The sequence below is a fragment of the Sinorhizobium sp. NFACC03 genome, from assembly GCF_900103435.1.
GTDB lineage: Bacteria > Pseudomonadota > Alphaproteobacteria > Rhizobiales > Rhizobiaceae > Ensifer.
Window position 1 is genome coordinate 1 of record NZ_FMXF01000043.1, and the last position, 47304, is coordinate 47304.

The 47304-nt window shown below is 61.2% G+C and carries 46 protein-coding genes; 24 read left to right on the forward strand and 22 right to left on the reverse strand.

Going from position 1 to position 47304, the window contains the following annotated elements:
- The 4 genes from BLU35_RS31355 to BLU35_RS31365 form a co-directional block, all read left to right on the forward strand.
- Positions 1–537 (forward strand): aldehyde dehydrogenase family protein (locus tag BLU35_RS31355; protein WP_143033029.1); only part of this gene is annotated, 537 nt, incomplete at its 5' end.
- Between the two features lie 454 nt (positions 538–991).
- On the forward strand, positions 992–1150 hold the full coding sequence (locus tag BLU35_RS35805) for a hypothetical protein (protein WP_176907517.1): 159 nt from the start codon (positions 992–994) through the stop codon (positions 1148–1150).
- Entirely contained in the window at positions 1147–1806 is a 660-nt protein-coding gene (locus BLU35_RS31360) for a hypothetical protein (RefSeq protein WP_093236036.1), read from the forward strand. The genes BLU35_RS35805 and BLU35_RS31360 overlap by 4 nt, the downstream gene beginning before the upstream one ends.
- Positions 1807–1861: 55 nt before the next feature.
- Positions 1862–2293 (forward strand): DUF2721 domain-containing protein, encoded by a 432-nt coding sequence (locus BLU35_RS31365; protein WP_093236037.1) that lies wholly within the window; start codon positions 1862–1864, stop codon positions 2291–2293.
- A 330-nt stretch (positions 2294–2623) separates the two neighbouring features.
- On the opposite strand, the gene BLU35_RS31370 is transcribed toward BLU35_RS31365, so the two are convergent.
- The 7 genes from BLU35_RS31370 to BLU35_RS31400 all read right to left on the reverse strand — a co-directional run bounded on the left by BLU35_RS31370 (position 2624) and on the right by BLU35_RS31400 (position 9061).
- A complete protein-coding gene (locus BLU35_RS31370; RefSeq protein WP_093236038.1) occupies positions 2624–3115 on the reverse strand; it encodes a hypothetical protein in 492 nt (163 codons plus the stop codon).
- A gap of 154 nt (positions 3116–3269) precedes the next feature.
- Positions 3270–4061: a hypothetical protein gene (locus BLU35_RS31375; RefSeq protein ID WP_093236039.1), complete on the reverse strand. Its 792-nt coding sequence runs from the start codon at positions 4059–4061 to the stop codon at positions 3270–3272.
- Between the two features lie 11 nt (positions 4062–4072).
- Positions 4073–5344 (reverse strand): alpha/beta hydrolase, encoded by a 1272-nt coding sequence (locus tag BLU35_RS31380; RefSeq protein ID WP_502688197.1) that lies wholly within the window; start codon positions 5342–5344, stop codon positions 4073–4075.
- 77 nt (positions 5345–5421) lie between these two features.
- Positions 5422–5634 carry a hypothetical protein gene (locus BLU35_RS31385; RefSeq protein ID WP_093236041.1) on the reverse strand — a complete coding sequence of 71 codons (213 nt, stop codon included), beginning with the start codon at positions 5632–5634 and terminating at the stop codon, positions 5422–5424.
- Positions 5631–6416, reverse strand: coding sequence for a DUF2092 domain-containing protein (locus BLU35_RS31390; protein WP_093236042.1), 786 nt, complete (start codon positions 6414–6416; stop codon positions 5631–5633). Before BLU35_RS31390 ends, BLU35_RS31385 begins: the two co-directional genes overlap by 4 nt.
- A gap of 131 nt (positions 6417–6547) precedes the next feature.
- Positions 6548–8368, reverse strand: a complete 1821-nt coding sequence (locus BLU35_RS31395) for an adenylate cyclase (protein ID WP_093236043.1) — start codon at positions 8366–8368, stop codon at positions 6548–6550.
- Between the two features lie 354 nt (positions 8369–8722).
- Entirely contained in the window at positions 8723–9061 is a 339-nt protein-coding gene (locus tag BLU35_RS31400; RefSeq protein WP_093236044.1) for a DUF2147 domain-containing protein, read from the reverse strand.
- Positions 9062–9314: 253 nt separating this feature from the next.
- Here BLU35_RS31400 and BLU35_RS31405 point away from each other — a divergent pair, with 253 nt between their 5' ends.
- The 8 genes from BLU35_RS31405 (at position 9315) to BLU35_RS31445 (ending at position 15866) form a co-directional block, all read left to right on the forward strand.
- Entirely contained in the window at positions 9315–9611 is a 297-nt protein-coding gene (locus BLU35_RS31405; protein WP_093236045.1) for a hypothetical protein, read from the forward strand.
- A 113-nt stretch (positions 9612–9724) separates the two neighbouring features.
- Positions 9725–10150: a cysteine rich repeat-containing protein gene (locus BLU35_RS31410; protein WP_093236073.1), complete on the forward strand. Its 426-nt coding sequence runs from the start codon at positions 9725–9727 to the stop codon at positions 10148–10150.
- A 28-nt stretch (positions 10151–10178) separates the two neighbouring features.
- Positions 10179–10745: an OmpA family protein gene (locus BLU35_RS31415; RefSeq protein WP_093236046.1), complete on the forward strand. Its 567-nt coding sequence runs from the start codon at positions 10179–10181 to the stop codon at positions 10743–10745.
- 123 nt (positions 10746–10868) lie between these two features.
- Positions 10869–12311, forward strand: coding sequence for a DUF1254 domain-containing protein (locus BLU35_RS31420; RefSeq protein ID WP_093236047.1), 1443 nt, complete (start codon positions 10869–10871; stop codon positions 12309–12311).
- Positions 12312–12700: 389 nt separating this feature from the next.
- A complete protein-coding gene (locus tag BLU35_RS31430) occupies positions 12701–13351 on the forward strand; it encodes a hypothetical protein (protein ID WP_176907519.1) in 651 nt (216 codons plus the stop codon).
- Between the two features lie 77 nt (positions 13352–13428).
- Positions 13429–13983 (forward strand): class I SAM-dependent methyltransferase, encoded by a 555-nt coding sequence (locus BLU35_RS31435; RefSeq protein WP_093236048.1) that lies wholly within the window; start codon positions 13429–13431, stop codon positions 13981–13983.
- A 447-nt stretch (positions 13984–14430) separates the two neighbouring features.
- Positions 14431–14904 carry a hypothetical protein gene (locus BLU35_RS31440; protein WP_093236049.1) on the forward strand — a complete coding sequence of 158 codons (474 nt, stop codon included), beginning with the start codon at positions 14431–14433 and terminating at the stop codon, positions 14902–14904.
- A 119-nt stretch (positions 14905–15023) separates the two neighbouring features.
- The gene (locus BLU35_RS31445) at positions 15024–15866 is read left to right on the forward strand and encodes a polysaccharide lyase family 20 protein (protein ID WP_093236075.1); all 843 of its coding nucleotides are present in this window, start codon (positions 15024–15026) and stop codon (positions 15864–15866) included.
- A gap of 619 nt (positions 15867–16485) precedes the next feature.
- On the opposite strand, the gene BLU35_RS31455 is transcribed toward BLU35_RS31445, so the two are convergent.
- Entirely contained in the window at positions 16486–17811 is a 1326-nt protein-coding gene (locus BLU35_RS31455; protein ID WP_093236051.1) for an NAD(P)/FAD-dependent oxidoreductase, read from the reverse strand.
- Between the two features lie 233 nt (positions 17812–18044).
- Between BLU35_RS31455 and BLU35_RS31460 the strand changes: the two genes are divergently transcribed.
- Positions 18045–18521, forward strand: a complete 477-nt coding sequence (locus BLU35_RS31460; RefSeq protein ID WP_057249969.1) for an Lrp/AsnC family transcriptional regulator — start codon at positions 18045–18047, stop codon at positions 18519–18521.
- A 156-nt stretch (positions 18522–18677) separates the two neighbouring features.
- Here the strand turns inward: BLU35_RS31460 and BLU35_RS31465 are convergent, their stop codons facing one another.
- The 7 genes from BLU35_RS31465 to BLU35_RS31495 all read right to left on the reverse strand — a co-directional run bounded on the left by BLU35_RS31465 (position 18678) and on the right by BLU35_RS31495 (position 27091).
- Positions 18678–20333, reverse strand: coding sequence for an ABC transporter ATP-binding protein (locus BLU35_RS31465; protein ID WP_093236052.1), 1656 nt, complete (start codon positions 20331–20333; stop codon positions 18678–18680).
- Positions 20333–21196 (reverse strand): ABC transporter permease, encoded by an 864-nt coding sequence (locus tag BLU35_RS31470; RefSeq protein WP_093236053.1) that lies wholly within the window; start codon positions 21194–21196, stop codon positions 20333–20335. The genes BLU35_RS31465 and BLU35_RS31470 overlap by 1 nt, the downstream gene beginning before the upstream one ends.
- On the reverse strand, positions 21193–22143 hold the full coding sequence (locus BLU35_RS31475; protein WP_057249974.1) for an ABC transporter permease: 951 nt from the start codon (positions 22141–22143) through the stop codon (positions 21193–21195). Before BLU35_RS31475 ends, BLU35_RS31470 begins: the two co-directional genes overlap by 4 nt.
- Before the next feature lie 85 nt (positions 22144–22228).
- Complete coding sequence (locus BLU35_RS31480; protein ID WP_093236054.1) at positions 22229–23839, reverse strand: ABC transporter substrate-binding protein; 1611 nt, start codon at positions 23837–23839, stop codon at positions 22229–22231.
- A gap of 70 nt (positions 23840–23909) precedes the next feature.
- Positions 23910–24623 carry an HAD-IA family hydrolase gene (locus tag BLU35_RS31485; protein ID WP_093236076.1) on the reverse strand — a complete coding sequence of 238 codons (714 nt, stop codon included), beginning with the start codon at positions 24621–24623 and terminating at the stop codon, positions 23910–23912.
- Between the two features lie 241 nt (positions 24624–24864).
- Complete coding sequence (locus tag BLU35_RS31490; RefSeq protein ID WP_093236055.1) at positions 24865–26241, reverse strand: aspartate aminotransferase family protein; 1377 nt, start codon at positions 26239–26241, stop codon at positions 24865–24867.
- 13 nt (positions 26242–26254) lie between these two features.
- Positions 26255–27091 carry a GNAT family N-acetyltransferase gene (locus tag BLU35_RS31495; protein ID WP_093236056.1) on the reverse strand — a complete coding sequence of 279 codons (837 nt, stop codon included), beginning with the start codon at positions 27089–27091 and terminating at the stop codon, positions 26255–26257.
- A 317-nt stretch (positions 27092–27408) separates the two neighbouring features.
- Here BLU35_RS31495 and BLU35_RS31500 point away from each other — a divergent pair, with 317 nt between their 5' ends.
- Together BLU35_RS31500 and BLU35_RS31505 are read left to right on the forward strand one after the other, a co-directional pair.
- Positions 27409–28077, forward strand: coding sequence for a haloacid dehalogenase type II (locus BLU35_RS31500; RefSeq protein ID WP_093236057.1), 669 nt, complete (start codon positions 27409–27411; stop codon positions 28075–28077).
- A gap of 15 nt (positions 28078–28092) precedes the next feature.
- On the forward strand, positions 28093–29367 hold the full coding sequence (locus tag BLU35_RS31505; protein WP_093236058.1) for an NAD(P)/FAD-dependent oxidoreductase: 1275 nt from the start codon (positions 28093–28095) through the stop codon (positions 29365–29367).
- Positions 29368–29716: 349 nt separating this feature from the next.
- Here BLU35_RS31505 and BLU35_RS31510 read toward each other — a convergent pair whose 3' ends face one another.
- The 6 genes from BLU35_RS31510 to argE form a co-directional block, all read right to left on the reverse strand.
- Positions 29717–31171, reverse strand: coding sequence for an NAD-dependent succinate-semialdehyde dehydrogenase (locus BLU35_RS31510; protein ID WP_093236059.1), 1455 nt, complete (start codon positions 31169–31171; stop codon positions 29717–29719).
- A gap of 19 nt (positions 31172–31190) precedes the next feature.
- Entirely contained in the window at positions 31191–32234 is a 1044-nt protein-coding gene (locus BLU35_RS31515) for a tartrate dehydrogenase (protein ID WP_093236060.1), read from the reverse strand.
- A 9-nt stretch (positions 32235–32243) separates the two neighbouring features.
- Positions 32244–33707 (reverse strand): aldehyde dehydrogenase family protein, encoded by a 1464-nt coding sequence (locus BLU35_RS31520; RefSeq protein ID WP_093236061.1) that lies wholly within the window; start codon positions 33705–33707, stop codon positions 32244–32246.
- Between the two features lie 349 nt (positions 33708–34056).
- Positions 34057–34410, reverse strand: coding sequence for a cupin domain-containing protein (locus BLU35_RS31530; RefSeq protein ID WP_093236062.1), 354 nt, complete (start codon positions 34408–34410; stop codon positions 34057–34059).
- Between the two features lie 26 nt (positions 34411–34436).
- A complete protein-coding gene (locus BLU35_RS31535) occupies positions 34437–35360 on the reverse strand; it encodes a 2-hydroxyacid dehydrogenase (protein ID WP_093236063.1) in 924 nt (307 codons plus the stop codon).
- A 22-nt stretch (positions 35361–35382) separates the two neighbouring features.
- Positions 35383–36507 (reverse strand): acetylornithine deacetylase, encoded by a 1125-nt coding sequence (gene argE / locus BLU35_RS31540; protein ID WP_093236064.1) that lies wholly within the window; start codon positions 36505–36507, stop codon positions 35383–35385.
- Positions 36508–36751: 244 nt separating this feature from the next.
- Between argE and BLU35_RS31545 the strand changes: the two genes are divergently transcribed.
- The 7 genes from BLU35_RS31545 (at position 36752) to BLU35_RS31575 (ending at position 43302) form a co-directional block, all read left to right on the forward strand.
- Positions 36752–37645: a GNAT family N-acetyltransferase gene (locus tag BLU35_RS31545; protein ID WP_093236065.1), complete on the forward strand. Its 894-nt coding sequence runs from the start codon at positions 36752–36754 to the stop codon at positions 37643–37645.
- Between the two features lie 601 nt (positions 37646–38246).
- On the forward strand, positions 38247–39011 hold the full coding sequence (locus BLU35_RS31550; protein WP_093236077.1) for an amino acid ABC transporter ATP-binding protein: 765 nt from the start codon (positions 38247–38249) through the stop codon (positions 39009–39011).
- Complete coding sequence (locus BLU35_RS31555) at positions 39008–39652, forward strand: amino acid ABC transporter permease (RefSeq protein WP_093236066.1); 645 nt, start codon at positions 39008–39010, stop codon at positions 39650–39652. Before BLU35_RS31550 ends, BLU35_RS31555 begins: the two co-directional genes overlap by 4 nt.
- Positions 39652–40314 (forward strand): amino acid ABC transporter permease, encoded by a 663-nt coding sequence (locus BLU35_RS31560; protein WP_093236067.1) that lies wholly within the window; start codon positions 39652–39654, stop codon positions 40312–40314. The genes BLU35_RS31555 and BLU35_RS31560 overlap by 1 nt, the downstream gene beginning before the upstream one ends.
- Before the next feature lie 23 nt (positions 40315–40337).
- Positions 40338–41177, forward strand: coding sequence for a substrate-binding periplasmic protein (locus BLU35_RS31565; protein WP_093236068.1), 840 nt, complete (start codon positions 40338–40340; stop codon positions 41175–41177).
- 65 nt (positions 41178–41242) lie between these two features.
- Entirely contained in the window at positions 41243–41926 is a 684-nt protein-coding gene (locus BLU35_RS31570; RefSeq protein ID WP_286161685.1) for an aspartate/glutamate racemase family protein, read from the forward strand.
- Between the two features lie 92 nt (positions 41927–42018).
- Positions 42019–43302, forward strand: coding sequence for an NAD(P)/FAD-dependent oxidoreductase (locus tag BLU35_RS31575; RefSeq protein ID WP_093236069.1), 1284 nt, complete (start codon positions 42019–42021; stop codon positions 43300–43302).
- A 6-nt stretch (positions 43303–43308) separates the two neighbouring features.
- Here the strand turns inward: BLU35_RS31575 and BLU35_RS31580 are convergent, their stop codons facing one another.
- Positions 43309–44232, reverse strand: a complete 924-nt coding sequence (locus tag BLU35_RS31580; protein WP_093236070.1) for a LysR substrate-binding domain-containing protein — start codon at positions 44230–44232, stop codon at positions 43309–43311.
- 93 nt (positions 44233–44325) lie between these two features.
- On the opposite strand from BLU35_RS31580, the gene BLU35_RS31585 reads away from it, so the two are divergent.
- Positions 44326–46767, forward strand: a complete 2442-nt coding sequence (locus tag BLU35_RS31585; protein WP_093236071.1) for a GcvT family protein — start codon at positions 44326–44328, stop codon at positions 46765–46767.
- A 22-nt stretch (positions 46768–46789) separates the two neighbouring features.
- Positions 46790–47304: electron transfer flavoprotein subunit beta/FixA family protein (locus BLU35_RS31590; RefSeq protein ID WP_093236072.1), on the forward strand; the 515-nt coding region annotated here is incomplete at its 3' end.

The following is a 47304-nucleotide window of genomic DNA, read 5'->3' on the forward strand; positions in this document are numbered from 1 at the left end:
ATGGGCGAACGGATCAAGGGGCTGACGATCGACGACGCGCTGAAGGCCGGCACCCATATCGGCCCGGTGGTCGATGAGGGCCAGCTCAACCAGGACACCGACTATATCGCCATCGGCAAACAGGAGGGCGCGAAGCTCGCCTTTGGCGGCGAGCTGATGAAGCGCGACACGCCCGGCTTCTACCTGCAGCCAGCGCTGTTCACCGAGGCGACCAATCAGATGCGCATTTCGCGGGAAGAGATCTTCGGGCCGGTGGCGTCCGTCATCCGCGTCCGGGACTACGACGAGGCGCTCGCGGTGGCCAACGACACCCCCTTCGGCCTGTCCTCCGGGATCGCCACCACCAGCCTGAAACATGCGACCCATTTCAAGCGCAATGCCGAGGCCGGCATGGTCATGGTCAACCTGCCGACCGCCGGCGTCGATTTCCACGTGCCCTTTGGCGGCCGCAAGGGCTCGTCCCATGGCTCGCGCGAGCAGGGCCGCTACGCCGCCGAGTTCCACACAACAGTCAAGACGGCCTACACCTTGGCTTAAGCGGGAATGTTTAGGTTGAGGCGCGCCACCTTGAGTTCATTCGAGGCAAGGGGGGAGGGGCCGACGGTTCGGTTCCCTTCAAGGCGATAGATTCGTGGTTGGCTTCGGTCATTTTGTTCGCATCGAAATCTGGGCAGCATCCTGAAGTGCACACTCCAATCTCAGTACCGCAGTTAATGCGTCGTGAGGGTCCGCGCTAGGACAATTGCTTCCATGCTGATTCCCTAAAGGGCAATATCTGCGCCCGCTAGTACAGTGTAGAATACATATGGAAGAGTGGAGATGCCCTCTTTCGGCAAGTCGAGAGGCAAATATGCGCGCCACGAAGCGCCATGTCCTGTCCATTTTGCTGCGTCACAACTTGGAGATCTCCGAATTGTCTCTCGTTTTGCTTTGACACGTCTTTCAACCAACGTAGCCCTCCACGCGGAGGCCCTTGAGGGAGGCATCAGAAATGAGACGAACTGCAAAGATCTTCACAGAGGCGGCTGCCGTCGCCGGCAGCCTGCTGGCGAGTACCGCTATGCACGCGCAGGAGACCCGGAAACCCAACATCCTCTTCATCATGGGTGACGACAGCATGTCCCCAGGGCCGCAGACGGCGCAGCGATGAGCGATGTCATCCAAGCAGGCCGTGACGAACCACGCTGGCCTCCGGTGGTGGCGATCCTTGCGGTATTCGCCTTCTTGGAGGTGCTGCCGCACCACGTTTATGCCATGCCGCGATGGATATCGTACGTGGTTCTGGTAGCAGCTATCGTTCCAATGGTCCTAGTAACGCTATCGACCGACAACGCTGTGTGGCTACGGATCGAGCACGTCGCCGTCATGCTGCTTGCCAGCGTCTACGCGGGGAATACGGCGGCGGAACTCGGAGATATGGTCGGGATCATCACCCTGCACCCTCCCGAGACGCGCTCAGTGTCGCTCTTGACGTCGTCATTTACCATTTGGGTCACCAACGTTCTCACCTTCTCGCTACTCTACTGGCAGATCGACGCGGGTGGCCCGTCGCGCATCGCGCGTGGGATGGCGGGAAGACCCGACTGGCTGTTTCCCCAGGCGTCGGCTCCCGAACTAGCGCCGCCAGACTGGCGGCCGCACTACGTCGATTACCTGTCGCTGGCGTTCAATACGGCGACCGCTTTCAGTCCCACCGACGTGCTGCCACTCACCCGGCGTGCGAAGGGGCTGATGATGCTCGAAAGTGCCATTTCACTGCTGACACTCGTGCTCGTGGCTGCGCGTGCAGTCAACGTCATTCCGTAGCGCCTCCACGGCGCCGCGGTTGTCCATTCGTGCCGTACCGATCGAAGGTGCCCGTATGTCAGTCGAAGCCGATCAGCTTTCAACAATGATCAATCACGCGGTCGCGCCGGCGTTCATGCTCAATGGCGTCGCGGCGATGGTGGCGGTCCTGGTCAATCGGATTTCCGGCGTAACCGAGCGGATCAGAAACCTCCGCGAGATCGACGACGGTGACGTCGCCCGAGCCCCGCTGAAGAAGGGAATCGGGGAACTGAGGCGGCGTGAACGCCTCTTAAACAGCGCATTGTACCTGGCGTTGCTAGCCGGAATCGGCGTGACGCTTCTGCTCCTCTTCGGCTTCGTCGTAGCCTTTTTGGGATATCGTCACGAACCGGGCGCCGCCGTACTATTCGTTGCGGCACTCTGCTTCTTGGCGGGGTCGCTCTTCCGATTCCTGCAGGACATCCGGCTGTCGCAAGGTGAACACGACGACCGACAGTTGCGATGATCGCCGAAAAGCTCAAGACACTCGCGCCCCTTAGAAGTGGAGGAAGGACCCCCTATGATCGGGCCCTGCTGGACGAGGTCGAAGCGACGTCATCGCGTGCTCCCACGAGCCCGCTACGGCTTGTTGCTGTGATGCTTACGTTTTGGGCTTCCAAAATCGCATAATGTATCAAGTGGAATAGGCAGCCTGTTGGCGCCATGAATTCATACCGATTTGGCGCCTTCACGTGTCCATTAATCGAAGTCCGCGAGGGTGAGGCCGGGATGTTGTTAATGGAAGAGGCTTACGGAACGCATGGAAGTGCCGGCGGATCGGGCCCAGAGGGGCGATCTACTGGCCAATCGAGTTAGCGGGAGATTGATGTTCGATGGCCTGCTGTTGCGATGGCCAAACCGCCTGGAACATCGCGAACATGAAGGCGGTGGTGAGACCGAACAGCAGTAGGCCGGCCAACGACTGCAGCACGCCCATCATCTGCCAGTGCGGCGGCAACGAAACGTTCCCGGTTCCAAAACCTGTCATGGCGCCCAGAGAGTAGAGCATCGCAGATTTTGGATCTGGGATTGCGCCGAGCACGAGATAGGCGAGAGCCCAGCTGGTTGCTTCAATCCCGTGCAACATCACGATCAAGAGTACGGCGGCGTTCATGCCTACCGTGAAGCGGAACATAAATTTGCGCTGGCGATCCATCTCCCGAAGGAGAACCGTGAAGCCATCGTAGATGAACGCCAAGCCGAAGACGTGGATAATGACATTCAACAGAATAAGCGGCAGGCTCCAAGCCCAATCGGTGCCCCACGGTGTCTCGTTGAGAACATTCATGTAATGTTGCCCCTTCCAATCGGATCCATTGAGCCACGACGGTCAACGGCACGCGCAAACAGCGGCAGGCCCTCGGCCCGAAAGCAAGGGCGCTAGCAAACGGGCAGAACCGAACTGCTTATGCTCGTATGCAACCCCAAGGAGGGGCCTAGACCTAGAACCTTAAGGCAAGCCCGAGAATTGGACCCTGCTGGACTGCATCAAACACGAATCCATCGTCTCTATAGTTGACGCCGAGTGCCCTGTAGCCGGCAATCGCCGAAATCCGATCGTTGAATTCGTAGCCGACGCCCAGGGCAATGTCCCAGTCGATGTCAGCCCCACCACCGCCGACCAGCCCCCATCCCGTCAGGTAGACTTCCGGGGTCAGGGAATACTTGCCGCGCAAGCCGACTACGCCGTCAACCCAGGTCGCGCCATCGCTCCTTTCAATGCCGCCAAGGAGGCCGCCATTGAAGCGGATCGTCGTGTCCACCGACCAGACCCTTATGCCGCCAACGACGTCCAGATGTCCCTGCGGCGTATCGATGACGGCGTATCCGGCGCCCAACAGTCCCGAGAAGGTCTCAGAGGTCACATCGACGCTGGTCGCCAGGATGCCGCCGGGCGTATCGCCATCGGCTCCAAGCTTCGTGTAGATGATGTCGCCGATGACGCTGAAGCGACCGTTCCGTGCCTCTCCCGCCGCCATGAAGGCGAAGTCGAGATTTCCGAGAATGTCATCGAAGTTGGCGTCCATGTTCACGGTCGGGAGGCCGAATTGCGAGGTTTCACCCGACAGCCCTGCCATCCAAAAATAGGGTGCGACCGAGAACGACCATCCGCCCTGGCTTTCGACGGTCTGCTGATCCTGGGTGAGCAGAGGAGAAGCGTCGGCGGCAACGGCACTGCCGCCAATCAGCGCCGCGATTGCTGCCGACAGGCCGAGTTTGATGTAGCTGTTCATTGGCTGAACCTTCAGTTTCGGTGCGCGCGACACGCCGGATCACGGTCCACGCTCGGTTTAAACCCGCAGTCGATCGCGATCTTCTGCTTGCTGCCCGACTGGCCCGCTAACCCGCTGACGTGGTGAGCGTAGTTGTCGCGCGTCGCTTGATCGACAACCGCGACTGGCGCGGCGAGAATCAGGCCCGCAGCGTTGCCGGCTGCCACCGCAGCTCCTGTCGTCCCGGCTATGAGGTGATCCCCAAGACCCATCTTGCTGTCCGTCAGCGTCTGGCCTTCGGAAATCCGGGCACCGATCAGTTGAACCACTTGAGGCGATTCTGCGAACTTGCCGTGATGCATGCTGTCCCCGGCCTTCACTTTGGTCAGATCGATGACAGTAATGTCGTTGTCCGCCAGCTCCTGCTTGTAAGGGGCCTGCTCCGGATCAATCGAACCCAGACGAGGAATGTCGCCCCAGACCCGACGCGAAAAGGCCAGCGCCCGGTCGTCCTGCGACACGAAGAGGGTGAATTGCGGGTGCTTGTCGCCCATGTCCTCGATCTGCGAACGGAACACGTCGACGTCGACGTCGGGAGCTGCGAGCATCACGTTCTTGAACTTTGCCGGCAGGCGATCGTTGCGGATGGCCATCTGGCGAAGCGCTTCCAGCGTCAGCCAGTTACCCATCGAATGAGCAAGGATCGACACTTCTTTCACCTCCTTGTCCGCAGCCAGATACTGGAACAGCGATTCCAGCGCATTGCGGGTGTAGTTGGTGCTTTCGCGATCGTAGCCATAGGCCAGCAGGCTACCTCGCGACGGCCATGTCACCAGGACGGGCGCGCTTTTGACCCCGGAATCATGGACGATCTGCGCAAAACGGTAGACGGAGTCCTCGAAGCGATTGTTGAACCCGTGGATGAACACGAGCACGCTGCGGTCTGGGCTCTTCCTGACCGAGGCATTCAGCCACGTCTTGGCTTCGTCCTTCGTCAACTCGTCTGCTTTCAGGGTTGCAAAGTCGGTGACCGGATTGGGGGGAAGCTTCTTCGGCCACGCCACGTCGCCTACCTTGCGAACAGGAGGGATGGATACGGTGATGTCCGCAAACGTTGGAGCTCGCGCCCGTTCACCCGTGAACATTTCGCCCGGCGTTTCCGAGCGGCCACGTGTGGTCGTAATCAGCATATCCACCCGGCTTGCATCGGCTGACGTCTCGGCGATGGGCGTCAGCACGCCTTTGGGATGGCCGCCGCATCCGGAAATTATGACCAGTGGCAGGCAAAGGATTAGCCGCTGCAGGCGGCCTGTTGAAGCGGCGCGTGCATCGCCGATGTCTGAATTGGTCAAAACGCCCCCAAATTTCCGCTGATATCGCTCTAGCAATAATAGACGCCGACGGCGCAGCGCCGCACGGTTCTGCGCGCAACGCCCGCGACGCTCACAGGTGTCAACGGGCGACCGACGCGAGCCTCAGCGGGCTTCACAACGCTGTAGATCCCCAGGATCGATATCTGCTCCGCGGCATCAATCGCCGGAAGCAGCAGCGCCGCAAGAAACAGAACTGCTTTCAGTTTCCCTAGCATGGTCATTTTCCGTCTCCCATGGTCAAGTGATCGGGCAGTTCGTCGATGTTGGCAAGATCCTTTATCTCGACTCTTTTGGCGCCCGTCGCGTTCGCGAAGCTGTAGTCTTGTGCCGCGACGTCGACACTGGTCTTCCAATCAGAAATCTGAATGCTGTATTGCGGAGCCTCGTCGATCTGGCTGGCTGTGATCACGTAGCGGCAGGGACGGGGGGTGTCCCCCTGCGCAATCCAGATCTGCCAATCGACGTTTTTCGCTCGGAAGGCGAGGTGGTCGCATTCGACACCGCCGATCACGCCGCTGCCGAGGTCCTTCACGTCAGTCACACCCTCTAGCAGCCTGTCATAGGCGTCGGGCAGCAGCAGGTCCGCTCCCGGCACTGGCTTTCGAAGTTTTTCGCGCATCTCGTCGACAAGATTTTCGACTGTGCCGAGAACTTCGACTTGGGTGTAGAGGTTGGTGTCCTTGCCGAGGAGCGTCACGGTCTTGCCGTCGAAGACCATTTCGACATTGGCAAAGCCGCCAAACCGCGTGGCGCGCAGTTTGTCCGGCCGCCCCAATTCGATCTTGCCGGAACTCGCCAGCAGCAGTTTCTGATGTTCTCCTGTGACGACTTCCAGGTTTGAGTCGTAGGTGAACGAGATCGCCTTTTGCGAAGCGAGATAGTCTGACATCGCTTTGAGGAGGTTCTTGGCCTCGGCTTCCCCCGCCATGGCTCCTGGTGGCGCCATTAGCCCCAAAGCGAGAGCGAGCTTAGCTGCTAAGAGAGTCGTGTCTTTGCTGTTCATTGGCCCAGTCTCTGGCTTGCATGGTCGGACTCGGTCGCCGTGGCGGCCTGCACCGCAAACTGTAAGTGCCACGGACACCGGACGCCCGTAACCTCTTGTAGGTTCTATGCGGCCCGAGCCGTAGAATCTGCTTATTGCGAAGGCGCTTGGGGCGATGATGCGGGTGCCAATAGCTTCGCTTCTACTTCTTCTTCGCTCGGCACAGGGAGTCCCGCTTTGCGAAGCGACGCGATCATGCGGACGTTGTCTTCCGGCTTGATGTTACGCTTTCTGTGTTCTTCGATGACATTCGAAATATAATCTGGACGCATCTTCACGAAGATCTCTCCTTCGCGCCTCGCATCATCCAACAACCCAGCCTCGGCGTATATGGCGGCTGCTACGAGGTGAAACATCGGAAACTTTTGTAGATCCGTCTTGCGGATGAGGCTCACAGCTTTATCGTGATCGTTCAGCATGTAGGCCGCGAGCGCCCTGGCCCCGTGGTAATAGCTCGCGCCACCCGGATTGAGCGAAAGCGCCTGGTCAAGAAGGTCTGCGCCCCGCTGCCACTGGCCACAGATTGCAAGGCGCGTTCCAAACTCTCCCAGAAGTTCGGTGTCGTTTGGGTTCATTGCCAGCGCCTGCTCGCCAACTTGGAGCGCCTCGGTAAGTTGTTGGTTGAAGTACAGTGCGATCATCAAAGATTGAAGAGCACGGGTGTTTCCCGGTTCCAATTTGATCGCCCGCCGAGCAGAGCGCAATGCCCGCTCAAGCGGCGTCGATTGGCCGGGCCTGAGGTTGAAACGAAAGCGGTCCTCATCGAGGTACACGATGGATGACATTGCCCATCCGGTCGCATAGGTCGGATAACGGGCCACCGAGCTTTCAAGACAGTCTCGGGCGGCCAGGTGGGTCTCTGGGCTCAGTTCCGCACGATAGGCGTAGAAGCGAAGCGTGCAGTCGTAGACGCCGAGATCGTCCGGAGGAGCGCTGGCGGTCTGGGCTTGCGCGATGATGCCGTAAGGTTGAGCAATAGTGGTCGCAACTTTGCTCGCGACGTCGGATTGGATGGCAAAAAGTTCGCGGCTGGTCAGGTCGTCGTCGTAGTTCTGCGACCAGAGGATTGCTCCGTCAGATGTGTCTAACAGGCGAGCCGTCACCCGCACCTTGGAGCCGGATACCCGGACGCCGCCCGCCAGCAAATAACGAGCGCCTAACTCGCCACGGATTTCTGAAGCCCCAACCTCTGGGGAAAGCGACTTCGAGGTCTCGCGACCGAAGACCTTGATTTCCTTGAACCGTGGGAGAGCGGTGAGCAGCTCCTCAGTGAGTCCGGCCGTATAGAGCTGCGTCTGGGGATCGCCCCCGAGATTTGCGAAGGGTGCGATCACCAGCGTCGGCTCGTCGGGGGCTTTGGCGCCGCCGGCCCGCTTTGCCGCCTCGATCACATGGTCGCCAGCCCAGAACGTGAGCGTGGCCAAGCCTGCAACGCCGAAAAGGAAGGCAACAAGCGCGGTCCGCCGGATCCGTGACGGAGATCGGTCTGCCTGTTCGTCATGCTCGCGAACGGTCTCTATCTCGGGGCGCGTTGATGCCGTGCCATTCCAGGCGAACGAAGGCGCATAACGCCCTTTCGGAATATCTATTCTGATGGGGTCTTGCAGGCCGGCGACGAGATAATAGCGCTCGAGCGTGCGCCTCAATCGCCCGGCCTCGATGCGAACGACAGGGTCATCTTGAGTGAAGTCTTCGTTGCGTTTGAATACCTCGATCGCGATCGTGTATCCCTTCAGGCGGTGCGCGCGCCCCGCTAGGGCTTCCTCGACGACATAAGTGAGAAAAGCCGCACCGCGGCCTGTGCGTGGAAACTCCGGACTGGAAACGATGCGCGTGAGCTGGACCCGAATCTCCGCCGGGCTTGGCAGTGACCCTGTCGGGTCCGCTAACCGGTGTGCCCCAGAGATGTCCATCAAGCGCTCCCCACCACGAACGCTAGCCCGCGACAATCACAGATTTAGTTAGCGTCAGTTAGTAAACCTACGCTGCCAACATCGGCTCGTCTAGAAACCAAACCGGATTATGACAGCGATACTTGATATTTTTACCGGGGGGCGCGCGCATCACAGAAGCGGCAAATCCCGGTGTCGAGGAATGACCGATAGTCCGTGTGGAAGCGCGCCGGTATCCCAATTGCGGGCGCTACCCTCCGGGTACAGATTGCTGTCGGGTGGTGAGTTTGTTTCGGTGGCGTAGGTCCAGGCAAGGTCAGAGGCGGCCACCGGGCGACAACTGTGGCTGCCACGCCAGGGAGGCGAATCTGTCTCTCACATCCGCGGCCAGGTCTGAGATTCGCAGACGACCTTCAGAACACACCCCTTCATCTTCAGGGCGTTGCCCGAGACGGTAAGGGAGCCGTCATAGGTCTTGTTTGCATCGGGATCGGTTATTTTCCCTGTATATTCCCCGTCCCTGCCGTGGAAGGTGCCGATCTGCTTGCCTGCGTGCTTGCCAGATCTCAAAGTGATGCAATAGCCTCCACCGCAAGAGGCGATGGCGGCGGTGTCGCCCAACTCTGTCTTCCAATTGCCAACGATCGGGTCTTCTGCCCTCGCGTTATTTGCAACCAGGGTGAGTACCGCGGCTATGGTGAAGATACGCATCATGTTTTCCTATGAAGGGGAAGTTCTGCTGCTCTGAACCTACACCGTGCTTGCCGCTGCCTGCCCGTAACATCTGGTAGGCGCTGTATGTGAAACTGTGTTCATCGTTTGCACGGTGTAGGGCAACCGGCTTTCCACTACACGGAAACTGTAACATACGGTGTCCGAGGGCGGCCCTTGGTTCATCATGTGAGCCCAACGAAAGTTGGTCTGTCAGGCCGCTCCGATGCGGCACTGGCGTTTTGGAGGGGCACTCATGGGATGCGACGTCTCTCTCGCGAAACGATGTTTCGCTGATCGAACCAGCCTGATCGATGAACTTGCCGCCCGCGACGAAAGTTTCCGCGACTTGTGCGATGACTTCGCCACCGCGGATCGTCTCCGGCTGTCGTTTAACAAGACTGCCGTCCCCAATGGGGACGGGCGTCTTGCCGAGTATGTGGAACTCGTGAACAGCCTCCGGGACGAGATAGCGACGGTCCTCGACAACGCTGTCATTGTGCCGTTTCCGTGCCAGGAGAAAGGACGGCGCGGCGGCGGCAGGGGCGTTTGATACTGTAAGATACTTTCCTTTCGGCAAATCCCATAGAGCATCTCGACTTGGCCAACGCCTTGGCCATCGGCCAGGGACGGCCGATCTCAACGCTGTTTTTGATCGGACTTGCAATGACGAACAGGCATGTAGTTATTGGGGCAGCAATACTCCTTACTGCGTTTGGGTTCACCACCGTCGGCCGGGCGGACACCATCAGCTATGCCGATGCCGTGACCATGCTCGCCAACGACTGCGGCTCGGATATCAAGAAATACTGCAAGGGCCTCAACCTCGGCGGCGGCCGCATTCAGACCTGCCTCGAGCAGCACACAGGCAAAGTCTCGCCGACCTGTACTGTGACACTGGCGAACGTGATTAGGTCGATAGGGCAACGCCAGGCGGCGCAGTCATCCTTTGCGACAATCTGCAAACACGACATTGCTCAGTACTGCAAAAGCGTCAAAGGCGAGGGCAATGTCCTTTCCTGCCTGAACAAAGCGACCCGCGTAAACGAGGGGCAATGCGGCCAGGCCATCATCGACGCTGGATGGCGTTGAACCCTTTGGGAACGGGAGTGACAACACGATGAAAAGCATCCGACTTAGCGCCTTGCTGACGATCGGCCTCATACTGTCCGGTGAAGCGTTGGCGCAGGACCTCAATGACACGCAGCTCGTGCGCGCGCTCGGACGGGTGGAAAGCGCGGCGCCCGCAATCGACATCGCGCTTCTGGTGGAGGAGGCATCGGCAAGTGTAGGCAAAGGTGTCGCCAGCCTTCCGAACTGGCAGAGACTCTCCAAGCTGTCGCAATTGATCGTGGATATCGAATTCGAGAACGACTCCGTCGCCATCGAACCAAAGTCCTACCGCACGGTCGGCCTGATCGCCGACGCGTTGCATCATCCCAACCTGCGACGGTACAAATTTCTCGTCGTCGGCCACACGAGCTCGACGGGCGACGCCCGACACAATCTCGAACTCAGCGCGCAGCGCGCCAACGCCATCACAGAGGCGCTTTCGACCACTTTTGCGATCGCACCAGATCGTTTGTATTCGATTGGCGTCGGCGAGGAGTGGCCGCTCGACCCGGCCAAGCCGCAAGGGGCGGAAAACCGACGGGTCCAGTTGATCAATCTCGGTCTCGTCAAATAGCGCCAATGGATATTGCGCGCTTTTAGCTCCGCGAACGTTTGTAGCTTCGATCTACGTTGCAACTCTTCGTCGCCACATCGAACCTGCAGCCGCATTCCAAATACATCTTTCCGGAGGATCGTTATGAACATATCGCGCCGTGAATTAACTGTGGCCGGTCTCGGCCTGATGGCCGCTGGATCTATGGGGTCGTCGGCAACTGCCAACGATGGACTGGTGGCAAATTTGCCGGAAGGTCTCGACGAATTTGCATTGGCCGTCGAGGCCTACATTTACGCCTATCCGCTGGTGACAATGGAGATCACCAGGCGTGTGATCACCAATGTCGCCGCGCCGGAAGGAAGCCGGGCCCCAATGGGACATATCATCAAGCTGCGCCAATATCCGGACGCCAAGTTTCGCGACGTGACGGCGCCGAACGCCGACACGCTCTACACCACCGCATTCTTCGATGTCGGGGATGAGCCTTGGGTGGTTAGCCTCCCCGACCTGAAGGATCGCTATGCCCTGTTTCCGATGTTGGATGGCTGGACGACAGTGTTCGACGTTCCCGGAAAGCGGACCACAGGCACCGGGGCGCAGACTTTCGCGGTCACCGGTCCCGGGTGGGAAGGCACGCTCCCGGAGGGAGTCAAGCAATACAAGTCGCCGACAGGCACCGTCTGGTTGCTAGGGCGCATCTACTGCACGGGCACCCCGGAGGACTACGCCGAAGTCCATAAGCTGCAGGATGAGGTGAAGCTCTACCCCTTGAGCGCATGGGGGAAGGACTGGACGGCGCCCGAGGGCAAGGTTGACCCGGCGATCGACATGAAGACTGCCGTCCGCGAACAAGTCAACAATATGGACGCGATCGAATACTTCACTCTGTTCGCCGAGCTCCTGAAGGGAAACCCGCCGACCGATGCCGACGCACCGATGGTCGCCAAGCTCGCCGAGTTGGGCATCGTTCCCGGCCAGGACTTCGACAAGACCAGGTTCGATCCCGCATTTGTAAAGCGCGTCCCGCAGGTCGGCTTTGCCCGCATCATGTTGCATTTCAAATTCAGCGATGGTGATGTTCAGGACATCGATGGCTGGGGCTTCACGACAAAGACCGGGATTTATGGCACAAATTACATCCAGCGTGCCTTGGTCACTGCGATCGGTCTCGGGGCAAACCGGCCACAGGATGCAATCTACCCAACATCGCTGAAGTCCGACAGCGGCGTGATCAAGCGGGCATACAATGGGTCCGAAAAATATGTTCTGACCTTCAAGAAAGGACTCACGCCGCCCGTTGGCGGGTTCTGGTCGCTGACCATGTACGATGCGGGGTACTTCTTCGTCGACAATCCGCTCAATCGCTACTCGATCAGCGCGCGGCAGCCACTCAAGGCCAACTCGGATGGCTCGATTGACTTGCTGATCCAGCACGAGTCCCCCGGAGCGGACTTGGAATCCAACTGGCTGCCGGCGCCCAAGGGAAAGTTCATCCTGATGATGCGTCTCTATTGGCCCAACGAGGCCAATCCCTCCATCATCGATGGCACGTGGACGATACCGCCAGTGAGAAAGGTCAGCTGATTACGCTAAGGTTTTCGTCCAGCCGGATGAAAGATCGCAAATCCGTGAACGAGGCGCACTAGCGCTGCCTCGTTCATAGATTCCACTACTGAGCCGATGAACGCGGCGATACGACAGCTCAGCTTAGAGCACAGGACTCGCTCGACTTCGCGTCCGGCATGAACATCCTTCAGACGGGAACATCCGGGCTCACCGTCGTTTCGCCAGAGGAGGCCACGCCCGATTCGATCTTTGTTGCGATGCTACGCAAGGACGGAAAGGCATGAGTGGCATGCGTATCCAGGCACACATGTTTGGCGGATGGGATTACGACAAGGGGCTTCTGGCGGATGCCGATTGGGAAAAAACCGCCATTTAGCCGAAATACCACGATCGAGGTGGATCAAACGATGCAAATCAAACTGCAATCTTTGGGTTTGGCGATCACACTTGCGCTAGTGGTGATCGGAGCCTCATCGGCACAGGAACAGCAAAATGCCATCAAGGCTCCAGCGACCAAAACGATTGGATCGGCAAAGCCCCAAGTTGAGCCGTCATTGATCGTACTCAATTCGAAGGGAGCGAGCATGAAGGACGGTAAACTCGTCCTGACCGGGGTATCGCCCAATTCAATCGTTTTTGCCGACCGGCCGGTGCGGGCGGCAGGCCACGTGCTCACGACGCACCTGATTGAAGAATGGGGTTCCGGCAAGGACAGTTTTGCGGCCGATCCTCCCAATGCGACCGTGTCCGTACTTAGCAAGGACGGTAGTGGCGTTGTTGACGCGGTCGTCACATTGGATGCGCCCAACATGGAAGGGGCTGACCTGACTTTCGATGTCAATGTTCTGGAAGGCAGCCTCGAGGGCGGCGACGGGCCGGCGTCGACCTTCATCGACATCATCGGGATGCCACTCACGCCGCGTTCCTTTGCGGGAGTTGCCCGCCGCACTGCATTCCGGGGAGCCTGGTATGGCGGCGCTGTCGCCGGGGCGGCCATGGCAGCACCGTATTATGCGCGGCCAGTCTGCGGTTATTACCCCTATCCGCCTTGCTACTGATCGGGGTCATTGAGGCTCCTGTCGACTGCGTCCCACGGCCAACCAGGGCGAACTCGATTGCTCCGCGGAGAATAATTATGGCGCCACCTGCCACATTGGACGAACAGCCCGCTGAAGCGAGACCTAGAGACTCCCGGCTCGAAAAATTGCTCTTCCGTCTGGAGGCTCAGCGCATCAGTCTGGAATGGGCCTTCCGAGAGATAGGCGGCCGACCGGGCATTGTGTTCGAGATGGGACTGGGACACGGTCGTACCTACGACCACTTGCGCATCCATCTGCCAGAGCGCGAGATCTACGTGCTGGATCGCGAGGTCGACTGTTTCGCCGACTGTACGCCGCCCGAGAATTATTTGCTGCTCGGCGACATCGAGGAGACGCTTGCTGCTGCTGCCACCCGCTTTGGCGGACAGGTCATCCTTGCGCATGCGGATATGGGGTCATATACCCAAGCGCATAATGTCGCGATAAGCGCCAAAGTCAGTCGATGCCTGCCGGCAGTGCTTTCGCCAAACGCCATTGTCCTGTCCGACTTGCCGCTCGACCTTGCGGGGGCCCGGTCGCTACCGCACCCGCCCGGCGCACCCAGAGACACGTATTATCTTTACGTCAACGGGCCTCACACGTCGATCTGATGCTCGATCCGGAGGTCCTTCGTTGTGTCCGCAACGCGAACCAGACCTGGTCCTCGGTTGCGAGCTTCCGCTCTCCAATTGCAACGCGCCGGGAAACCGCTTCAATGTTCAATGACCTAAAACTCTAAACTTCCTCCGAATTTTGGTGGAGTCCGTCCCTCATCGCTCAGCGCCTGCGAAAATGACGACGCGACCGTAGCGGGGGCGTTGGATACTGTAAGCTACTTCACTTTTTGCGATCGCATTGATCATGTCAACGCTGACTAACGACTCGGTTAACGGCTGGGGCAGCCGAGTTCAACGCTGCTTTTCGATCGGACTTGGCATGACGAACAGACTTGCAGTTTTCGGAGGAACAATAGTTCTCACTGTTCTTGCCCTCGAAGGCTTAACGGCGCTGGCAGTCACGTTCTTCCCAGCCCGGATTCATGCGAAAGGAGTCTCTGCATGACACATGCGGAGTTCGTCTTGCACATTCGTCAAACCCATGCTCGCCTTTTTGATCCGAACACGAGCGAGGAAACGTGGTCCCTGTTCCTGACTACCAACACGGGCTGGAACGGATTGATTGAGGAGTATTTACGCCGCGTCGAAGTGTTCCTCAGCAAACACGGGCTGCTTTCCAAGGTCTACATTCGGCAAATAGAGGAAAAATGGGGTGGCCTTCGCTGCTACCTCAGTCCGACGAATGACTTTCGACTGTCGGCAGAAGCGGCCGCTGCGCTTGGTGGGATCTATTACGATATCGCAGACCGTTCCTACCACACTTGTGACGTCTGCGGTGAGACCGGTCGATTGATGTCAAACAACGGCCGCTACCTCACCCGATGCAACGACCACATCGCTGACCGCGGTTCGCAATGGACTGTCGCAAGCCAGGACGGGGGCTTTGAGCACATACGTTGCGAGCGTGGAGGATAATCGAGGAGAAGGAATTGGATACCGCTGGCGACGCATCTAATGGGAACGCCGCCGCCGCGGCTCCGCTGTCCTGGGAGGCCAACCTTGTTGACGGCTTCGACGGCGACAGCTTCTCGCCTATGGGGGGACTCTATTATCGTGACAATGTCGAGCAACGTGCAGGCTCAGTCGAATTTCAGCGCGACGTCACCTTTGGCAGTGCCGGCGCGTTGAAACTAAGCGTCCGGCCGCTCTTTGAGGGCGAAGACGATCGAAGCGAGCGAGCGGAGGTGTGGGAACGCACGGCTCTACGCGTACCCTATGACAAGGCAGTCTGGTACGGCTTTTCGGTCAAGTTTGCCGACCCCATCCCGCAGGGGGACCACCGCCATCTGATCGCCCAATGGAAGCGCGAGATCGGTCCGGAGGCGAGGGGTGACTTCAGTCCTTTCCTGGCACTTCGTCTGGTTCGCGGCCGACTCTTTGCGACCGTCGAGACCACTTTTCCGGTCATACCTCGGCGCTTTTCCTTGTCAAACGGCGCACCGATCCTCACGCCGGTTTTTCTGCGTCCGGGAAAGCGGCAGATGCGTGCGCTGGTCGCCACCGACCCTGGCTGGAGACCACCAGACGGGCGCCTGTTCACGGCCTACACGGATCGCATCACCGTCATACACAGGGGTAATGAGTTGCCGGCGCCGCACAGTGGATGGATTGACTTTGCAGTGATGACCCGGCCCGGACCGGACGGTACCGGGCGCATAGAACTCTTTGCCAACGACCGCTGGGTCGTGACGGTCCGGGGCCATATCGGCCATGACGAACAGGGGCTAGGCTCCCGGCAGTATTTCAAGTTCGGCCCCTACCGCTCGGCATCTCAGGGCGAATGGACGCTCTACTTCGACAACTTTCGCCGCTCCACACGCAGTGAAGATGTTCTCGGACCGGCTGGACTTGCGGCGCTACGCTCAGCAGGCTCGTAGATCCCGGGAGGCGCAACACAAGGATGTCATGGCGCTGGAAATTTTCTCAAAAGTGCCGAAGTAAAATTCCCCAGTCATGCCGAAGTGGGTGGCAGCAATGCGTGAGCATTTTTCGGTGGCCGTCCCCGTGATCTTGGTGGTGGCAAGAAAGCGGGCGGAGTGATGAGGGCAAACCGACGTGCTTTGGCATCAGTTCCGCATGTTGTCGTTGCGGTTATGCCTCATGCACTAACCGCATAGTAGCCATTCGTTTCACTAGCCGTGCCGAATCCCGCTCTGGGAGGTCGGAAGTTGCTCCCGGAGTCAATAATCAACAACCAAGATGGTAGACGTCCAACCGGCTGACTGGTCGCGCGCGACCAATTCCCACTAGCAAAGAACCCAGATGCGATGACGCTGCGCGAACGCTGGATTTGATAACGTCAGTTGCAAGTGGGCTTGTGGCGACCGCCGAGAAGCCGCAGGAAATCCGAAACGACAGATTTGCGGCGACCTCGATCGGTCTGGCTAGGATCATAAGCGGCTGCGCTGGCGACGGTGTTGCCTGCCGCCAGGACTGGATCGTCGCAGTCGGAACCGACTTCAGCGAATTCGCCACAGCACCTCGGGCCCCGCCTCCCTAGAAATCGGCGACCTTACCCCAGGCAGATTTTCGGAAGCGGTCCGGATGGTACGCGCGGGGGTCGACGATTGGCTCATCACCAGTGACGATGTCGGCGATCAGGTGACCGGCGCCGGGACCAATGCCGAAGCCGTGCCCGCTGAAGCCGGCGGCGAGGATGAACCCCGGTATGGCGGCGATTTCGCCGATGCCAGGCACACCGTCCGGCGTGCTGTCGATATAACCCGCCCATGCGGCGGTGATGCTGGTGTTCTTAAGGTCGGGCAGGAGGTCGAGCGCGCGCGAATGGGTGAGGCGAATGGTGTCTTTATCGACTGCAGGATCAAGGATGCGCATGCGCTCCATTGGCGTCGGCGCATCGAGGCGCCAGCGAGTCAGGCTCTCGTGACCGGAACGGAAGCCTTCGATGCCGCCGGGTGCAAGGCTGCGCCAGCGCCGGGCGAACATCGGCAGAAACTGCGGCGCGAAACGCAATTGCTGCGGCGTCGGATCGACACGGCCGCGGCCACTGATGGCGAGCGTGTAGCCGCCGTCCCCGCGGCGCGTCACCGAAACGGCGGCCGTGTGCAGCGCATCCGGAAGGCGGATGGCGCCTGGCGAGACGGCCAGGATTGATGATCGGATTGCGGCTTGGGGAAAGCGGATGCCGAGCTGACGGCAGAAGGAGGAGGCCCAAGCGCCGCCGGCAAGGATCGCCGTCTTCGTGCGGATGATGCCATGCTCGGTAACGACACCAGAAAGGCGACCGCCTTCTGTCTCTATGCCGCGGGCGGCGCAGGACTGATGCACGGTGCCGCCGAGCTTGAGGATCGCACGTGCGACCGCGGGTGCTGCACTTGCCGGATCGGCGGTGCCGTCGGTCGGCGAAAAGACGCCCCCCTTCCACGGCTTTCCGGTGGCGCGGCCGCGTTCTGTCGCCTCGGCTCTGTCGAGCATATACGTTGTGACGCCGAGCGCACGGGCAAAGTCGCGCCAGCGGGCCCAGCCGGCCAGTTCCTCTTCGCTGTTGCTGAGGTAGAACAACCCGCAGCGTCGGAAGCCGGTATCCTCGCCGCTCTCGGCGGCGAAACGCTCCCAAAGATCGAGGCTCTTCGTCGCCATCGGCAATTCGCGGGCGTCCCGGTTCTGCTGGCGGCACCAGCCCCAGTTGCGGCTCGACTGCTCCGCGCCGATCCGGCCCTTCTCGACGACGGCTACCTTTAATCCGCGGCGGGCAAGATAGTAGGCCGCAAACACACCGACAATGCCGCCGCCGATCACCACGGCATCGGCGTCTTCGGGCAACTGCGGCGTTGTGTCGATGAGTTTCAGCGGTGCGGGCATGGCGTGACCTCCGTTACCAGCACAGTCTAACGGCTATTGCGCAATGGCGTTGCCGGACTGCGGCTGGCGCGCAGCAGAAGATTCCGTATTGTGGGAGCAATGCCGCCCTTTCTGCTTTGGCCTGCTGTGCCAAACGAAATCGACACGTCTCATCAGTGTGTTAAGGTCCTAGCTGGGAAAGTCGCAGCACAATCTGCTGCCCCGTTGGCCACGTAGCAAGGGAAAGGCGCGCCATGAAACTCGACCGGATCGACATCAAGATTCTGTACGAACTACAGAAGAATGGCCGCATCACCAATGTGGAACTCGCCGAATTGGTCAACCTGTCGCCGAGCCCCTGTCTGATGCGGGTCAAGAAGCTGCAGTCGGAGGGTTACATTGAGGGCTATTCGGCGCAGATCAACGTCAGCAAGCTCGGGCAGACCCTAACGGTATTTACCGAAATCACGCTGAAGAACCATCGGCAGATCGACTTTGCCCGGTTCCTGGCGGCGATAGACAAGGTCGACAACGTTATGGAATGCCATCTAGTGTCAGGAGGCTACGACTACCTTCTAAAATTCGTCACGGCCGGGATCGGTGAATACCAGACGATCATGGAGCGCCTCACCGACATGGACGTCGGCATCGACAAGTATTTCAGTTTCGTCGTCTTGAAGTCGCCGATAGTCAAGGTGCACATGCCACTGACCAGCCTGTTTCGGATGTAGGATCTTCGGATCGGTTTGCGCCGGCTTGCGCGGCCGACGCTTGCGCTTTGGCCCGCTCCTCCGGAGCCTCACCCGGCAAAGCATGATGTCGTCCGCGTCTCCTTCCGTCCGCCTTCGGGCTGAGGCGATGACAGCAGGTTGGGATGAGCCGGCGCCTCAGCGCCGGCAATAGGCTCGCACGAGCTCCGGATCCTGTTCGAGCCCATCGAGCCACGTGGGATCGAGCCTCGGCACCGACGAGAAGAGCAGTTGCGAATAGGGGTGTTGCGGTGTCTTGACTTTCGCCGGCGTGATTTCCTCTACCTTTCTGCCGCCATACATCACGACGATCTCGTCGCAGATCGCCTCCACCACGGAGAGGTCATGGCTGATGAAGATGTAGGAAAGACCGAGCTCGCGCTGCAATTCCTTGAGGAGATCGATGACGGCGGCCGCGACCACGGTGTCCAGTGCAGAGGTGATCTCGTCGCACAGGATCAGCTTCGGCTCGGCGGCGAGTGCGCGGGCGAAGTTGACGCGCTGCTTCTGGCCGCCCGAGAGCTCCCCCGGGCGGCGATCACGCAGGTTGCGCGGCAGGCGCACCATGTCGAGCAGCTCGTCGATGCGTGCGCTGCGCGCCTTGGCATTCATGCCGTGATAGAAGGCAAGCGGCCGGGCTAAGATTTCCTCGACGGATTTCGCCGGATTAAGCGCCGTATCGGCATATTGGAAGACGATCTGCATTTCGCGCAGTTCATCGCGCGAGCGCCCGCGGGCGCTGCGGCCGAGTTCCTTGCCGTCGAAGACGATCTTGCCGACAGCGGCCGGCAATATGCCGGCGATGGTGCGCGCGAGCGTCGACTTGCCGCAACCGGACTCGCCGATGATACCGAGGTTGCGCCCCTTCTCCACCTTGAGACTGACATGCTCGACGGCGCGCACGAGGGGCAGGCCGTCGGCCTGGGCCTGGCCGTAGCCTGCGACGAGATTTTCGATTTCGAGCAACGGGGCCGGACCACTCTCTGCCGCGCCCGCAGCGCCACGGGGTTTCGGCTCGAAGGCGGCGAGCAGCTCCCGCGTGTAGGGGTGCTTCGCGCCGTCGAGGATCTCTTTGGTGGTGCCGATCTCCTTGGTCTCTCCGCCCTTCAAGACGACGATGCGGTCGGCGATCTGGGCGACCACGGCGAGGTCGTGCGAGACGTAAACGCCGGCGATGCCGCCTTTCTTCATGACCGACTTGAAGGCGCGCAGCACCTCGATCTGCGTCGTCACGTCGAGCGCCGTCGTCGGCTCGTCGAAGATGACGAGCTTCGGGTCGCCGATCAGCGCCATCGCCGCAGAAAGCCGCTGCAACTGGCCGCCGGAGACCTGGTGCGGATAGCGGCTGCCAATCGTTTCGGGCTCAGGCAACGACAACGCCCTGAAAAGCTCGACGGCGCGGAGGCGCGCCTCGTCGGCGGACATAAGCCCATGAATTCGGGTGACCTCGATTACCTGGTCCATGATCGTGGCGGCCGGGTTGAATGCAGCGGCGGCTGATTGCGGTACATAGGTGACCTCGGTGCCGCGCACCCTGGCGCGCTGCTTTTCGCTCAGCGTCACCATGTCCTTTCCGGCGACGGAGACGCTGCCGCCGGAGATGCGACAGCCGGGGCGGGCATGGCCCATCAGCGTGAGCGCGATCGTCGTCTTGCCGGAGCCGCTTTCGCCGATCAGCGCCACGATCTCGCCCTCGGCAATGTCGAAGCTGACGCCGTTGATGATCTCGACGCGTCGGCCGGAATCGGTGGTGGCTTCGACCTTCAGGTCACGGATTTCTACGAGATTGACCATCATTCGCTCCGATCGCGGATCTTCTTTGGCAGGTTGTCGATCAGCAGGTTGACGCTGATGGTGAGGCTGGCGATCGCAAAGGAGGGAGCCATCACCGCCGGTGCGCCAAAGGGCAGGCCGCCGATGTTCTCGCGCACGAGAGCCCCCCAGTCGGCATAGGGCGGCTGGACGCCAAGGCCGAGGAAGGAGAGGCCGGAGAGCAGGAGAACGATGAAGACGAAGCGGATGCCGAGGTCGGCAAGTACCGGTCCGACGATGTTCGGCAGGATTTCCGAGCGGATCAGATAAAGGGTACTTTCGCCTCGGATGCGAGCGACGGTGATGAAATCCATCGCGTTGATGTTGACGGCAAGCGCGCGGGCGAAACGGTACGCGCCGGGGATATAGATCACCGACAGCGTCAGGATCAGCACGGGAATGGAGGAGCCGACGGCAGCGACGATCACAAGGCCGAACAGCTTGCTCGGGATCGAGCTGAGGGCGTCGAGGAAGCGGCTCAGGACCGTGTCGAGCCAGCCGCCGGCGACCGCTGCGATCATGCCGAGCGTCACGCCGCTGAAGCAGGCGATCGTAACTGCCGCAAGCGAGATGCCGACCGTGTAGCGGGCGCCCATCAGGATTCGCGAGAGCATGTCGCGGCCGAGATAATCGGAGCCGAGCCAGAAGTCGCGGCTCATCGGGCCGAAGTAATCGAGGTCGACAATCTCGCCGACAGGGTAGGGGATGATCAGCGGCGCGAAGATCGCGATCAACACCCATAAAAGGATGACCGAGAGACCGACCATGCCGATGATGTTGAAGCGATAGCCGAGCCGGGTTCCGGAAATCCGGTCAGACTTGGTCTCAGAACTGGTCATTGTCATCGGAGCCTCGGATTGGAAAGGATGGCTATGATATCGGCGGCCGTGATCAGGAGCAGGTAGCCGAGGCAGAAGATCATCGCGCAACTCTGGATCAGCGGTAGGTCGCGAGTGGCGACGGCGTCGACCATCAGCTTGGCAATACCTGGATAGTTGAAGATCGTCTCGACAATGATGACACCGCCGAGCAGGTATGAGAGCGAAAGCGCGACCGCGTTGACAATCGGGCCCAGAGCGTTCGGCAGCGCATGCCGAAACACGATGCGCGGCCGCGAGGCGCCCTTGAGCAACGCCATCTCCACATAGGGCGTGTTGAGCGTCTCGATCACCGCTGCCCGGGTCATGCGGATCATTTGCGCCGAGATGACGAAGGTAAGGGTGATCACCGGCATGGCATAGATGCGCAGGAGGTCTGTCAGCGAGGTGACTTCGTTCGCGAAGGAGAGCGCAGGCAGCCATTTCAGGTAGACGGCGAAGATCAACACCGCGGAGGTCGCGATCATGAATTCCGGCACTGAGATGACGCCGATCGTCAACACGGTGACGGCGCGGTCGTACAGCGAGCCACGTAGCATCGCCGCGGTGATGCCGAGCGTCAGCGCGATCGGCACGGAAAAGAGCGCGGTGACGCCCGCGAGCTGCAGCGTGTTGATGAAACGCCCCCCGATCAGATCCGCGACCGGCATCTCATTGGCATAGGAGGTGCCGAGGTCGCCCTGCAGCAAACCAACGATCCAGCGCAGGAAACGGAAGATCGCCGGGTCGTCGAGATGCATGGCCTTGCGCAGACCTTCGACTGCCTCCGGCGTGGCGGCCTGGCCAAGCAGGATCGTCGCTGTGTCTCCCGGCAGGAGCGTCGTCGCGAAGAACACGGCGAAGGAGACGATCACCAGCGTGATCAAGGCGATGAGCAATCTGCTCAGCACGAGTGATAGGACACGGTTGTTCACGCGCGTTCCCTTTCGGCATTCGAGATTTCAAACCAAAAGGATCGGAGCTGCAACCGCGCGGCTGCAGCCCCGACCGTTCGCGTCATCAGGCTTCGAGCCAGACATATTCCGCGAAAGCATAACCCATCTGGCCGCCAAGCGGGTTGGCTTCCAACCCCTTGAGCTTGGCGGTGATCGCGTCGACGTTGGAGATATAGGCCGGAATGATGGTGCCGGCTTCGCTGGCGACCATCACCTGCATCTCGTTGTAGATCGCCTTGCGCTTCTCCTGGTCGAGCGAGCCGCGCGCCTCGATCAGCATCTTATCGAATTTCTCCGACTTGTACTGGCTTTCGTTCCACGGTGCTTCCGTAGTGTAGAGCAGGGAGAACAGGATGTCCGGTGTCGGGCGCGGGTTGATGTTGCCGAAATGGACCGGCGCCTTGAGCCAATAATTGTCCCAATAGCCGTCGGCCGGTACGCGCTGAACGTCGAGCTTCAGTCCGATCTCGGCAGCGGAAGCCTGGATGATCATTGCCATATCGATCGACGAGTTCGCCGCCTCGGATGCGATCACCGGGATCGACTGACCGAGAACGCCGGCCTTCTCGAAATGGAATTTCGCCTTTTCCGGATCGAACGCCCGCGGCTTCAGGTCGGCATTGTGGTAGAAGTTTGCCGGCGAAACCGGCTGGTCGTTGCCGACTTCTCCCAGGCCGCGGAGCGCCGACTTGACGATCTGCTCGCGGTTGACGAGGTACTTCATTCCCTCGACGAAGTCCCGTTTGCTGCCGGGCTCCAAGTCCATGCGTATGTTGAGATTGGTGTAGTTGCCGGAGGTGGTTTTCGAGAGCACGAAGCCGTCGCCTTGGGCTTCGACCAGGCGCATCGAGCGCGGATTGATCGTAGCGGCGAGATGGATGTCGCCCGAGAGCAGTGCGTTGACGCGGGAGCTATCGTCGCTGATCGCGAAGTACTCGAAGGAATCGACGTTCGGGCCGGACTTCCAATAGTTCTTGTTCTTGATGCCGACCGAGCGCACGCCGGGCTCGAAGACTTCTCGCACGAATGCGCCGGTGCCGTTGCCCTTGGAAAAATCCGTCGTACCATCGGCGACGATCATGAAGTGGTGCATCGACAGGATGGTCGGCAGGTCGGCGTTCGGATTTGCGAGTGTGATCTCGACCGTCTGCTTGTCTACGGCCTTGAAGCCTGTCATCTGCGCGGCGATCTTCGCGACCTTCGAACCGATGGATGGATCGAGATGGCGTTTCAACGAGAAGACCACGTCGTCGGCGGTCAACGGCTTGCCGTCGTGGAAAGTGACGCCGCTCCTCAGTTTGACCGTCCAGGTCTTCGCATCCTTGGAATCGATCGCCTCGGCGAGCTCCATCTGCGGGGTGCCGCTCTTATCGAGGAAGGTGAGACGGTTGTAGAAGGAGCAGCAGCGGACATAGTCGGTGGAGAGCGATGCCTTGGCCGGGTCGAGCGTGTCGGCGGTCGAGGACGACCAGCCGGCGGCTTTGAGCGCGCCGCCGGAGACCGGCGTTGCGGCAACCGCGTTGGAGGCGCGGCCGAGCACTAGACTGCTGGCGGAGAGGGCAACGCCACCGGCGAGCATCATCTGCAGCAGTTCACGGCGCGTTGCTCCGCGGCGGATGGCGTTTTCGACCATGGTGTCGTCGGATCTGGTCCAATTGGTGATCTTGTCGTTCATGTCATTCCCCTTTTCGTCTGTTGGCGGGCTGCCCGTCTTCCGTGGGCTTAGACCCAATCCGGTGAACTGGTCAGCTACGTGCGACGGCCACGGCATCGGCAAGGTCGGCCATGGAGGTGAAGTGGTAGTCGGGCTCGGTGAACTCGGCCGGCTCTATGGTGCCGCCGTAACCTTTCTGCGCGTGGCGCCGCTCGATCCAGCAGTTGGTCAGCCCAAGCTTCCGCGAAATGCCGATGTCGTGGTACTGGCTCTGGGCGACATGCAGGACGTCGTCCTTCGAATTGCCTTCCGAGCCGATGAAGTCGAAAACCCTCTGAAAGAAGGCGGGGTCAGGTTTTTCGGTACCTGTATCGTCAGCGGTGAAGGCGGCGTAGAAGGGATCACCCAGTTCCTTGGCGAAGAAATCGAAGGCCCAGCGGCGCGCATTGGTCATAGCGACAAGCCGGTAATTCTTCGCAAGGCGCGCCAGCGCTTCGGTGCTGTCTCCGAAGGCCCTCCAGTTCCCGGCGGAGTCCCTGAGACGCTCGCCATATTTTCGCTCAGTCGGAAGGCCGAGCTTCGGCGCGATTTCAAGATAGACACGCACCAGATCGTCCGGGAAGAGGTCGGCGTCCTTGGAGTAGCGCGCTGCGCGGTAGAGGCTGAGCGCCTCCTCGCCATCGATGGCGACACTGGCCTCGGCGGCGATGCCGGCGAGGCAATCCTTGAGGCCGCCCTCGAAGTCGATCAGCGTGCCGACGATGTCGAAGGTCATGTATTTGAATTCGGGCAGGCTCTTGTGCACATCGATTCCCCAGTTTTTTCGCGTCCCAGGTCGGAACGCCGACTTCATGAAGAAGAATATTCTGTTCCCGTCGGCGGGATGTTTTCCCCGCTCTTGCTGGAAAGGCCGCATATGCTGGGATCCGGCCGCTCCTTGATTTGAGTTTGGCAGTTGCGCCGCGCCGGAGTCTCCGAAAGGGCGCCGTGGCGCGGCACAAAATTTCGAATATGGCGGTTTCGCGATATATCGCGTCAGTCGTCCATCAGGCCCTCAAAGCCTGGCGAACATCCGGGTCTTCCAAGGTCTCGTCCAATGTTTGGCGGGTGCGCTCGACAATCGCGTCGATCTCCGCCGCGGTGCAGCACAGCGGCGGCGCATAGCCGAGCACGCCATTGGCGAAGGCGCGGATGACGAGGCCGTTTTCCCAGGCCCGGTCGAAGATGCGGCGCGCCGGCTCCGCGGCCGCCGGCAAAGGGGTCTTCCTCGACTTGTCGACGACGAGCTCGACGGCGGCCAGCATGCCGCGGCCGCGCACATCGCCGACAAGGGGATGGTCCCTCAGACTTTCGAGACCTTCCATCAGCCGTGCACCGGCCGTGACGCCGTTTTCCAAGAGGCCGTTCTCGTAGAGCTTCAGCACCTCGAGGCCGACAGCCGCGCTGACCGGATGCGCCGAATAGGTGTAACCGTGGCCGACGGCGGAAGCGCCGGCGCCGTCGGCAATCGTCTGATAGACGTGGTCGGCCATGAACACGGCCCCCATCGGCACATAGCCGGACGTGAGACCTTTGGCCGTGGTGATGAAGTCCGGCACGATCTCGTCCTCGGTAGAGGCAAAGAGCGGTCCGGTGCGACCGAAGCCGGTGATCACCTCGTCTGCAACGAAGAGGATGCCGAGTTCGCGGCAGAGTTCGCGCATCGCCTTCATCCAGCCCTTGGGTGGCACCAGCACGCCGCCCGAGCCCTGGATCGGCTCTGCATAGAAGGCAGCGACACGCTCGGGGCCGATTTCCCCGACCTTGCGCCGGAGAGCGGCCAGCGACGCCTCGATGATCGCCTGCGGGTTCTCTCCCACCGGATTGCGGTAGGCATAGTGAGACGGAATTTTGTGTTGCCAGTCGAAGGGAATACCGAAGCCGGCGTGGAAGGCCGGCAGCGCGGTCAGGCCGGCGCCGACCGTCGATGACCCGTGATAGCCTTGCTCCACCGAAATGAACTGATCGCGTTGCGGCTGGCCGCGGGCAATCCAATAATAGCGGATGAAGCGGATCGTGCTGTCGACGGCGTCGGAGCCACCGAGCGTGAAATAGACGTGGTTGAGATCGCCCGGCGCGCGCTCGGCGAGTTCCGAGGCGAGGCGGATCGCGGGCTCGGAGCCGAGCCCGAAATAAGCCGTCGCATAGGGAAGGTCGCGCATCTGGCGGGCGGCCGCTTCGACGATCGCTTCGTGGCCATAGCCGGCATTGACGCACCAAAGGCCGGCAAAGCCGTCGATCAGTTGCTTGCCCGAAGCGTCGGTGACCGTCGCGCCTTTTGCCGAGGCGAGTACGCGCACGCCGAGTTTTTCATGGCCGCGATAGGAGGCGACCGGATGGATGAGGTGGGCGCGATCGAGTTCGATGAGGGAATTGCTGTACATGATGATCTCCGGATCAGCCGAGCGCCTGATTGGTGAGGGCGAAGGTGGTAGCGGCCGGGTCGGCGGCGCGGTGGATCGGGGGCTTCATCATGGCGATACCCCCGCCGACATGGGCGAGTCCTTGCTCGGCAAGCCAGAGAGAAAGGCCGGTCTCGGCAGTGGTATCGAGCCTGATGAACCGGCCGGTTCGCGTGGACATGAAGTGGGCCACGAGCGCCTTGGCGTCTTCGAGACCTTCGGCGACGACGGGCCCGATGGCCTTGCCGCGGCCAAAGGGGCGGATGGCACCGAACCCGCAGACGCGCCCGTCCCGGCGGATCACCGCAAAGTTGCCGACCTTCCCGAGATAGGCAATCATCCCTTCACGGTCGGCGCCAAAGGCGAGGCGGTCGAGCGCGACGATCGCTTCGATGTCGGCCTCGGTCGCCTGTTCCGTTTGCCCAGGCTCGGCGATTGCTCCGACGATGCCCTGATGCTGCAACACGCGACCCGTCTCGCGGAAGCCGAGCCTTTCGTATAGCGGCAGGCCCTCAGTCGTTGCCACGAGTCTGAGCGGACGATCGGCCGCTAGTCGCAACGCGGTGTCCATTAGCTTGCGACCGAGGCCGCGGCCGCGCATCGCCTCGTCGACGATGACCATGTTGATCGTCGCACAGCCCGACTTGTAAGGGGTGACGAGTACAGTGCCGACGACCCGGTCGCCCTCTATCGCGACGACGCCTTCGCTCAGGGTCAGCGCCATCTGCCAATCTTCAAGGCGATGTGGCCAGCCGGCCTGCCGGGAGAGCTGGACGGCGGCTTCCAGATGCTCAGGCCCGAAGGCGGCAGTATCGATCTGACTTGTCTGCATGGCATTTCCTTCAATTTCTGCCCGCAAGTCTGAAGGAGTGCCGGCCGGCAGATCGTCTGAAGACTTTGGCTCGCGCGGTATCTTATAGCTTTGCACCCACCGGTCGCCGCATCTTATGCTGGCAGGGAAGAGCGCTGGGAGGGCGCCGGGGCAGAAGACGCCGCTGACCACCAGCAGGCCACACAACCTTCTGCCAAAGCCGGCGCTCGATACGATAGATTCTGCTTCGAACGCCGCCAAATCAGGCGAGGCGATGGGAGGCGCAGCGCCTATGATCCTCACAGAATACTTGGTCCCGTTCTTTCAAGGATACGCACATGACGACCTTCCGTCCGAAATACATCACCTTCGACTGCTACGGCACGCTGACGAACTTCCAGATGGCGGAAGCGGCCCGCGACCTCTATCAGGAGCAGCTTGACGAGGTGCGCATGGCTGAATTCATCAAGAATTTCGCGGCCTACCGCTTGGACGAGATCCTGGGCGCCTGGAAGCCCTATGCCGAGGTGGTGCACAATTCCCTGGAACGGACCTGCAAGCGCAACGGCATTAAATTCCGCGATGAAGCTGCGAATATGGTCTATGAGCGCGTGCCGACATGGGGTCCGCATGCGGACGTGCCGGCCGGGCTTGCCAAGGTCGCCAGGGAGATCCCACTGGTGATCCTGTCGAACGCCATGAATTCGCAGATCATGTCGAACGTCGAGAAGCTCGGCGCCCCATTCCATGCCGTCTACACGGCCGAGCAGGCGCAGGCCTATAAGCCGCGCTTCAAGGCCTTCGAATACATGCTCGACATGCTGGGCTGCGGCCCGGAGGACATCCTCCACTGCTCGTCGTCCTTCCGCTACGACCTGATGTCGGCGCACGACCTCGGCATCAAGAACAAAGTCTGGGTCAATCGCGGTCACGAGCCGGCCAATCCCTACTACGGCTATGTCGAGATCGCCGACATCTCCGGCCTGCCGGGCGTCGTCGGTCTTTAGAAAAGGCGGTGCGCCATGAAGTTCCTCTCCTACTGGCATGATACGGCCCCGGCCTTTGCCGGAGCTGCGCAAGGCCCGGTCGATGGCCATTACGACGTCGCCGTGATCGGCGGCGGCTTCACCGGCCTCAGTGCGGCCCGGCAGCTCGCCAGGGCGGGGGCGAAGGTCGTCGTGCTGGAGGCCGAGAAAGTCGGCTGGGGCGCGTCCGGCCGCAATGGCGGACACTTGAACAACGGACTCGCCCATAGCTATCTTGCGGCCAAGGCGGAACTCGGCAGGGAACGGGCGATTGCGCTCTACAAGGCGTTCGACGACTCAGTCGACACGATCGAGGCACTGATCACCGAAGAAGGTATCGACTGCAACTTCCGCCGCGCCGGCAAGGTGAAGCTTGCCTCGAAGCCCCAGCATTTCGAGGCGATCGCCCGCAACTTCGAGGCGGTCAACGCGGAGGTCGATCCCGATACGGCGCTTCTCAGCGCCGAGGATCTGAAGCAGGAGGTCGGCTCGCCCTTCTTCGGGGCAATGCTCTCGAAGAAGAGCGCGATGATGCATATGGGGCGGTATGTCGTCGGCCTCGCCGAAGCGGCTACGCGCCATGGCGCCATGGTTTTCGAGAGCACGGCGGTCACCGAGCATCGGCAGGCGGGCGGCCGGCACACATTGAAGACCCCCCGCGGCAGCGTCACGGCGGATGCGGTTCTTGTCGCCACCGGCGCCTACACGCCTTCGATCTTCGGTTATTTCCGCCGCCGCATCATCGCCGTCGGCAGCTTCATCATCGCCACCCGGCCGCTGACCGAGGCTGAGGTGAAGGCGACAATGCCGGGCAACCGCACCTGCGTCACGTCGATGAACATCGGCAATTATTTCAGGCTCTCGCCCGACAACCGGCTGATTTTCGGCGGCCGCGCACGTTTCTCGGCGACATCCGACCAGCGTTCGGACGAAAAAAGCGGCGCGATCCTGAAGGCGAGCCTAACCGCGATCTTTCCGCAACTCGCCAATGTCGAGATCGACTACTGCTGGGGCGGCCTCGTCGATATGACCAAGGACCGATTCCCCCGCGCCGGTTATCAAGACGGCGTTTGGTACGCCATGGGTTATTCCGGCCACGGGGCGCAGCTTTCGACGCATCTCGGCATGATTATGGCGGACGCGATTCTCGACCGGCCGGACCGCAACCCGCTGAAGGGTCTCGAATGGCCGGCCGTGCCGGGACATTTCGGCAAGCCTTGGTTCCTGCCGCTCGTCGGCATGTATTACAAGATGCTAGACAGGATCCAGTAGACAACGCGGGGGTAGGAAGAAGGGCGCGGACCGGACAGGTCCGCGCCCTTCTTTGTTTGGATGATCTAGCCTGGCGTGCCGCGCCAAGTGTGCAGCGGTCTTGCGAAAGAGCTGAAGCGCCTCGCGCGCGCTTGAGAGCGGGATGAAGAAACACGGGCGGCTTTTCGCGCGCATCCCGCTCTACTCCCAGAACCGATCATGTTTTAGGCATCGGTTCGGTTCGGCCCAAGATCGCCGTGACCAACCTACGGCGCGTCGCATTCAAACGAATCACGCGACGCGCCGTAGATCCCTTGTTTGTGCCTGCCGTTTGTCCCAAAAGCCGCGGCACACTTTTGGGCAACATGCATTAATCCAGTCCACCGATGTGGAAGCTCTTCATCTCGAGATATTCCTCGATGCCGACCTGGGCGCCCTCGCGGCCCAGGCCGGATTGCTTGACGCCGCCGAAGGGGGCGACTTCGGTGGAGATGGCGCCGGTGTTGAGGCCGACCATGCCGAATTCGAGCGCTTCCGCCACACGCCACGAACGTTTCAGGCTCTCAGTATAGAAATAGGCAGCCAAGCCGAAGGGCGTGCCGTTGGCGATGGCGATTGCCTCCTCCTCTGTCTCGAAGCGGAAGAGCGGTGCGACGGGACCGAAGGTCTCTTCGCTGGCAAGCAGCATCTCGGTGGTGGCGCCCGTGAGCACGATCGGGGCCTTATATTGTCTCCCCTCCGGCACCGACCTGCCGCGCGCCGCAAGCTTCGCGCCCTTGGCAAGCGCGTCCTCGACATGGCGGTCGATCTTGTCGATCGCCGCGTCATTGATCATCGGTCCGATCGCGATGCCGGGTTGCGTACCGGGGCCGACCTTCATTGCGTTAACGCGTGCGCCGAGCTTATCTGCAAAGGCGTCATAGACGCCGGCCTGCACCAGGATGCGGTTTGCACAGACGCAGGTCTGGCCGCCATTGCGGAACTTGGACGCGATCGCACCTTCGACCGCCAGATCAAGGTCGGCGTCGTCGAAGACGATGAAGGGGGCATTCCCGCCGAGTTCGAGCGAGAGGCGCTTGACGCTGTCGGCCGCGCCTCTCATCAAGAGAGAGCCGACGCGCGTCGAGCCCGTAAAGGATATCTTGCGTACTGTTTCGTTCGCCATGAACTCGTTGCCGATTGCGGTCGGCATGCCGGTGACGATGTTGATCACGCCTGTGGGAATGCCGGCGCGCTCGGCCAGAACTCCGAGGGCGAGCGCTGAAAAGGGCGTGAACTCCGAGGGCTTGATCACCACCGTGCAGCCGGCCGCCAAGGCAGGTGCCACTTTGCGGGTAATCATTGCGTTCGGGAAATTCCACGGCGTCACGATCGCGCAGACGCCGACCGCCTCTTTCAGAACGACGATGCGCCGATCGGCCGTCGGAGAGGGAATGGTGTGGCCGCCGATGCGACGAGCCTCCTCGGCGAACCATTTGACGAACGAAGCGCCGTAACGGATCTCGACGCGCGCCTCGTCGAGCGGCTTGCCCTGTTCCATCGTCAAGAGCAGAGCCAAATCCTCGAGGTTTTCGATCATCAGCGCATACCAGCGCTCAAGCAATGCGGCCCGTTCGGCATGCGTCTTCTTCTTCCACGGTCCGAAGGCGGCATTGGCAGCTTCGATGGCGGAGCGCGTTTCCTCTTCGCTCATGTCCGGAATGGTGCCGAGGCGCGTCCGGCTAGCGGGGTCGAAAACGTCGACGGTTCTACCCGAGGCTTCTGCCAGCCAGGCTCCGTCAATGAGACCCTCTTGCCGGAAAAGTTCCTTGTCGTTCAACTTCATGACTTCTCTCCTCTAAAGATCAGTTGAGCGCGGCAAGCACCGCCGCCTTTACTGTTTCGGTTTTGTCTTTGCCCGGCACGGTGCCGATCCCGCGGGCGGTCGTTCTTTCGAGCGCGGTCATGACAGTGCGCGCGGCTTCACTTTCTCCGAGGTGGTCCAGCATCATCGCGCCGGACCATATGGCGGCGACGGGGTTGGCGATCCCGAGATGGGCGATGTCGGGTGCGGAGCCGTGTACCGGCTCGAACATCGACGGGGCGCTTCGATCGGGGTTGATATTGGCGGAAGCCGCAAAGCCGAGCCCGCCCTGGATGGCGGCACCGAGATCAGTCAGGATGTCGCCGAAGAGGTTCGAGGCGACCACGACATCGAGGCTCTCGGGCGCCATCACCATGCGCGCGGCCATGGCGTCGATGTGGTAGCTCGTCACCTCGACATCGGCGTATTCGGCAGCGAGCTCTCGCGTAATCTCGTCCCAGAACACCATTGAGTATCTCTGGGCGTTGGATTTTGTCACCGAAGCGAGTTTGCCGCGGCGTTGGCGGGCCTGCTCAAAGCCGAAGCGCAGGATCCGTTCGACGCCCGTGCGCGTGAAGATCGAGGTCTCGACCGCGACTTCATCGCCCGTTCCCTGATGCACGCGGCCGCCGGCGCCGGAATATTCGCCTTCGGTGTTCTCGCGGATGCAGAGGATGTCGAAATTTTCCGCCTTCAACGGACCTTGCACGCCCGGCAGCAGCCGGTGCGGCCGGATATTGGCATATTGCACGAAAGCCTTGCGGATCGGCAGGAGCAAGCCGTGGAGTGAGACGGAATCTGGCACTTCCGCGGGCCAGCCGACGGCGCCGAGCAGGATTGCATCGAAGCGGCGCAAGATTTCTATGCCGTCCGTCGGCATCATCGCGCCCGTTTCCTTGTAAAAGGCGCAGGACCAGGGAAAGGGCATGCCGGTGAGCGAGAAGCCGGAATGCCTGGCGACGGTCGAAAGAACCTGCCAGGCCGCATCCGTTACGTCCTGGCCAATGCCGTCGCCGGGGATGAGTGCGATCGAATAGGATTTCATGGAGGCTCCCTATAGGCTGATGAGCACGCTCTTGCTCTTGCGGTTGGCGTGATAGGCCTCGCGTCCGAGGTCCTTGCCGATGCCGGAGCGCTTGTAGCCGCCGGTTGGCAGGATGTGGTCGCGTGAGCGATTGTACCGGTTGACCCAGACCGTGCCTGCCTGGAGTCGCCGCGTCAGCCGTAGGGCGCGAGACAGGTCGCGGGTGAAGAGGCCAGCGGCCAGGCCGTAGGTCGGGTGGTCGGCGAGAGCCAGTGCCTCCTCTTCGTCGGCGAAGGTCTGCATGGTCAAGACCGGACCGAAGATTTCTTCGGTGATCGCTGGCGAGGAGCTGTCGCGCACGGTCATCAACGTCGGCTGATAGAAATAGCCCCCCGCATCCATTGGGGCGCCCCCGAACAGGCATTCGCCGCCCGCCGCAACGGCAGCCTCGACGATGCCGTGGATGCGGTTCAACTGGCGCTTCGAGATGATCGGCGAGTACTCGCTCGCCTCATCCCAGGTCGGACCCGGCTTTGCCGCCTTCATGCGCGTGACGATCGCCTCGGCCAGCGGCGCAGCAACGCTTTCCTCCACGATCAGGCGGGAGCCGGCGATGCAGGCTTGGCCAGCGTTAGACATCACGCTCTGGGCGATTGCCGCGGCCGCTTTGTCGAGATCGGCGTCTGCAAAGACCAGTTGAGGGCTCTTGCCGCCGAGCTCCAGCGTCATCGGCTTGACCCCGGTGCGAGCGACGTTGGCCATGATGGCGGAGCCGGCGCCGGTCGAGCCGGTGAAGCTTACCTTGGCGATGTCCGAATGGCCGGTGAGGGCAGTGCCGGTCACCGGACCGTCGCCCAGCACGATATTAATGAGGCCGGCCGGCAGGCCAGCGCGGATTGCAAGCTCGGCAAGGTAGACGGTCGAAAACGGCGTCATTTCGGAGGGCTTCAAGACGACGGCATTGCCGGCGGCAAGTGCAGGGCCGAGCTTCCAGGCGGCCATCGAAACGGGGAAATTCCACGGCGTGATGGCGCCGACGACGCCATAGGGCTCGGTCATGATCATGCCGAGATTGTTGTCGTCAGTCGGCACGAGGTCGCTGCCTTCCTTGTCGGCGAATTCCGCAAAAAAGCGGATCTGCTCGGCGCTGACGGCGATATCGCCGGCGATGAGGTGTCCGACCGGGCGGGTCGAGGAAAGCGCCTCGAGCTTGGCGAGGGTTTCCGCCTCCCTTTCGATCAGGTCGGCCCAGCGCTGCAGCACGACTGTGCGCTCGCGCGGACGCACGCCGCCCCAGTTGCTCGCCTTCAGGGCATTCTTGGCGGTTTCGACGGCGCGGTCGACGAGAGCTTCGTCTGCAAGAGGGCAGCCGGCATAGGCCTTGCCGTCGGAGGGACGATGCATGTCGATAACGCCCTCGGCAGGGATCAGCCGGTCGCCGATGAAGTGCCCGACGGGCAGGGGAAGAGTGTCGGGATCAAAGCTGAGAGTCATAGCGGGTCCTCGGATAAGCTCATGCGAGGCTACCGGAAGAACGCGAGCAGCATGCATCGAGTGGCGATGCGGCGACGGTGGAAAATTACGTTTTCGGTGACGGAACAGCGAAATCTTCGGAGGCTGAGATGGGCCGGTCGGTGACGTATCGGCGATGCGCCGGCAATCCGACAGGGGCACGAGAAAGCGATTGCCAGGCTGGAGCAGCGACGACACGCCAGAAAGCCGCGAGCGTGCCGTGGTGGGCGAGGATGCCGGTTGCCGGCAAGTTTTCGCCGAAACCAGTTCGAGCGCGATCCGTGGCCGATAGGCCTGTATCAAGGGCCTCGATCGGATCGCGCGGCGGACACTACATGACCGTCACGTAGATCTTACGTACGGTCTCGATCGTCTTCCAGACACCGACAAACCCCGGCTTCATGACGAAGCTGTCACCGGCTTTGTAGACGACCGGCCCGCCACCTTCCGGCGTGAGTTCGACGACACCGGAGAGGATATGGCAGAATTCGAATGTCTCGCCCTTAATCGAGCGCGTCTCTCCGGGGGTTGCCTCCCAGACGCCTGTATGGATCATCTCTCCCCGTGCGACGTCTTGAGCCCAGGTCTTGAAGGAGGGACTGCCGGAGATCAGGCGTTCTGGAAGCGGACCGGACTCGCGCGGCGGGAAAGAGGGATTGGTGTCGATGTTCTTCAAGAGGGACATGAGTTTCCTTTCCTAGGATTGTGAGCTTAATAGCCGCGGCGGCGATCGATGAGCCCGATGGGATCAAGTCCGGCCCGATGACGCTTGATGTTCTCGATCACGGCCCCGGCGGCTGTTTCCGGTTGGGTGACGCTTGCTATGTGCGGCGTCAGCAGGATTTTCGGGTGTCTCCAGAAGGGATGACCCGCTGGCAGCGGATCGGGATCGGTGACGTCGATGACAGCACCGGAGAGATGGCCGCTATCGAGCGCCCCGATCAACGCTTTATGATCGAGCTGCGGCCCGCGGCCGACATGAACAAGTGCCGCGCCGGCCGGGAGCTTGGCGAAGAGGGCGGCATTGAGAAAGCCGCGCGTCACGTCGGTTAAAGGCAGGAGACACATGAGGATGTCGGTATAGCCCAGCAGACTGTCGAGACCGTCAGCACCATGCAGGCATCTGACACCCTCGAGTTGGCGCGCGCTGCGGCTCCAGCCGGATAGCGGAAAGCCGAAGGGCTTCAATCGTTCGAGCACCGCGGTGCCGAGCATGCCGAGGCCGAGTACGCCGATGCGGCGTTCCGCAGCCTGAACCGGTGAAATGGCCCGCCAATATTCGTTGCGCTGCTGGTCCAGATAGGCCGGCAGGTTGCGATGGAGCGCGAGCACGGCAAGTGTCACATATTCCTGCATCATCCGGACGATGCCGTCCTCGATCATGCGCACGACCTTCACATGCGGCGGCACGGCCTCGATGCGGAACTGGTCGACGCCGGCGCCGATCGAGAAGAGGATTTCAAGGTTGCGATAGCGCGAGAGATCTTCGGGAACCGTCCAGGTGATCAGGTAGCGCACCGCATCCGGATCGACCGCCGCCGCATCCGTGGCGAAAGGAACGTCCGGAAGCTCACGCGAAAAAGCTTCGGCGAAAATCGCACCGCGTTTTGCGTCGGAATTGAAGAGGAAGGTCATCGCGGGTCTCCTTCTTGATGCCTCAGGCGCGACAACATTCGCCGAGCCGCTCGATCATCGCCTGGCAGGCCAGGAGCTCATCAACGAGGATGAATTCGTCGGGCTTGTGGGCGCGGTCGATCTCGCCGGGGCCGCAGATGATCGCGTCGATGCCAGCCCGCTGGAAAAGTCCCGCCTCGGTGCCGTAGCTGACGGCCGGGAGAGACTCGAGACCGGTCAATTCTTCCAGCAGCCGCGCAAGCGGCGCATCGGGGCCGAGCGAAAGTGCCGGATAGGAGCTCAGTTCCTGCCATTCCACTTCGAAGCCACGTTCCGACAGCGCCTCGGCCGCCTCTCGCATCGGCGCGAGCAGTTCCGCCGGATCGACGCCGGAAATCGCCCGTGCCTCGAACTCGGCCTCGCAGGTGTCCGGGATGATGTTGACCGCCTGGCCGCCCTTCACCGTGCCGATCTGCAGAGAGGAGTAGGGCGGCTCGAAAACATGCTCGAAAGGACCACGGGCCAGTCGGTCGGCTTCGGCGACCGCCCGTGCGAAGACGCTCGTAATGGCATGGATAGCATTCAGTCCCATGTCGGGCCTCGACGAATGGCCGGAACGACCCTTGACCGTAAATCTGGCGGCGGCCTTGCCCTTGTGGGCGCGGATCGCGTGCAAGCTGCTCGGCTCGCCGATGATCGCGCCTAGCGGCGCCGCGCAGAGTTCCGGTAGGCGCGCGATCATGTGTGGCACGCCGCGGCAGCCCGCCTCCTCGTCATAGGAGAAGGCGAGGTGCAGCGGCCGGCGCAGGTGCATCTCGGCGAGCTTTGGCGCGACGGCGAGGGCGGCGGCCAAGAAGCCCTTCATGTCGGTGGCGCCCCGCCCATAGAGTCGGCCCGCCTCTTGACGCAGACGAAAGGGGTCGCCCGTCCAGCCGCTTTCGGCCGCCGGAACGACGTCCATGTGACCCGAAAGAATATAGCCCGGCACCTCTTTCGGACCGATCGTGGCGAACAGGTTAGACCGATCGCCCTCCGGGCCGGGAAGCAGGGTGACGGCGATGCCGTGGTTTTGCAGATAGCCGCGGATCCAGGCAACGATGTCAGTATTGGGGGTGCTGACGACGGAGGGGAAGCCGACGAGCTTTTCGAGGATTTCCACTGCCTGCATTCTTGTCCTCACAGCATCCCGGTTCGCTGGGGTCGGCGCCGTCGATCATGCCCAGTACTTTAGAAGCCTATCCAGGCTTTACATGCCGAAAGCGCGTCGGATTTGGAGGATTGTGTTGCGTCAGACGGCCTCTCAAGTGAATTGTATCGAGCGCACCGTCCTAGTCTAACGGGTAAAGGTTTTGGCCGCGGGCCGGTTGGAAAGCGGGACGAGACAAGACGCCGGCAGGGACGGGAGGCAAGGAGTGGACTCACCGACATCCGAATCCAAAGTCATTGACAGTTTCGAAATGCGCATAGCCGGGATCGAAAGCGCCGATCTCGAGCAACTGCACGCCCTGTCGGTTTCCGTCGGATGGCCGCTTCGCGCCGAGGACTTGCAGCTCCTGCGCGAGGTCGGCCGCGGCTATGTCGCGCTTGATGAAATCGGCAGGCTGACAGGTTCGGCCATGTGGTTTCCGCACGGTGATGATTTCGCCACCATAGGCATGGTGATTACTTCGCCGCGGCTGCAGACAAACGGCGCTGGGCGGTGGCTCATGGACCACGTGCTTTCGGATTGCCGGGGACGCGATCTAAGGCTCAATGCGACGAGGGCCTCCCGCCGCCTTTACCATTCGCTCGGTTTTGAGCCTATACGGACCATATACCAATGCCAGGGCATTGCCCGCCGGTCGACCGACTTTGTTACGGCAACGGAGCAGCCGATAGTCCGGCGACTGGAAGGGGAGGACCTTGCCGCGGTGATCGAGTTGGATGCAGGGGCATTCGGTGTTTCGAGGGCGGCGCTGATCGGCAAGCTCTTTGCTCAATCCATAGGCTACGGCTTGGTTCGCGGCGGTCGGCTGTGCGCTTTCGCGCTTTGCCGTCCTTTTGGCAGGGGACATGTCATTGGCCCGGTCGTGGCAGACACTGATGCGGACGCCGTGGCAGTGATACGGCAACATGTCTCCGCCCACGAAAATCAATTTCTGCGCCTCGACACACCAGTCGAGACCGGCACTTTCGCCACATTCCTCTCGCAATCCGGCCTGACCGTCTTCGACACAGTGCTCGCAATGTCCCGGCGGGGTAAATGCGCAGCGGTCGTAGTACCTGGACCGAACCTCTACGGGCTGGCAAGCCACGCGCTGGGCTGACTTGCGGCGATGGTGGGGGCGGAATCTGGCGATTGCTGCAAGCCTGTCTTGCATTAGTAGGCGGCGCGCGAATACCGGGCTTGGAATGTCTAACGCCACATGACTGACTGAGGCAAAATGCCGTTTCCTCGATTGGGAACGCAGGCGCGCGAAGTTCGCTTTTGGGGCAATTAGCGGCCGACGGCGCTGATGGCACGCTGAAGTCCCTGCGTCAGCATCAGGGGATCGCGAGCACCTGGGTAACGTCGGCGGCAGATGGCAGCACCGGCACGTTTGTTGTCCACAAGGGCGGCGGATCCAGCATTCCGTCGCCCTTTCCTTTCGTCATATGCATAACCTCAGGTTTGGCAGGATGGCAATTTTTTCGCCCTGCTCACAGCGCGCCAGAATGCTAACATTCCCTGAATAACAACGGGAACACGGCCGGAATTCGGAAACTCCGACGGCTAACTCACACGAAAGCGGTCCAAGCGACGAACAGCCCGCGAAAGCGGCGGGTGGACTGCTGTTGCATGGGGAACATGATGATATGGACGGTGCCATCCTTTACGTCGGAGGCGAAGATCGACCGCTCGTTCGATTGGGCGGGGCGCAACCTGCGATGACGACGACGTCGGACAACGTGCTCATTCGTCTCTCGTCCCTGAGCAAGCACTACGGAAGTCACACCGTTCTCGATGGTATCGATCTTGAGGTGCGTTCGGGTGAGGTTCTCGCCATCATCGGGCCGAGCGGCTCGGGCAAGAGCACGCTTCTGCGCTGCATAAACTATCTCGAGCCGCCGGATGGCGGCACCATAACGATCGGTGCGACTACGATCGACGCGACAGGGCCTGTGGCGCGGGCGGAGCTTTCCGGTCTTCGCCGGCGCGTCGGCATGGTCTTCCAATCCTTCAATCTCTTTCCGCACATGTCGGTGTTACGCAATGTCAGCCTCGCCCAGGAGCGCGTGCTTGGCCGCAGCCGCAAGGAAGCCGACGAGCGCTCCATGCAGCTCCTGAGGCGCGTCGGCCTTGCCGACAAGGCAGCGCAGTTCCCCGTACGGTGCTCCGGCGGCCAGCAGCAACGCATTGCCATTGCCCGTTCGCTCGCGATCGATCCGGAAATCATGCTGTTCGACGAGCCGACGTCGGCCCTCGATCCGGAACTCGGCCTCGAGGTTCTCGCCGTCATGCGCGAGCTTGCCGAAAGCGGGATGACCATGATCGTCGTTACCCACGAGATGGGTTTCGCCGAAAATGTTTCCGACACCGTCATGATCATGGCCGATGGCCATATCGTCGAGAAAGGGCCGTCGAAGGAGGTCATGCGCAATCCGCAACAGGAACGGACCAAGCGCTTCCTCCGCGCGGTGCACGACCGATGAGTATGGCGGACCTTTTGTCCCTCCTGCGCGGATTGAGCTGGACGATCGCAGTGACGTCAGGGGCGTTCCTCATCGGCGCTGTGCTTGGCGTTCCATTGCTCGCGGCGCGCCAGAGCGGGCTTCTGCCGTTGCGCTTTATCGCCATGGTCGTCATCCAGATCGTGCGCGCCATCCCGCCCATCCTCTGGCTCTTCATCATCTTCTTTGGTCTCGGCATGGGCTTCATGCCGATCAGCCCTTTTAACGCCGCTCTCATGGGCCTTGGGCTGATCGCAGCTGCGAACATGGCGGAGATCTATCGCGGTGCTGTTGCCTCCATCCATCATGGCCAGTGGGAGGCGTCCAAGGCCCTTGATCTTGGCCGTTGGTCGGTCTTCCGCGACATCATCGCGCCGCAGGCCTTCCGCGTCGCGCTGCCGTCGGCGGCGAGCTACCTCATCGGCCTTATGAAGGAGACGGCGGTCGCCTCGGCCATAGGCGTCTCAGAGCTTGCCTATCAGGGCAACCAGCTCTCGCAACTGACCTATCGCGGCCTCGAAGTGTTCGCGCTGGTCGGCCTCTTCTACGTGCTGTTGAGCCTGCCGATCGCCTGGCTCTCACGCATCGCCGATAGTTATCTCCAGGCAAGGGTGGCGCGCTGATGTTTCCGACTTACGACGAAATCTCCGCCTGGCTGCCGGATCTCCTTAGCGGGCTGTCGATCAGCCTGCAGGTGACGGCGGTGAGCCTTCTGATCGGCATTCCCTTCGGTCTCGTTCTGGCGCTCGGCGTTCTCGCAAAGAGCCGGGCGGTGAAAGGCCTCAGCCTCTTCCTGGTTGAGATCGGCCGTGGCGCGCCCGCACTGGTGCTCCTGCAGTTCATCTATTTCGGCCTGCCGACAACAGGATTGACGCTTGGCTCCTATGCCGCCGCGGTGATCGCGCTTGCCTGGAACACCGGCGCCTACACCAGCGAGATCATCCGCGCCAGCCTGCAATCGGTCGCCCACGGTCAGCGGGAGGCTGCAGTCGCCCTTGGCCTCAACCGGCTTGACGAGCTGCGTTACGTGCTCCTGCCGCAGGGCCTGCGTGTCGCTCTTCCGGCACTGCTCGGCTTCTCGATCCTGATTTTCCAGGGAACGTCGCTCTGCTTCACCATCGCGCTGCCTGAGCTGGTGAGCCATGCCTACGAAATTGGCTCCACAACCTTCCGTTATTTCCCGGCGCTGCTTTCGGCTGGCGCGCTCTACGCCAGCATCTCCATCCCCGCTGCCCTCCTCGTCAATCATGTCGAGAAGCGTGCGAGCCTTTACGCCCACCGTTGAACCTCAGTTGAAAGGATGCCTGCATGACCAGCATGACCACCATCACGCAGATTCTTGTTGCCGGCATTGCCGGGTTCCTGATCTCGGCGCCGCTTGCTGCCGCGCAAGATTGCACGCCCAAACACCGGTTCGCCACGGTCGAGGCCGGCACGCTGACGGTTGCCGTCACGACCTATGCGCCGCATTCCTTCATCGATGACAGCGGCAACATGAAAGGCATCGACGGCGACATTGCTGCGGAATTTGCCAAGCGTGAATGCCTGAAAGTCAAGGCAGTCGCCGTCGATCCGGCAGCAGCCATCCAGTATGTGCTCTCGGGCCAGGCCGATATCACGACCGGCGATTGGTATCGCACGGCGGAGCGCGCGAAGGTCATGAGCCTTTCCGCACCGCTCTACACCGACCAGATGGGCATCTATTCCAAGGAAGACTTCAAGAACGTCTCCGATCTCGAAGGCAAGCAGGTCGGCACGGTGCAGGGTTATCTCTGGGTCGCCGACCTCAAGACCCTGCTTGGTGGCTCCCTCAAGCTCTACCCGAATTCGGTCAACATGCAGCAGGACCTGAAGTCCGGCCGTATCGATGTCGCCGTCGACGGTTATTCGACCGGCGTGGTTGCCGCGCAGAAGGGCGCGCTCGGCGACATCAAGGTCAATGTCGCGGCACCCGATGATCGAGTGAAGGCAACCAAGGAAGCAGCCCAGGCGGCCTTCCCCTATTCCTTTAACGCCAAGGAACTAGGCGTCGCCCTCGATGCGGGGATCGCTGAGATGCAGGCTGACGGCACGATTGTCACCGTCCTCAAGTCGTACGGTCTCGACGGCACTGCGGCAGACACCGGCGCACCGCGCCTCGTCGAGTAAACGGCTATCGCGGGGGAGGGTGCTCCCCCGCACAACCCCTGAAATGGAAATCGGAGACAACAAGGATGACTGTCTATACGGTCACGCGCAAAACGCAGTCATGGTACGGCGAGCAGATCGGCATTCTGATCCTCGATGCAGCCTATCCTTGCGTGCCTGGAAATGTCGGCAACGCAACGACCTATGACTACCCCGTGCGCTTTCAGGAAGTACGCGGCGCGTCGATCGACCGGCTGCTCAATCAGCGCGATCCGGCGTTGAAGGAGGTCTTTGTCGAGGCGGCCATCGAGTTGCAGAACCGCGGTGTCAAGGCCATCACCGGAGCCTGCGGTTTCATGGCCTATTTTCAGGAAGAGGTGGCGGCAGCAGTCGATATACCGGTCTTCCTTTCCAGTCTGATGCAGATACCCTTCATGCATGCACTCTGCGGTGGCCGGGTTGGTGTGATCACCGCCAATGCCTCGCGGCTGACCACGCGTCATTTTGCGGCCTGCAATGTCGGTCATCATGTTCCATTGGCGGTTGCCGGCATGGAAGGTCAGACGGAATTTCGTGAGGCAATCCTCGAAGAACGCGGCACACTCGATTCCGCCGCGATCGAGGGGGAAGTGACCGAGGTCGCGCGACAGCTCGTGGCCAACAACCCGGATGTCAAATCGATCCTGCTCGAATGCAGCGATCTGCCGCCTTATGCTCACGCGGTGCAGGCCGCCACTGCGGCCGGTCTTCGATTTCATAACGATGATTAATTACGTGCAGCAGAGCACCACACGCCGGCCTTATATCGGCAACATGTAATCAGGCGGCTTGAGCGAACGGGCGCGCTGAAAGGAATGCGAGAATGCTCAACGATCCACGCTCCCACGGACTTTGGGAAAAGACGGCGCCAGCCGCACCGGCAACGGTCGCGCTGAGGGGTGACAGTCGCGTCGATATCGTGATCATTGGCGGCGGCTTCACGGGTATTTCCGCAGCCCTCCATCTCGCGGAAGCCGGACGGCGCGTCATTGTGCTCGAGGGCGCCGAACTCGGCTTTGGCGGAGCCGGCCGCAATGTCGGACTCATCAATGCCGGTATGTGGGTGATGCCAGATGATCTTCCCGGCGAACTGGGCGAGATCCATGGCGAGCGTCTGCTCGAAATGCTCGGCAACGCGCCGAGGCTCGTCATGGAGCTGATCGAACGGCATAGCATTGCTTGCGAGCTGGAGCGCAACGGCACATTGCATTGCGCCGTCGGCGAGGCCGGCCTGAAGGAAATCACCGATCGAGCAGGCCAGTGGCGCCGGCGCGGCGCACCTGTGACGCTGCTCGATGCGGCCGAGACGGCAAAACGGGTGGGAACCAGTGCCTATGCCGGTTCTCTTTTGGATATGCGCGCTGGTACCCTGCAGCCCCTTGCCTATGTGCGCGGTCTGGCGAGGGCGGCCCTTGCGGCGGGCGCGACCATCCATACCGGATCTCGGGTGACGGGCTATACTCGTTCCGGTTCCGCATGGACCGTGCGGACAGATGCCGGTTCCGTCACGGCGTCCTGGGTCATCGTGTCGACCGACGCCTACAGCACGGGGCCTTGGGAAAGGGTGCGGCAGGAGCAGGTTCATCTGCCTTATTTCAATCTTGCGACGCACCCTTTGCCGGACGAGATCCGTTCCCTGATCCTGCCGGGACGCGAGGGGGTCTGGGATACCAAGGAAATCCTCTCGTCCTTCCGCATGGATCGGGCCGGCCGGCTTGTCTTTGGCAGCGTCGGCGCGCTACGCAATACTGGCCGAGCCGTGCATGTCGCCTGGGCGAAGCGGGCGTTGAAGCGCCTTTACCCGGCGCTCGGGCCTGTTCAATTCGAATGCGAGTGGTTTGGCCAGATCGGCATGACGGACAATGCCCTGCCGCGCTTTCATCGATTTGCCAAGAATGTTGTGGGCTTCTCGGGCTACAATGGCCGAGGCATCGCACCCGGCACGGTTTTCGGCCGAACGCTGGCACAGCTTGTGCTCGGTGACCTCGGTGAGGCGGACCTGCCGCTGCCGCTAACAGATCCGAAGGCTCCGGCCTTCCGACCGGTCAAGGAACTCTACTACGAGGCTGGGGCGCAGATTGCGCACTTTGCCAGCGAGCGGTTTTAGCGGCAATCAGATCGGGATGCTTGCATCCGCATTCTGCTCCATCAGCCAGTCACGGAACAGTTCCGCGCCCCGCTTCGGCAGACGCTGCGCCGGCATGATGATGTGTACCGATTGACCTGACTGATAGGTTTCCTTCAATGGGGCGACCAGTCGGCCGGCCAGTAGATGTTCGTGCACAAGATGCTTCCAGCCGAGTGCAACGCCCTGGCCGCGCACTGCGGCCTCGATCGAGCCGAGCGCGTCGGTAAAAACGAAATCCTGCTTCAGCCGCGCGACGGGAACCGAATGACGCTCCAGCCATTCGCGCCAGGCAAGACGCGTTCGGTGCCGTTCCTCAAAATTCAGCAATGTGTGCTGCAGCAAATCGGCTGGCTCTTTGATCGGGCCGTTTTCCTTAAGGTAATCCGGGCTGCACACCGGCAAAACCTCTTCCGTCACGAAATGCCAGGAATGGATGCCCGGCCATTTGCCGTTACCGAGGCGAGCCGAGAGGTCGATATCCTCCTCGACCAGGTCCTGGTCGTCGCGGCTGCTTTCCTCGATGCGCAGCGACACATCCGGATGCTTGGCCTTGAAATCTCTCAGCCGTGGCAGCAGCCAGAGCTGCACGAAGGAAGCCGAGAACGATACCCGCACCACGTCGCTAGAGTGCTTTTTTTGCAGTGAAGATATGACCATGTGCAGATGATCGAACGCCTCCTGCGTTTCCTTGTAGAGGCGCTGGCCATCCGCTGTCAGCTCAAGTCGCGTATGATCGCGGCGGAAAAGTTTCAGGCCCGTTGCCTCCTCCAGCAGCCGGATCGTCTTGCTTACCGCAGGCTGGCTAACGTTCAGCTCCTGGGCAGCGGCTGTGAAGCTGCGCCTGCGGGCAGCAGCCTCGAAGCAGAACAGGTAGTTGGCGGAGGGGATGAGAGAGCGGAGTCGGTGCATAATTTGAAGTTATGCCCCTCGACAATTTTTAGCAAGATTACAGTTGCATGGGACCTTTGTACGGTGGGTCAAACCAATTGAGGGAACCTCTCCATGCAAACACATGCTCGCGCCGTAGTCATCGGCGGCGGTTGCGTCGGCGCCGCCATTCTCTACGGTCTTACCAAGCGGGGCTGGACTGACGTCGCGTTGCTCGAGCGCACCCAACTGACGGCGGGATCCACATGGCACGCTGCCGGCCTTATCCCCTCCTATGCGCGCAGCATCAACATCGGTCGCATGATCGCCAAGACGATCGAGATTTATGAAGGTCTCGAAGAGGAAACCGGCCAACATGTCGGCTGGCACAAATGTGGCCAACTGCGAATAGCGAATACGCGTGATCGCCTCGACGAATACAAGAGCTACATGGGCGTCGCAGCGGTGCAGGGGATCCGTGCCGAGCTGGTGACTCCACAGGAAGCACGTGACCTCTGGCCGCTTCTCGAAAACAACAAGGACATGCTCGCGGCTCTCTACCACCCCGATGACGGCCACATCGCCCCTGCCGACGTCACGCAGGCCATGGCCAAGGGTGCCCGCGACCGCGGCGCGAAGATTTACCTCAACACCGAGGTGAAAGGCTTCGAGCGCCTTGCCAGCGGCGAATGGAAGATCATCACCAACAACGGCGAGATCATCTGCGAGCATATCATCTCCGCGACTGGCAACTATGCTCGCCAAACCGGCGCGATGCTCGGTCTGGAAATCCCCGCCATCCCCATCCTGCATCAGTATTGGATCACCGACGCTGTACCAGAGATCGTGGAGCGCAAGCGCCAGGGTTTGCCCGAAATGCCGATCCTGCGCGATGAGGGTTTTGAAGGCTATCTGCGTGAAGAAGGCGATGGTCTGATGTTCGGCCCTTATGAAAAGACCGAGCATCTTAAGCTCTTTGCCGAAAACGGCGTGCCGGAATGGTTTGGCGCCGATCTGGTAGAAGAGGATTTTGATGCAGTGGCGTGGAATTGGGAAGCCGCGATGGAGATGGTTCCGGCCTTGGGGCGCGTCGGCATCAAGGCCAACGTTCGAGGCCCGTTCCAGATGACGGCGGATGAGTTACCGCTCGTTGGTCCCGCCTGGGGGCTGGAGAATGTCTGGATCGCTGAAGGTGTTCCGGGCGGCATCCTGTGGGGCGGAGCGATCGGCTTCTATCTTTCCGAGCGCATCGTCGAAGGTGCCAACAGCCTTGATACGTCCGAACTCGATCCGCGCCGCTTCGGTAACTATGCCAACAAGGAATGGACGCGTCAGAAAGTCAGGGAAAGCTGGGGCACCCATGCGGAACTTCATTATCCCGGTCAGGACATGCCCGCCGCCCGCCCGCAGAAGACCGCCCCGTCCTACGATATCCTGTCGCAGCGCGGCGCCGTTTGGGGCGTTCTGAACGGTTGGGAAGTACCGAACTGGTTTGCGCCGGAAGGCGTGGAGGCCAAAGATCAGTACAGCTGGCGCTGGACGCAGAAGGGCCATTACATCGCCGAAGAAGTAAAGGCGGTGCGAACCGCCGTCGGCCTCGTCGAGATGACGCCGATGACGAAGTTTGAAGTGTCCGGCCCCGGTGCGGAAGCCTGGCTCGACGGCATCTTTGCGAATCGGCTGCCGAAGGCCGGCCGTGTCAATCTCAGCCATCACCTGACGAAAACCGGCGGCGTGCAGGCCGAATATGTAGTGGCGCGCCTTGAGGACGGCAGCTTCTACTTGATCTCGACGCCGCGCGCCGAACGCTGGAATTTCGACGATCTGTCGAAGCTCCTGCCGAAGGACGGCGGCGTGCAGTTGCGCAACGTCACCAACGAACGCGGCTGCTTCACCGTCGTCGGCCCGAAGGCCCGCGAGGTGCTGCAGGGCCTCACGGAGACGGATCTTTCCAACGAGGCGTTCCCGTGGTTCGGCGTGAAGTCAGGCACGGTGGGCCTAGCGACCGACGTGCGGATGCTGCGCGTCAACTACGAAGGCGAGCTTGGCTGGGAACTCTATCATCCGCTGCCCTATCAGCGGCAGCTGCTGCAGGCGATCCTTGCGGCGGGCGAGCCGCACGGCCTGCGCCTTGTCGGCTATCACGCGCTGGAATCGCTGCGCCTCGAAAAGTCCTACCGCGCGATGTATCGCGACATGAACCCGGAACTGACGGCGTGGGAAAGCAGCCTCGACCGCTTCATCCGGCTCGACAAGGGCGACTTCATTGGAAAGGCGGCGCTGGTGCGCCAGCAGCAGGGTGGTGTCAAGAACCGTTCGGTGACGATCGCCATCGACACGGAGGGTGCAAGCTCGCTGATCCATGAGGGCGTTTATCATGAAGGCAAGCTCGTCGGGCGTATCACCTCCGGCAGCTATGCCTACACCCTCGGCCACGACATTGCTTTCGCGTTGCTGCCGGTCGAACTCGGCACGCCCGGAACGGAGCTGGAGGTTCCGATCCTCGGCGAGCGGTGCAAGGCGCGGGTGATCGCTGAATCGCCGTACGATCCCGAAGCCCTACGTGGGCGCATGTAACGAATTGATGAGGAGCTGAACCATGAAGATCTTGGTCCCTGTAAAGCGGGTGGTTGACTACAACGTCAAGATCCGCGTGAAGGCAGACGGTTCGGGCGTTGAGCTTGCGAACGTGAAGATGTCGATGAACCCGTTCGACGAAATCTCGGTCGAAGAAGCGCTCAGGCTGAAGGAAGCCGGCAAGGCGGAGGAAGTCGTCGTCGTTTCCGTTGGTCCGGCCAAGGCCGAAGAGACGCTGCGCACCGCACTTGCCATGGGCGCTGACCGCGCCATCCTGGTTGAGACCGAAGACCAGGTCGAGCCGCTCACTGTGGCCAAGATCGTCAAGGGCGTTGCAGACGCCGAACAGCCGGGCCTGATCATCGTCGGCAAGCAGGCGATCGATGATGACTCGAACCAGACCGGCCAGATGCTGTCGGCCCTGCTCGGCTGGGCGCAAGGGACCTTTGCCTCCAAGGTCGAGATCGGCGACGGCACGGCACCAGAGGGCACAGCAAGGGTGACGCGCGAAGTCGACGGCGGCCTGCAGACCATCGA

Excerpts from the sequence above, each read along its gene's own strand:
- BLU35_RS35805 (WP_176907517.1), top strand. The coding sequence starts at position 992 with ATGAGACGAACTGCAAAGATCTTCACAGAGGCGGCTGCCGTCGCCGGC.
- BLU35_RS31360 (WP_093236036.1), top strand. The coding sequence starts at position 1,147 with ATGAGCGATGTCATCCAAGCAGGCCGTGACGAACCACGCTGGCCTCCG.
- BLU35_RS31365 (WP_093236037.1), top strand. The coding sequence starts at position 1,862 with ATGTCAGTCGAAGCCGATCAGCTTTCAACAATGATCAATCACGCGGTC.
- BLU35_RS31370 (WP_093236038.1), bottom strand. The coding sequence starts at position 3,115 with ATGAATGTTCTCAACGAGACACCGTGGGGCACCGATTGGGCTTGGAGC.
- BLU35_RS31375 (WP_093236039.1), bottom strand. The coding sequence starts at position 4,061 with ATGAACAGCTACATCAAACTCGGCCTGTCGGCAGCAATCGCGGCGCTG.
- BLU35_RS31385 (WP_093236041.1), bottom strand. The coding sequence starts at position 5,634 with ATGACCATGCTAGGGAAACTGAAAGCAGTTCTGTTTCTTGCGGCGCTG.
- BLU35_RS31390 (WP_093236042.1), bottom strand. The coding sequence starts at position 6,416 with ATGAACAGCAAAGACACGACTCTCTTAGCAGCTAAGCTCGCTCTCGCT.
- BLU35_RS31395 (WP_093236043.1), bottom strand. The coding sequence starts at position 8,368 with ATGGACATCTCTGGGGCACACCGGTTAGCGGACCCGACAGGGTCACTG.
- BLU35_RS31400 (WP_093236044.1), bottom strand. The coding sequence starts at position 9,061 with ATGATGCGTATCTTCACCATAGCCGCGGTACTCACCCTGGTTGCAAAT.
- BLU35_RS31405 (WP_093236045.1), top strand. The coding sequence starts at position 9,315 with ATGGGATGCGACGTCTCTCTCGCGAAACGATGTTTCGCTGATCGAACC.
- BLU35_RS31410 (WP_093236073.1), top strand. The coding sequence starts at position 9,725 with ATGACGAACAGGCATGTAGTTATTGGGGCAGCAATACTCCTTACTGCG.
- BLU35_RS31415 (WP_093236046.1), top strand. The coding sequence starts at position 10,179 with ATGAAAAGCATCCGACTTAGCGCCTTGCTGACGATCGGCCTCATACTG.
- BLU35_RS31420 (WP_093236047.1), top strand. The coding sequence starts at position 10,869 with ATGAACATATCGCGCCGTGAATTAACTGTGGCCGGTCTCGGCCTGATG.
- BLU35_RS31430 (WP_176907519.1), top strand. The coding sequence starts at position 12,701 with ATGCAAATCAAACTGCAATCTTTGGGTTTGGCGATCACACTTGCGCTA.
- BLU35_RS31435 (WP_093236048.1), top strand. The coding sequence starts at position 13,429 with ATGGCGCCACCTGCCACATTGGACGAACAGCCCGCTGAAGCGAGACCT.
- BLU35_RS31440 (WP_093236049.1), top strand. The coding sequence starts at position 14,431 with ATGACACATGCGGAGTTCGTCTTGCACATTCGTCAAACCCATGCTCGC.
- BLU35_RS31445 (WP_093236075.1), top strand. The coding sequence starts at position 15,024 with ATGGGGGGACTCTATTATCGTGACAATGTCGAGCAACGTGCAGGCTCA.
- BLU35_RS31455 (WP_093236051.1), bottom strand. The coding sequence starts at position 17,811 with ATGCCCGCACCGCTGAAACTCATCGACACAACGCCGCAGTTGCCCGAA.
- BLU35_RS31460 (WP_057249969.1), top strand. The coding sequence starts at position 18,045 with ATGAAACTCGACCGGATCGACATCAAGATTCTGTACGAACTACAGAAG.
- BLU35_RS31465 (WP_093236052.1), bottom strand. The coding sequence starts at position 20,333 with ATGGTCAATCTCGTAGAAATCCGTGACCTGAAGGTCGAAGCCACCACC.
- BLU35_RS31470 (WP_093236053.1), bottom strand. The coding sequence starts at position 21,196 with ATGACAATGACCAGTTCTGAGACCAAGTCTGACCGGATTTCCGGAACC.
- BLU35_RS31480 (WP_093236054.1), bottom strand. The coding sequence starts at position 23,839 with ATGAACGACAAGATCACCAATTGGACCAGATCCGACGACACCATGGTC.
- BLU35_RS31490 (WP_093236055.1), bottom strand. The coding sequence starts at position 26,241 with ATGTACAGCAATTCCCTCATCGAACTCGATCGCGCCCACCTCATCCAT.
- BLU35_RS31495 (WP_093236056.1), bottom strand. The coding sequence starts at position 27,091 with ATGCAGACAAGTCAGATCGATACTGCCGCCTTCGGGCCTGAGCATCTG.
- BLU35_RS31500 (WP_093236057.1), top strand. The coding sequence starts at position 27,409 with ATGACGACCTTCCGTCCGAAATACATCACCTTCGACTGCTACGGCACG.
- BLU35_RS31505 (WP_093236058.1), top strand. The coding sequence starts at position 28,093 with ATGAAGTTCCTCTCCTACTGGCATGATACGGCCCCGGCCTTTGCCGGA.
- BLU35_RS31510 (WP_093236059.1), bottom strand. The coding sequence starts at position 31,171 with ATGAAGTTGAACGACAAGGAACTTTTCCGGCAAGAGGGTCTCATTGAC.
- BLU35_RS31515 (WP_093236060.1), bottom strand. The coding sequence starts at position 32,234 with ATGAAATCCTATTCGATCGCACTCATCCCCGGCGACGGCATTGGCCAG.
- BLU35_RS31520 (WP_093236061.1), bottom strand. The coding sequence starts at position 33,707 with ATGACTCTCAGCTTTGATCCCGACACTCTTCCCCTGCCCGTCGGGCAC.
- BLU35_RS31530 (WP_093236062.1), bottom strand. The coding sequence starts at position 34,410 with ATGTCCCTCTTGAAGAACATCGACACCAATCCCTCTTTCCCGCCGCGC.
- BLU35_RS31535 (WP_093236063.1), bottom strand. The coding sequence starts at position 35,360 with ATGACCTTCCTCTTCAATTCCGACGCAAAACGCGGTGCGATTTTCGCC.
- argE (WP_093236064.1), bottom strand. The coding sequence starts at position 36,507 with ATGCAGGCAGTGGAAATCCTCGAAAAGCTCGTCGGCTTCCCCTCCGTC.
- BLU35_RS31550 (WP_093236077.1), top strand. The coding sequence starts at position 38,247 with ATGACGACGACGTCGGACAACGTGCTCATTCGTCTCTCGTCCCTGAGC.
- BLU35_RS31555 (WP_093236066.1), top strand. The coding sequence starts at position 39,008 with ATGAGTATGGCGGACCTTTTGTCCCTCCTGCGCGGATTGAGCTGGACG.
- BLU35_RS31560 (WP_093236067.1), top strand. The coding sequence starts at position 39,652 with ATGTTTCCGACTTACGACGAAATCTCCGCCTGGCTGCCGGATCTCCTT.
- BLU35_RS31565 (WP_093236068.1), top strand. The coding sequence starts at position 40,338 with ATGACCAGCATGACCACCATCACGCAGATTCTTGTTGCCGGCATTGCC.
- BLU35_RS31570 (WP_286161685.1), top strand. The coding sequence starts at position 41,243 with ATGACTGTCTATACGGTCACGCGCAAAACGCAGTCATGGTACGGCGAG.
- BLU35_RS31575 (WP_093236069.1), top strand. The coding sequence starts at position 42,019 with ATGCTCAACGATCCACGCTCCCACGGACTTTGGGAAAAGACGGCGCCA.
- BLU35_RS31580 (WP_093236070.1), bottom strand. The coding sequence starts at position 44,232 with ATGCACCGACTCCGCTCTCTCATCCCCTCCGCCAACTACCTGTTCTGC.
- BLU35_RS31585 (WP_093236071.1), top strand. The coding sequence starts at position 44,326 with ATGCAAACACATGCTCGCGCCGTAGTCATCGGCGGCGGTTGCGTCGGC.